We start from the raw sequence: 56,153 nt of genomic DNA on the forward strand, positions 1-56,153 counted from the left end.
CGATAATCAAGGATTGAATTGCTTGATTGTTTGTATCAATCTTGTTGAGGGTTGGCAAACCAAAGGCTGCAGTTTTCCCTGTCCCCGTCTGCGCTTGACCAATCACATCTTTTCCTTCCAGAGCAAGCGGAATGGTCTGCTCCTGGATTGGTGACGGCGTTTCAAAACCAGCCTTCTCAACGGCAAGCAAAATATCTTCTGATAATTGTAAATCTGTAAATTTCAATGTATTCTCTTTTCTAAAAGGCAGTGCGAAGCTACCTTATCTAACTTTTTTGTAACAAGATATCAGGGTCGAACCACTGATATTGGATTTGCAACTTACCAAGTATAACACAATCTAACAATAATAGTTAATATTTACCTTTAAAAAGTCAATAATACGTTTTCATGAGGAGTCCATCATTTTATAGACATTTGAATTAGCTTTGATACATCGATACTTTCGGTTTGCCCTACTCTAGTACCAGCTCCTTGTCTGAAAGTTATACTCTTCGAAAATCAAAATCAGACGTTGTTGACTTGATTTGATGAACTTCAGTTCTATCTGCATCTGCGTCGCCTAGTCTGTTTTTGATTTTCATTGAGTATTAATTCATTCGACTATAAGAAAAGAGAAACCTAGTTATACATGCACAACTAGGTTTCTCTTGTATTTTTATTTATGATTATTCTTTTTCAATGCTTGCAAGAACCAGTCCAAACTTTTACTGATAATGACAACCATTACCAATGTCCAAAATGTTTTTACAAGCCCAATTTTAAAAGCCAAAGGAGTTACCACAAATACATCAAAAATGAGAATAACGGTGGAAATCTTCCATTTGAAATATTTATTACACAACAATGCAATAATATCACTTCCTGCCGTGGACCCGTTTCCATAAATGACTAGAGCCATTGATAAACCTGTCACCAATCCCGCCAAGAGAGCAGAGGGAATCAGGGGCAACCATTTTATTTGCAGAAAAGTCGTATAATGCATGGTTAAGGACATAGTAGCAACCGCTAAGAAAGTATAGAAAACCGTTAACTTACTCAAAAAGCGATAGGCTAATACAATCAAAATCCCATTCAAAACAAAACTGGACAGACTTGTTTCAATCCCTGTCGTATAAAACAAAAGTAGGGTAACACCAGTAATCCCACCTTCGCCAAATTCATGTGGAATGATGAGCATATTCAAAACAAGGGCATATAGGATTGCCCCAAAACATATCAATAAGCAGTCTCTCCATTTTATCTGCGTCATATTCTCTCCTCACAAACAGTCCACCTTAGTATATCAAAAAAAGCAGAAAGCGGATAGCCACTTTCTGTACTTTTTTCCTATTTTCCTAAGACAGCTGAAGCCAGAGCTTTTTGAATAGCAATGACACTCTTATCGCTCTTAAACTGAAGAATTTCAGCAGGTTCAACAGCCGATGAAATCCATATTTTCAGCTCAGCATCTAAGTCAAAATGACCAGAGGTTTCTACCGTAAAACGTGAAATCGAGCGGTAAGGAATCGATTTATAAGATACCTTTTTCCCAGTCATTCCTTGCTTATCGACCAAAATCAATCGATATTCTGTAAAAACAATCAGATCACGAACCAGACTAAATGCCATCTCAACCTGTTCATTATCCAGTAGAACATGCTCCAATTCCTGTTCAATCTTATCATTATCCATTTGCGAGGCATTGCCTAGTAAACCTGAAAATAGTCCCATAATATGACTCCTTTGGTATTTTTCTATAGTATAACACAAAAAGCTACTAGTTGACTATCTTAGGCACTAGGTCTTTACCAAACATGAGAATTACTCGCTTACCTTTGCTTCCTTATCAACTTCTTTAGGTTGATTGTTCTCAATACTGCCACCTTCAACTGCTGGAAAATGTTCTGCAATCGCAGATGGGATCTTCTGATCATTTAGATTTAATTCTTCCTTCGGAATGTGATTTTCACTCACATCAATTGTTTTCAAAGTCTTATTCGGCTCTGTAATGGCAAGTGTTTCAATATCATTTTTTGAAGCATTCAGGTCTTCTAAGGCTTTGTAATCATTGACTCCTTCTAAATTCTTCAATTGATTATCTGCAACATTTAATCGAACAACCGATTCTTGTTTACCCTCTATTTCCAAAGTCTTAATTTGATTCCCCTCTACATCCAGATTTACTAATTTTTCATTTTCTTCTATCCCTTGTAATTCAGTAATCTTATTATTCTTAAGAGTAAGACTAGTTAAATTTGGATTGTTTTTTACAAACTGAAGATCTTTTACATTACTTTCATTAGCTGTCAGTTCTTCTAAATTCTCTGTTTTTAGAGTTGATATATCCAATTGAGGATTCTGTGATATATACAAACGGGTTAACTTCTTCTTGTTTTGAAGCGCAGATAAATCTGTGATACGATTATTATCTAAACTAACAGCTGTCAATTGTGACAAATCTGCTAATGGGGATAAATCCGTCACTTTATTATGATCTAAATTTAAAGATTCCAAAGCTTTTAATTTAGCTAGAATAGTGATATCTTCAATGTCATTTCCTGCAGCAGAAACTACTTTTAAGTTTGGAAATTCTTCCAAAAAGCCCAAATCAGAAACACCATTTTGTGATAAGTCAATTCCCTCTAATGTTGGAATTTCTTTCAAAAATTGATAATCCTTAACGCCTGTGCTAGTCATCCATAATTGTTTCAATTTTTTAAATTGCAAGATAGGTTTTACATCATCAATTGGCGTAAAACCAATCCCTAACACTTCAACATTTGGCATCAAGTCCAGACCGGCTCTCTTTAGCGGATCTTTTCGCTGACCAATATTTAGATATTTTACCGTTTTTAACCACTCTCTCATCTTCTCGGAATCTGTTTCATTAGATGGGAAAGGAGTATCGGCCGTAGCATGCAAAATATCTTCAATAATCTCATCATCAAAACCTAATTGTTTTAAAGTAGCCATTCCAATTTTATCATGAGCATGTGGGTCACCGTGAGGGTCTTCGATTGGTTTTCCAACTTCAACTTTCTCAATCAAGATTGTATGAGAATGGTCACCATGAGGGTAAACGAAAGCAGGTCCTGCATCTGTTTCTATCACCTTGATTTTTGCTTTTGAAACATGCAGGTTTTCGGCTAGGTAGCTCTTTTTAGCTTCTCGTTCTTCTTCTACACTTGAGTTAGGTTTCCCACCTTCTTGTGGTGACAACGGAATTTCTACATTAACTTGAGTGGAAGTTGACGAATGGTATTCTGCTCTAGCAGTCTCTAAATACTGAGTAGGAATATAAGACTCCCACGGACTTCCTATCAAATGACTGTACGGAAGTAAATGAGTATGAGTACCATGGCCAATGAGTAACCCTAACGCTGTTTGACCTTGGACTCCGCTACCATCAAAAAGGAAACCGTCGCTTGTTGGATAATCAATACCTGGGAAAGCTTTCTTTGAATTAGACTGAGTGGAAGTATGCCCTTTTTCTGTGGTAGACTTGAGTGGGACGAAATTATTTCTTGTGGTCGGAGTATGCAACGAATGATTATCAAGAACAGTAATCTGTCCCTTTTTTCCAATGGTCTCCCCAGTATTTCCTTGTCCGTATTGCAAACTTGATTTCCAAATATAATGATAATGATCTCCATGACGTACCGTATAGCCATTCGCATCTTCAGCCACTACATCCTTCGGATCAAATACATAACCATCATCAAAAGTTTGTGATAGCTTCGCTTGCTTTGCGTTGGAATGCGAGCTGGATTGGCTATTCTCAATGTACTCTTTGGGTACCAGATAGGACCATTTGCTTTCTTTTAAATCCTTATAGAAGATAAAATGTGAATGACCATTATGTTCTAAGACCAGTCCCTCATCCGTTTTTGAAAGAATTTGACCTTCATTTTCAAAAAGAAATCCATCATCCGTAGGATAATCAACACCAGCTACCCCTTTTTTAGCTTGAGAAGTAGGTTTCTTTTGATTTTTGGTGAGTTTCTTAGCTTCAGAAATAGAAATTACATTAGCATATTTATCCTTGGGATAGTAGAAGTACTGCTCATTTACTTTTATAATATAACCTTTCTCTAGCTGATACTGAATATCTTCTTTATTCAATTTATAATCAGAATCTGGAAGGGTATCTTTTAAAAAGTGTGCCGCATACGGGATCGGACCTTCAAAAAAGTATGACTCTTCTCCATATAGACGCATATAGCCATTAGATTTAATTTCAGACACTACAATCGTATTTTCATCTACTTTTGAGATATTGCTACTTTGAACATCTTGATGATTTATTGCAGTATTCTCTGTTTTTTGGCAACCCGCCAAAAAAAGATGACAAGATAGGATAATGCCTGTCAAGGCAAATAAGGTTGTTTTCTTTTTCATTTTTGTCCTCCTAAGCTCATTAACCAGTTAACAATTAACTAGTATACATTTTATTTTTGATTTTTGCAAGAAAAAACAACTGACAATGATTGTTCGTGAATAAATTTTCCATTCCACGACAAACGCATGAAAAATTTGTTTTATAAACCATATTTTCACGACTGCTGTCAGTTTTTAGTAGAAAAAATGTAATATAATAGCCTTGGAAATGGGGGTATCCTTGTTAAAGTGCAAGTTTTACAAAAACCTTAAAAAAATGCATACAACAAGAAAATAGTTACATACCTTTTTCTTCATGCGGATTGCATGTTTCCATCCCTACGATCATTGACAAAGCAAACAAACTATAGTATATTAAAAATAGGGAAATAAAAGGAGAATATATGGAAAATACATCTACTCAAACTTTCGAAGAACTCGTTGCGGAACAGAAAAAGAAACGTAATCGCGTCCTTAGAATTATTATCACACTCTTTACCACTATTATCGTATTTTTTGCCTGTCTTGCATTATTCAAATACAACAGTGGCAACATTAGCGGTACGTGGCGTAATTCCCAAGCTGAACAAGATATTGTCGAAACCAGTATCAAGGAATTGCAAAATCAACTTCCAGGTATTGATAAAACGTGGATTGACGCAACTTATACGATGACAGTCGTAGATAAGAAAGCTGTCTTCACCGCTACAACAAGCTTTGATATTCCTAAAATCGCAAAATTAACCTTGGATCAAGCTTACAAGGTAATGTTAGAGGAAGCACAAAAAGAAGCAAGTTCTCTGGGAATTTCCGTAGAAGAATACTTAACAACCGCTCTCGGAGCAGATTATGAAAAGCAATTGAAATCATTTCTACCTACACAAGCTGAGGCGGAAAAAGAATTTCATAAGTACCAAGACGAATATGCTAAAGAACTAGGTGCCACATACAATCAAGAAACTGGTACTATCTCTGCTACCTTTTTCGAAGGAGACGTCGATCAGCTCTTCCATACTGTGACCATTACAAAAATTAATGACGCAGCAATCAAACAGCTGACTACATACGATATTTCCGTAAAAGATATTATTTCCTATTCTCGCAAGGGAAATACCACCATTATTAACGGAAATGAAGAATTTACTTTAGAAAAATAATAAAAAAAGCTGGGAAAGTCATCCCTGATGGTTCCGACCTCACCCACAGAATAATGAAAATAAATATGAAGCCCTCACTAGGTGTATAATCTTAGTGAGGGCTTTGTGCTTGATGAGTTAATGATGTTAGTCATCGCCGGAAAAACTAACCCACTCTATTGACGAGCTCTAAAAAATATGCAATAGACATGAGCATAAGAACTAGCCAATAAAAACACAGATAGATTCAAGCTAATTTTGATGAAATACAGCCGAATTGTCTGTGCTTTTATTTTTGTCTCTACTATAGATAGGACAACATTGTGACGATATTTGAAAGAACTTGTACTAATACTCAATGAAAATCAAAAGTAGCCTAGGAAACGAAGCCGAAGATAGAACTGGAGTTCATCAAGGCAAGTTGACAACGGATAATTTTGATTTTCGTAGAGTATAACCTCCTGTTTGTTTCATCACTTACAGTGTAGTCCTTCTGACCTTTTTTGCATATTGAATTTAACTAATGTCACCAATATAAATTATTTTCTCTTATATAACCTTTTACATACCTGATAAAGAATAGGTACAGCAATGATGGTCGTAATTGCAGTGCCATAGGTTCCTAAAATCCTACCCAAAGCAGCTAAAAATAATACTGATGGCGTTAGTCCACCGACTAAACTACCCGTCAATGTGTACTTCAACAGGTTCAAGATAATTTTTGTGAGGGCTGCAACTATCCCAACCAACATAATATTTGATAGACTATCGTTTGCCTGTAGGAATTTCTCATAAAATAAGTGTAGGACAAAACAGACAATGAGTGATTCTAGAATGGTAATCCAAGCAACGGAGGCATATCCCGACAGTAAATCAAAGATTCCTAGACCGAGTGAGGCTGCCAGCGCCCCTTTTTTGGCACCAAAGATTAGTACTCCTACTACCACCAGAGCATTGCCTAGATGGACAAATTGACTCCCAAAAGGAATACGAATAAAGAAGACAACCACACAAATAAGGGCTGCAAATAGGCTAATTTCTGTTAATTGACGCAATTGATTCTGTTTCATAATTTCTCCTTTAATATTTGAAATGCCTGCTGTAATTCTGCTAGAAAAGGTTCAAAGGAAATCCCAAATTTCAAGTCTCTATCCAAAGCAAGGGTACGCTCTAAACTCTTATCGATAAAATCTAAAGCTAGAGGGATAGCTTGATGGAGATTGATTTGTTGGATGGTTGCTACAGCCAACAAGGTAGATAGAATGTCACCTGTTCCAAAGAAATTTGCTGGATATTTTTTAGACATATAGGTAGTTATTTCCCCTGTTTCCTGCTGAAAATAGGCTACACCTATTTGGCTATCATCAAAGGAAATCCCTGTCAGTACAATATCTGCGGATACCTGCTCTGCTAAAGCTTCCAGTAAGTCCTCAATATCATGAATATCGTAGGAATCTCCCAAATAGTTTCTCCCAGTCAATAGAGAAGCTTCTGTTATATTCGGAAGAATGAGCTGGGCCGACTGAGTCAATTCTTTCATGGCCTCTACATAGGATGATGTAAAACCTGTATACAGTCTTCCACTGTCACCCATAATCGGATCTACAATCAATGGTGTCTCTGTTTGTTTAGCATACATAGCCAATTGACTTAGTTGCTGAGGATTTCTACAGTAGCCAGACAAGATGCCTGCCAACTCCAAATTCAAGTTCTTCCACTGTTCAAAATAGGCTTGATTCAAGTCAGTCATATCTTCAATGACAACATCTGGGAAACCGCCTGTGTGTGAGGATAAAAGAACTGTAGGTAAAAGCATTGTTTCTACCTGACAAGCTGCTGCAATTGGGATGCTAGTTGCTAGTGCAACCTTACCAACACCAGGTAAGTCGTTCGCAAGCAATAATCGCTGCATGATAACTACCTCCTAAATTATTTTTCATAAACAAAATTGTAAAGGATTATCATACATTTTTCAATCTTACATATCCGCAACTGTATGGGGACAGATAGCTGAAACCTTGCAACACCAGGCTCAAATTATTACATAAGAAAAACAGCAACAACTCTTTGCTACTGTCATCCTCTTCAATGTATTGTTGTCAAATTCTGTTTAATATTTCTCCAGAAAGGCAATCAGGGTCTGGGCAGAACGTTCTCCTGCTTGAATGATAAATTCATCAAAGGTGATATTGGCATCTCCCTGAGCTGTGTCACTCATGGCACGGATAACCAAGAATGGCTTACCTGTATTGACAGCTGCTTGAGCGATAGCTGCTCCTTCCATCTCTACGGCAAGGACTTCTGGGAAATGAGTTTTGATTGTAGCGATTCTCTCCTGACCTGCGATAAAACTGTCACCTGTCACAATCAGACCCACATGGCTAATCATTTCCTGCTCTGCTAAAACGGTTCTTAGCTGTTCTAACAAGACTTGGTCGGCTGGATAATACAATTCCTGCCCTGCCATTTGCCCGTAAGCATAGCCGAAAGCCGTCACATCCACATCGTGGTAAGCCAATTGATTCGCTACAACCACATCACCGATGGCAATACCTTCAGCAACAGCTCCTGCCGAACCTGTATTGACAATGACATCAACCGAAAATCGATCTGCCAAAACAGCCACGGACATAGCTGACATAACCTTACCGATACCTGACTGAACAAGAACGACTTCATGTTGACCGATTCGTCCCTGATAGTAAGTTCGACCCAAGACATCGATTTCAGTTGCATCTTGTAGATGCTCGACCAAAATCTTTAATTCCTGAGGCATGGCTGCGATAATTCCAAATTTCATCTCTTCTCCTAAATAAATAATACTGCAATGATAAACATTATCAGTAAGATGATGACCCAAAAAAGGATTTTGTTTACCTTACTGCGGAAAGCTTCTCGCTTGATGGTTTCGATACGGCGACTTTTTACTACAGTAGGTTTGACCGGGATTCGGATCGTTTGTCCCTCTTCATATCCCTGATAATCTTCTTCTAGATATGGATCGAATAGAGCATCATCCATTGATATATCCTGGTTTGGACGATAGTGTCCAAACTGGCTAGATTGGTCGGAATACTGTTTCTTTTTCACTTTCTCTAAAATTTCATCCGTCAACAAGGGCTTGCCCATTGCTAGTTTCCTACTTTCTCATGAGTTGTAAATATTGGATAGCCATGATGGTCTTTGCATCACAAATATCGCCAGTAGCCACCAAGTTCAAAGCCTCTTCCAAGGTTACCTCATGTAATTCGATAACCTCATCTTCATCCATTGGACGAGGATTTTCAACCTTGATAAGGTTATCTGCTAAATAAAGGCGAATTCGTTCATTACAGAAACCGATGGCTGAATAGAAATCTGCCAACAAGGTCAATTTGTCACTAGTATAGCCTGTTTCTTCTTCTAATTCACGCAAAGCAGCATCTTCAAGCGTATCTTCTTCGCCCAGCTCCAATTTCCCCGCCGGAATTTCATAAATAGTACGTTCAATGGCCTTGCGGTATTGTTTGACCAAAATCATTTTACCTTCTGGGGTAACGGCTAAAACGCAAACTGCTCCCTTGTGGAAAATGAGTTCGCGCTTACCAGTTCCACCATTTGGCAAGGCAACATCATCTACTACTACATCAAAAATGTGCCCTTTAAAAATTTCTGTCCGCTCAATGGTTTTTTCTTCAAAATTCATATGATTACCTATTTTTGACTTGGATGGAACGGAAAACGAGTCGCATAACCTTCTTTGTTTTCTTGACGACCACGACCAATACCGATGGCATCCTCTGGAATGTCTTTTGTAATGACAGAACCTGCAGCCAACAAGGCGTTGTCCCCAATAGTTACTGGTGCGATGATGGTTGAATTAGAGCCAACAAAGGCATTATCTCCAACGGTTGTTTTAAATTTATTTTTACCGTCGTAGTTGACAGTAATGGTACCAGCACCAACGTTAACATTATTGCCAATCGTTGCATTTCCTAGGTAGGTCAAATGACCAGACTTCGTTCCTTGACCAAGTGTAGAGGCCTTGATTTCCACAAAGTTTCCAACGTGAACATCTTTTTTCAAGAGACTACCTGGACGAATATGGGCGTATGGTCCTACCGTCACACCTTCTTCAATAACAGATTCTTCAATGTCTGAGTTGCTGATGACTGCATCTGCTGCAATTTTGGCATCACGTACACGAGTACCATTGGTTAAAACAGTACGTTCACCAATCACCGTTTGCCCTTTCAAGACAACATTAGCTTCGATAACAGCTTCTGCACCAATCTCAACATCAATATCAATATAGGTTGCATCTGGGTTGATAAATGTCACACCATTGACCATGTGTTTTTCATTGATTCGTTTGCGCATAACAGCTTCTGCAGTCGCAAGAGCGACGCGATCATTGACACCCAAACTTTCATCAAAATCACGCAATACATAGGCACCAACCTTCTCGCCTGCCTGACGGAAAATCGAAATAACATCTGTCAGATAGTACTCACCTTGGGCATTGTCCGTATTAATATCTTTAAGCGCTTCAAAAAGACGTTTATTATCAAACAAGTAGGTTCCTGTATTGATTTCTTTCACTTGTTTTTCAAAATCGTTGGCATCTTTTTGCTCAACAATTTTTTGCACTTCACCATCAGCATTGCGAATAATCCGACCATATCCGAATGGGTTATCAGCCTGAGCTGTCAAGATAGTCGCAACATTCTTGTGGCTGACATGGAAGTTAATAAGGTTCTTCAAGCTTTCTCCTGTAATCAGCGGTGTATCCCCTGCGATAACAAGGGTCTGACCTTCCAAACCTGCAAGAGCTGGCTCAGCCATCATAACGGCGTGGCCTGTCCCCAACTGTTCAGATTGAAGGGCAAACTCTGACTGACCTTCGAGAACTGCTTGGACCAATTCTGCCTTGTGACCGACAATCGTTACTGTTTTAGCAGGTTCCATAGCATCTACAGCCCGTTTGACATGCTCCAACATGGTAATTCCTGCCACTTTGTGTAAGACCTTTGGCAAGTCAGACTTCATGCGAGTTCCCTTACCCGCCGCTAGGATAATTGCATAGTTATTGCTCATAGTTTTCTCTCTTTTCAATGATATACCCTATTATAGCAAATTTTGATGTTTTTGGAAAATAGCAATATTATAGGGAATTTTCGTAAATAAAAAAGAAACTGGAATGAAGCCAGTTTCTCAAAAATTTCTAGTATTAGAAAACAAACTACAGGTTGATTGCATCCTATAGAATTGTCTATTTAGGATAAACCAATTCAAATTCTTCACAGACGACCAGCATATCTTCTGAGAAGGACAGGCCTGCTTCTGCCAGCCAGATAGTGAAAAGCTCTTCATGGATCTGTCGCCAGTGGATCAGACTTTTCGCTTTTATGTCAGACAAGTCACCTCCCTGACGGAACTCGCCCTCCTTGTAGGCATGCTCTGCTGTCACTTGGGAAAAGGGCGTCACATAGACCTTGGTGGTCTGGATAATGCAAACAGCCTGACCTTGTCCGTCCAGAATGATGTCATAGCCACCAGCTCTTGGGATTTCTTCTCCCTCTACTTCATAGAGAGCATGGGCAGAGCTGGTTGAAGTTTTGATGCCTCTAGCCACCAAATCAGCCAGTCGATCAGCTTCCGCCCCAAAGGCCCAAGCCTCCGGCTCAGGACCTGCTTGGGAATTGATGGCAATGAATTCTTGCCAGAGTTGTGTCGGGGTCATAGGGGGTCCTTTCTAGAAATTTGCCAATTCTTCGCTTGATCAAGTAAAGCCTCAAATCCATAAGGGATTTGATTTAGAAGTGTTTCGGTTATCCCAAACTGAAGTATCTCAACTAAAGCAATTAATTGAACATCTGCAATGTCATGAATATCTCCACAAAGAAATTGCCACATCCCATCTTCCAAGTCATGACTGATGTAGGTTATCGGTTTATTCTCTTCACTATGTGTTTACAGATCACTACTGCTACATGAGGATTATCATCAAAAATCAACATCACTTTCCTCCCTACTTCAAACTCCAGCCACCGTCAATGGTGATAATCTGGCCTTGCATGGAAGCGAGTTTTCCAGTAGCCAGCATGAAGGTCAGCTCTGCGATTTCGCTTGGTTGGGTCCAGCGTCCGATAGGGGTCTGGTCTGCCACCCAGTCCGCCAGACCACCAGGCTCAAAGTCCTTCTGGGTCATGCCTGTCTGGACGGCACCAGGAGCGATGCCGAAGATCTGGACCTTGTCCTTGGCATAGTCCAGTGCCAACTGCTTGGTAAAACCTGCCAAAGCGTGCTTGGAAGCGGTATAGGCAGAGCCACCTCCACCTGCTAGACTGGAGGCAATGGAGCACATATTGATAATGATGCCAGACTGTCTGTCCACCATTTGCTGCAGATAGGGGCGAGTTAGTCTAGTCACCGCAAAAAAATTCACCGCGAAGATCTGAGCTAATTCGTCCTCCGAAATATCGAGGTGGGGTCGGTAATCGTCTAAAATGCCTGCGGTGTTACAGAGGACATCGACTGACTGGCACCAGGAAAAGACGGGCGATAAATCGCCTGTCAGGTCCAGCTGTAGAAAGTGGAAATCGCCTGCCAAATCAGGCTTGCTAGCCAGATCAATCCCGAAGACACGCCAGCCATTTTCCAAAAAAATCCCTGCCTGTGCTAGACCAATGCCGCTGGAAACGCCGGTGATGAGGGCTGTCTTAGTCATGGACTTCTACCCAGTCGGTCGCAAGGACATCGCAAGGGGTCGGGCTCCACATGGAGAAGCCTTCACCCTCGCCGGTCACGTTGATGAGGAAATAGGGCGTCGCCTCTAGCTTCTGCCCGTGGACCTCGATGGTGTCAAAGAGCTGGACGTAGTTCTCCGCCCCACCCCAGCCTGTGCGAACGTACTTTTTCTTGGCCTTCAAGCCTGGTAAAATCTCTTCAAATGTCATGATTATTCCTTTTCTTATTTATTTTAACACAAATGTTTTCAGTAACGAATAAGAGTTAGCTAAGTACTCTCTTTTGTTGATTGATAAATCTGTAGATAGAATAAAATCATGGCAGCACATAGAAGACCAATCGGTAGCCAAACTGTCCATAAATCACCACTAACCAGATTCATCACCAATAATTTTTTGATAATGCCTATCAGTAAAAAAGCAAAAATCGGTAAAGCAAAGGTTCTGAATACTTTCACCTTAACAGAGAAAACTATCGTGGCCAAACTTGTCACAATCACAAATAACCAATCGAACATTTCTGGAAATTTCAAATAGATTGCCTTATCTCCAATCATTGCTGGTAAATTGAAAATAATGTTAAAAAGAATAATTATTGTTAGGACAATCAAGCCTATAATCATTTTAGAAGCCTTTGGCTTAAAAAGAACAGATGGTAACAGACCGAAAACCAGCCAACAAAGCAACAAAGCATTGGTGCAAGAAGCCAAAAACAGGATGAATTCTAATTGAAATTGTCCCGTGTTTGCAAACAAAAGGAAGGTGCCAATGGCGTACAAGGTTGCGACCGCACTGAAATAGGTTATCGTCATTTCCCTCAAGGGAGCCTTCGGTGCATTTTTTAAAAGTTGATCTGCCATATCTTTGGGGTCTGTTCCAAAAAAATCTACTGCTGTTAGACCATCAACCTCAGCCATTTTGAAATCACTGACCATACTATAAATCTGTTCCAAAATCGCTTTTTCATCTTTAAAAAAGGATTTCAAAATCATATAGTCGCGTATCTCATCAAAATAAGCTTTATTTTCAGGTAACAAATTATCTACAATTATATTTGTCTTATCTCGCAAGACTTGTTTATCGCGTTTCATTAAATATTCCTTTCTGAATGGTTCCTACTTTTTCTACAAGACTTGACCATTCCCGCCAAAAATCCCTTAAATAACTCTCTCCATCTTGGGTAATCGTAAAATATTTACGATCTGGCCCGTCCGATGATGGTTTTATCTCGCCAATGATATAACCATTCTTTTCTAATTTTTGCAAGAGAGGATAGGCAGTTCCCCCGACCATGTTTTCAAAGCCCTGTTTTCTCAATTCCTGAACCAGCTCATAACCATAAATCTCCTTCTGACTGATAATTTGTAAGACACAGCCGTCTAGGACCCCCTTTAGCATTTGGGTTTCTTTCATAAGCCCTCCTCATCATCTGTAAAAAATCCAAACAGTAAACCTGATCCTAACAGGATGCCTAAGATCAAAATAGAATCCAAGGCCCAGCCTGTTATAATGGCCGTCACAAGCGTGATTCCTGCTAGTTTCCAATTTTCCCGACTTTTCTTCTCCAGTTTCATACTGCCTCCCTACCTAGTTTGTAATACCGACTAGTTTGATAAAAATAAAAGTGATTTTCTTTGTCTTCTATCACTAGTTTGTTTTACCTATTAGCTTTGTATCTATAGTCTAACACAAGGTGGCTAGTTTGTAAAACAAAATAGTGAAAAATATTCAAAAAAAATCATGACCACCCGTCAAACGGGTGGTTTGAACAAGGGCTATAAGCCCACATCACCAGCCAGCGCCTAAAGACGCTGGCTTTCACTTTGTTCAAGCCTCACTGCTTTTGACTCGTCACTAGCCTCTTAAAGAGGCATTCGTACTACTTGCCATTATCCCTAAAGGGATCTTCATACTCTTTTACACTCAACTTATCAAGTGCTATATCATGTTTTTCCTGTTCTTGTATATATTTCTTAATTGTGGCTTCATTTAGTCCAACCGTACTTACATAATATCCCTCTGCCCAGAAATGACGATTACCAAATTTGTATTTGAGATTGGCGTGTTTATCAAACATCATTAGAGCACTCTTACCTTTTAAATATCCTATAAAGCTTGATACACTTAATCGCGGAGGAATACTGACTAACATATGAACATGATCCGGCATCAGATGTCCTTCGATAATTTCTACGCCTTTATAAGTACACAAACGTCGGAATATTTCTCCCAAACTACTTCGATATTGATTATAGATGATTTTTCGTCTATACTTAGGTGTGAAGACAATGTGGTATTTACACAGCCACTTTGTATGTGATAAACTATGTGCCTTTTGCGCCATATTTTTCTCCTTTCGCTTTACAATAGGCTTGAACACCTTTATTGTATCGCGTTTGGAGTTTTTTTGGTGTAACCTTCGTCGCGCACCCGCATAGCGGGTGGTTTATTTGTCACGCACCTTACGGAGCGTGACGGACTAAAAGTCACATAATTAAAAACTTGGGTTGCCCCAAGTTTAGGAAATAATCTGTTTGTAAGATCGTGTTGTGATGGCATAGACCACTAGGTAGAGGAGGAGATAGCCACCACAGATGCCTGCAGTCACCTGCAACATAAGCCCTGCATTGACCACACCGATAGACAAAAGAATGGACGAGAGCATCTTGTAGGCAAATGCAAGATGGACAAAGGCAAGTAGGATAGGTAGGAAAAAGACGGTCAGCAATTGCTTGCGAATGGACTGTCTGGTCTGATCCTCATCCAGACCAACCTTGGTCATAATGACAAAGCGATCTCTGTCTTCATAGCCTTCCGAAATCTGTTTGAAGTAAATCACCAGCACCACCGCCATCAAAAAAATGAGTGAAAGTAAGAGGCCGATGAAGAAAAGTGAACCTGCAAAACTGAAGAAACTACGCATCGCATAGGCACGGTAGGCGAGACTGATGGCGTTCGTTCCATTCGGTAATATATTGGACTCCCAAAGCTCACTTTCAAAACTACCGGATAAGAAGACCTCCTGGCTATTTACCTGTTCTTCTTCTGATAGACTGCTTTCAAAGCCCATATAATAGCGATTTTCGGCTTGATTTTCAAATATTGTCAAGTCTTGAACAACAATAACTAAATACTTACTAAAATTAAAAGTCACATGGTCTGGCAGATGTCCCAAGGTCACATTCTTGGGCAAGACTTGGGCAACTTCCATCTCCTTTTCATCAAAGGTGAGGGTTTGACCAGCTTGATACTGGACTCCCTTACTATAAATGGCCACTTGGTCAGCTGCCAACTCCAGTTTTTGACTAGTCATTTTTTCATATGTAGCTTTATCCAAAATATAGCCTACACCTACTTGATTAGAAAAATCCATCCATGACTCTTTTTCCGTCAAAAATCTTACTTGCTGATTTGCCACCTCAGAAAAATAGGCTTGCTGATAAGGATAGACTACCTTACTTTCAACAGGAATATCTGTCTCTTCTAAGATAGCTTCCGCCCACTCCTCCCACTTCTCCGTTTGAGCTTTTGAAGTGGTTGGCTGCATACCAACATCAATCGAATAGTCATTTGGATTTTGATTGGCAATATAATCTTTGCCACCGATGTAAATATTGAGTCCTCCAACCATGGTCACCAAGAACATGCTGGAGAGGATAGTAATGGTCGCAAGACCCAGTGCATTTTTCCGCATACGGAAAATCAAGTTGGATACAGAAATGAAATTATCTGGCTTATAATAATAGGTCTGACGGTTCTTTAGCCAGTTTAAGAGACTGATGACACCTGCGTGGAAGAGCAGGTAGGTCCCAAAGATAACCAGAAGAGTCGCTCCAAAGAAACTTGGAATAGCCTGCATCGGACTGGTCACCAGCTGGGCAATGGCGTAGCCTGCCCCCAATAAGATAAGAACTAAGAGGGTTTGTAGCCAGAGGAAGCCCGTTTTCTTGTCCCCTCGCTTCTTACCTTGAACCAGTTTGAGTGAGTCGGTCAAGCCCAGATTTCCAATATTAAAAAGGCTGACCAAGGCAAAAATCCCAAAGAGATAGATAAATACAGTGACTAGACTTTTCAACTGGAAGGTTGAAGCCAGGACCACAGGCATCTGCATGGCTTTCAGCAAGAGCGCATAGAAGAGTTTATCTAGAGCCAGTCCCAAGAGCAAGCCAGCTAGAATAGTACCGACTGAAAAGACCAGATTTTCTAGAAAAGTCATCAAGAAGAGATGTTTTTTCTCCAGACCAAGAATGCTATAGACACCAAACTCTTTTGACCGCTGCTTCATAACAAAACTATTGGCATAGAAGACCATGATGGCAACGGCCAGCATAACTACAATCATACCGAAGCCCAGCACTTGAATCACTCCATTGGCCCCCTTGACCTGACCTAAATCAGGATGAAAGGCAAGTGAGGCAAAAATATAGGCAATGGCTGTGGACAAAATGGTCATCAGGGCATAGGGAAAATAGAGTCTGCGGTTCTTTTTGAGATTGGTCAGAGCCAATCGAACGGTTAGTCCAAACATACTACTCACCTCGATTCGCCATAAGTGTCAAGGTATCTGAAATCAACTGATACATTTCCTGACTAGTTCTCTCACCTCGGTAGATTTGATTGTAGAGGATGCCATCCTTGATGAAGAGAACCCGTTTGGCACGACTAGCTGCTACTGTCGAGTGGGTTACCATCAGAATCGTTTGCCCCTCTTGGTTGATTTTTTCAAAAATATCTAGAAGAGTTGCCGTTGATTTAGAGTCGAGGGCCCCAGTCGGCTCATCCGCTAAGAGAATTTCTGGCTGGGTGATGATGGCACGCGCCACCGCAACTCGCTGCTGCTGACCACCCGAAATCTCGTAGGGCATCTTGTCTTGCAAGGTCGCAATTCCCAGGCTATTGAGCGTATGAACGAGTCGCTTGTTCATCTCATCAATCGGATAGCGAGACAAAACCAGAGGCAAGAGCACATTATCCTTGACAGAAAGAGTATCCAAGAGATTGAAATCTTGGAAGACAAAGCCCAATTTCTCCCGACGAAAGGCTGCCGCTTCCTTGCTCTTGATAGATTGGGTATCCAATCCGTTAAGCAAGACCTTGCCCTGCGTTGGCTTATCAAGGGTTGCCAAAATATTGAGCAAGGTGGACTTACCAGAACCTGACTCACCCATAATAGCGACATATTCACCCTTTTCCACTGCAAAATGAATATCCTTCAAAGCTTCAACCTGTCCCGCCTTAAAGAGAGAACTGTATATCTTTTGAACGTGTTGAACATCTAAAACTGACATAACTTGACTCCTTTTCTTTTTCTACCCTCATTCTACACGGTCCCAAGACAAACTACCATAGTCCTAGCTTTCATTTGCGTGACAGTTTTGTAAGATTAGTAAAAAATCAACTCCACTTCTTTGATACCGATTCGCACCTCTGTTCCCTGACCTACTTTTGATTTTAGCTTTAGGGAATAGCCCAGCTCCGCAGCAATTTTCCGTGAGAGATAGAGCCCCAGACCCGAAGATTGCTGGGTTCTGCGGCCATTGAAACCTGAGAAGCCACGCTCAAAGACCCGTTCCAAGTCACTCTCTGCAATCCCAATTCCCGTATCGCGAATAACCAAATCATCTCCGTCCAAAACAATCGAAATGGTCCCTTCCTGACAATACTTGAGGGCATTGGATAAAATTTGCTCTATCAACAGGCCCAGCCAGCGTTTGTCGGTCTTTACTGTCCTATCCAACTGCCCCAAGTCCAAGCTAGTATTGACCTGAATGAAAAAGAGGGAATACTTTCTTACTAGATTTCTGACCAGTTCATCCAAATTAACTGATTCGATAACCAAATCATCATGAAAGGACTGTAAGCGGAGATAGTTCAAGACCAGACCTGTGTATTGCTCAATCTTGAAGAGTTCTGTTTCTAGCTGATGACGGACTGGACTACTATCTACTTCCTTAACCAAGAGCTGACTGGCTGCAATCGGCGTTTTCATCTGGTGGGCCCAGAGGGTGTAGTAGTCATCTAATTCTGTCTGTTCCTGTCGCTGTTTTTCTAGGATTTGCTTGTTCTGGACTTCTAGTCGCTCCACTTTTTCCTGCAACAAACGCTCACTGGCTGTCCCAGTAGTCACTTTCTGACCACGCCAGATTTTTCCAAAGCGGGAAAATTCCCTGACAAAATCCCAGAGGAGGGCGAGGAGCCAACAAATACTGAGGAGGAGGATGGCATAGAAAACCAAGTTTCTTTTGATGTCAAAGAGGCTACTATAAGCCAGAATAGCCACAGCAAAAACGGCGTAGGCTATCAGAAAAATCAAGCGATGACCAAGCCATGATGTCAAAAATACTGGTACTAATGAGCCAAAATCATCCTTATTCATGTGTCCACACCAGGCCGTAGCCTACTCCTTTCTTGGTCGCAATCACATCTGGCAGATCCAGTTCTGCCAATTTCTTACGCAGGCGAGCGATGTTAACCGACAGGGTATTGTCATCCACAAAAATATCACTGTTCCAGAGTTCTCTCATCAGCTCCTCACGGCTGACCACTTCCTTGCCATGTTCAAATAAAACGCGTAAAATCTGAAATTCATTTCGCGTCAGCTCTTCCACAACCTGTCCATAGGACACCTGCATGGTCTTTAGGTCTAGGGAAATCTCCTCAAACCAGAGTAAACTTTGTTCTCCGACAAAGTCATAGGTTCTTCTAAGAAGCCCCTGTATTTTGGCCAGGAGAACCGTCATTTCAAAGGGCTTGGTCACATAGTCATCCGCCCCCATATTGATCGCCATAACAATATCCATTGGCTGGTCATGGGAAGACAGAAACATAATGGGCACACGGGATGTCTTGCGAATTTCCTGACACCAGTAATAGCCATTGAAAAACGGCAGACCAATATCCAGTAAAATCAAATGGGGCTGAAACTCTTCCATCTGTTCCAAAACCATCTGAAAATCCTTGACCTCTTGCACCTGGTAACCCCAGTTTATCAAGTTTTTAGCAACTAGTTGGCTAATCGTTTTATCATCCTCGATAAGAAGAATTTTCTGCATAACTATCTCCTTTCATATCCCTACTATTTATTATAGCTTACATTGGAACAAATTTGAGTATTTTTATACATTTACACAAGAAGTAGACTATAAAACCAGGTCATCAGTGGTGCAGATTTGTCAGACCAATCATATTTCGTTATACTAGATAAAAAAGGAAAGGACTGCTATGCCGAATTTATTAACTTATCTTGAAGAAACTCAATACGATAATTTTTATGATAAACCTATCAATAAGCTAGATATTCTGGCTCTGACCGAACTTTCCTACCTCCCTTTTGATAATCTGGTCCCCTACTCTTTTACAGAAAATGGTGTACGACTTGATCGGTTGGCAGCGGCCTTTGAAGAGACCTACAAAAATAATTTCCCTCCCTTTTCTATGGTGACCAAAAACCGCCTAGCCTTACTAGGACTTCTATCCAAATCCAAACGCTTCAAATCTATCAAGGCATTTGGCTTCGTTGACGATTATCAGTTGGAACAGGAAAAGCAGTTTTCAGCAATCAGCTATCGCATTGACCGAAAAACGATTGTGACTTGCTTCAGAGGGACAGATGATACTATTATCGGTTGGAAGGAAGATTTCCACATGACCTATATGGATGAAATTCCTGCCCAACGTGCAGCGAGTGGCTACTTAGAAAAACTTATGATGCAGCAGGGGGGCCATTTTTATCTGGCCGGTCATTCGAAAGGTGGAAATTTAGCCCTCTATGCAGCATGCCAGCAAGCTACAGACCAACAGGATAGAATTCTAGCTATCTATCCCTTTGATTCACCTGGCTTACACAAAAAACACTTGGAAGCACCTAGTTACCAAGCTATTCACCAACGGATTTTCCCTGTCATTCCCCAGAATTCAATCGTCGGTATGATGTTAGAAACACCAGAAAATGCTCAGATTGTCCAGAGTAATACCCTCGGCATTCTACAACACATCAGTTTTTCTTGGGAGGTTGACGGAAGCGACTTCAAAATAGCCCCTGCCCTGACCAGCGATAGCCTACAAACAGACCAAGCCTTAAAAACTTGGACGGATAGTTTAACAGACGATGAATTACGAGACTTCTTCGATTTGTTTTTCGGCATCTTCATCAAAGCAGGAATTGAACGATTTAGCGACATCACGGTAAATCCCCTACAGAAATTACAGGAAATTGATCGACTGAGAAAAGAAATAGCTCCAGAAGAAGCCGAAATGGTAGACAAACTCATTCGGCTCCTCTTTGACACCCGCTACCAAATTTGGAGGGACAATATTAGCACTTCCATTCCAAGCCCTGAAATCTCTCTACCAGATTGGCGGAAACTTTTCCAAAGAAATACAACTGAAAATAAAGAAAACTAGCTCAACCACTTGAGCTAGTTTTCTTTATCAAATCTTCTTAAAAATTGAGATAATTTTTCTAATCCTTTGATTAGAGTTTCTTGTTCACAGGCAAAACCTAGACGGACATAGCCGTCACGATCAAAACGATTGCCAGGAACTAGAAGAACACCGTATTCCTGCAGAAGTTGCAAGCAAAAATCTTCCATAGGCATATCCACTGCAATCTTGACAAAGCTAGTGGAAACAACCGCTGGACGGATATAGGAAACGAGGGGTTCTTCCTCAATCCATTGGTCCAAAATTGCTAAATTTTCTTCTAAAATGCGCCGATTTCGTTCTAGAATTTCTTGATAATGGGCCAAAGCTAATTGAGCCACCAGATCGTCAAAGACACCTGCACAAATCATAGTGTAATCCCGATAATCTCTCAGAATGTCCGTCACTTGATGATTGGCGGCCACCCAACCCACGCGAATACCTGGCAGAGAATAGGTCTTGGATAAGCTATTTACAGCAATTCCTTTATCATAGACTTCTATAATAGATGGCACATCCAGCTCAGAAAAGGAACGATAGACTTCATCTGATAGGATGTAAGCCCCAACTTCACTAGCAATTTCCGCCAATTCTTCCAAATAAGCCCTATCCATGACAGCGCCGGTTGGATTATTGGCATTGTTGATGCAAATCATCTTAGTGTTAGGACGAATGAGCTGACGCAGTTTTTCCAAGTCTGGCAACCATCCATGCTCTTCCTCAATCTGCCACAAATCCACTTCTGCTCCCAAAGACTTTGGAATATCGTAGAGTTGTTGGTAGGTCGGATAAAGGGAAATGACATGGTCTCCTGGCTCAATCAAACCATAAAGAACTAACAAGTTTGCCCCTGTTGCCCCGTTGGTCTGGAGAATTTGTTCTGGCTTGACGCCTGTATAGAGTTGACTAACCGATTTTTTAAATGCTGGCGAACCTTCTATCCAGCCATAGTTGAGCTTGGTGCCCTGTAATTTCTTATAAAAATCCTCAGGATTGGTGCCCGACAAGGCAAATAGTTCCTCCAAAGTCAATGAAGAAATAGACACTCCTGCAATATCATAAATCGCGCTGTTTTCATGGACATTCAGCCATTCCTCAACGCCAAAACGTGGTAATTTCATAAGACTTCCTACTTTTATTTATTCTACCCTTATTGTACCATATTCTTTCAATAATTGTATAAATATGCAACATAACAAGTAAAGAATATTACTATTATTAAAAAACAGACTTTCTCAAACGAGACTGCCTGCTCTGCTTTTTTCCCTTAAAACTTCCCTAAATTCGTCAAGTCTTTTTTGTCTGGCATGACTTCCTTGTTGTCCCAGTGCTCGACAATCTTTCCGTCTTTGAGGCGGTAGATGTCAAAGTGGGCATAGTCCTGACCTGCAATCCAGACTTTCGAATAAGCCACCACATAATCACCCTGTCCCATCACCTTGAAAACAAAGTCGTAGTTGACTTGACTCTCTACCAGATAGTCCTTATAGGCTGCACCGCCTTGAGCGATTTCTTGGTTGTGCTGAATCAGATCAGCTGCCACATAGTCCTCAAACTTCTCGATTTCGCCATTTTGAAGGACATCGACCAAGAAACGACGGACGATTTTCTTGTTGTCCTCAGTCTTATCTAGGTCAGTCAGCTCAAAGTCTGCGTAAATCGGGTCTGTTTGGCCAATGGTTTTTAGATAGGCATCGATAACATCCCAATGCTCAACGATACGACCATTTTCATCTGAACGGAAGATATCCGCCGTCACCCACTCAGCCTCACCGTCATTGAGTTTCTGGTGGACATGGACAAAGACGAAATTCCCGTCCTCAATGGCACGAACAATGCTGATTTCCCGCTTGGGATTGCGTTTGAAAAAGTCCTCAAAGAAAGCCGTAAAGCCCTCTTTCTCATCAGGCACACCCGTACTGTGCTGGGTATAGCTAGCTCCCATATAGTTTTCATGAACTTCCTTGATTTTGCCATCGCGAATGCCACGAAGGTAAAGATTTTTAGCGTTATCTAATTGATGTGACATGATTTTCTCCTATTTTAACAATCCTTCTCGTTCCAAATATTCCCTCGCCACTTGCTCTGCCGACTTGCCTTCCATATCAACCGCATAGTTCATCTGGGTCATTTCCTCGGTCGAGATGTTGCCTGCCAAGACCCCTAGGGCTTGCTCCAACTCAGGGTATTTCTCTAGGGTTTCTTTGGACAATAGCGGAGCGCCCTGGTAGGGTGGGAAGAGCTGTTTGTCGTCTTCCAGGATTTTCAGTTTGTAAGTGACCACCTTGCTATCTGTCGAGAAGGCTTCTACAATTTGCACATCTCCGTTTTTAATGGCTTCGTAGCGAAGGGCAGGCTCCATGGTCTTGACATTGAGTTGGAGATTGTATAGATTTTTTAGACCGATATTACCATCTTCGCGGTCGTTAAACTCTAATGAGAATCCTGCGACAGCTGTCTGCTGCACTTTTGCCAAATCCGAAATCTTTTCAATACCATTTTTCTGAGCATAATCTTCCGTTACAGCCAAAGCATAGGTATTCTGGAAAGCCATTGGTGCTAAATACATCAGACCATCCTGTTCCAAAATCGCTTCTTTAGCGTAGGTATAAACCTCCTCAGGATTCGTTGATAAATCCATTGGTGAATTTTTCAAAAGAGTACTTGTAATGGTCCCTGTGTACTCAGGATAAATATCAATAGAACCTGATTTGAGTGCCTCATAAAGGAAGCTAGTCTTTCCGAAATTAGGTTTTATCTCCACCTTGATGTCTGTCTGGTCCTCAATCAGCAACTTATACATATTGATGAGAATTTCAGGTTCTGCACCGAGCTTCCCTGCAATGACCAACTGTTTTGTGGAAAAATTAAGCATGGGAACATAACTAGCTCCAACAGTAAATAAAGTCACCAATAGAGCCAATAAAATTGTCTTGGGTTTCTTGTCCTGCAACAGACGAATGCCATAACCAAAAAGCACTGCAAGGACAGCCGACGATACCGCACCAATCAAAATCAGGGCTGAATCATTGCGGTCAATTCCAAGTAGAATAAAGGAGCCCAGGCCCCCAGCCCCCACCAAGGCCGCCAGAGTCGCCGTTCCGATAATCATAATGGAAGCCGTCCGAATCCCTGACATCAAAATAGGCATGGCAAGAGCTAACTTAAATTTTTTCAACTTCTCCCATTTATTCATACCAAAAGCGGTTGCTGCTTCTTCCAGAGAAGGGTCGATTTCTCCAAGTCCTGTCAATGTCCCCTGCAAGATAGGAAAGATAGCATAAATAACAAGTGCTACTACTGCTGGCAAGGTTCCGATTCCCATAAAAGGAATGAAAAGACCAAGCAAAGCAAGGGATGGAATAGTTTGGAAGATACCTGTTATTTGCAGACTCCACTCGGTCAAGCGTTTTTTACTAGATAGAATCAGTCCCAAAGGTACTGCAATTGCAATCGCAATAATCAAAGCTAGAAGGGAGATGCGAAGGTGTTCAAAAAGAGCAATTCCCCACTCGTCCTTGCGTTCTATAAAGGTTTCAAATAGGTTCATTACATACCTCCTCGAGCTCTGATAAATTCCTTGACAAAATCATTGGCAGGACGATTCCTCAATTCATCAGGACTTCCTAATTGCACAACTTGTCCATCTTGCATGAGACAGATGCGATCCGCCAATTTAACCGCCTCATCCATATCATGGGTAACGAAAACTGTTGTCATCTTGAATTCCTCATGTAATTCCTTAATCAAGTCCTGCAACTGAGCCTTACTGATTGGATCCAGAGCTGAGAAAGGTTCGTCCATGAGTAACACTTTCGGATTTGCAATGATGGCCCGCAAAATCCCGATCCGCTGTTTTTCTCCTCCAGACAAGTCCTTGGGCAAACGATCCAGATAGCTGTCTGGTTCCAAGCCAACCTTGGTCAATAGCTCTCTCATCCTCGTCAGGGTTTCTTCCTTGCCCAAACCTTTCATTTCAGGAATAAGAGCAATGTTTTCAGCTACCGTCATATTTGGAAAAAGGGCTATCTGCTGAAGAACATAACCTGTCTCCAAACGTAATTCACGCAGGTCGAAATCCTTAAGTCGCTTACCTTGAAAAAAAACCTCTCCCTCGGTCTGCTCAATTAGACGGTTAATCAATTTCAACGTAGTTGTCTTTCCGCTACCACTCGGTCCAATCAAGACAAAGAACTCCCCTTCTTGAATATCAAAGGTCAAATTTTTCAAGATTGGTCCACTAACCTTACAGGTCAGAGATACATTTTGATAATCAATCATCATCTTCTCCTTTTAAAATAGCCATGAGACTCTGACTGTAGCGCTGAATTAATCCTAGCATAAGCTCCTGTTCCTCCTGACTGAGTTGAGACAGCGCCTTATTTTCCGCCTCCTCTAAGGGATCCAAAATGCGACTAGCAAATTGTTGCCCCTCCTCTGTCAATTTAATTTTCTTATGTCGCTTATCTGCTGGATTCTCCTCTAAAACTACCAGGCCTCCATCCAAAAATTTCTTTACAGTAGCATTGACAACTTGTTTGCTTGAATAGGTCTTCTTACTGACCCAGTTTTGCGTCACACCTCCGGGATTATAATAAATCCACATGAGAATGGATAAACATTTTGCATTGAGTCCATGTCCACGAGCATAGTCTTCATAAAGACCGACTTGCTGGTCAAACATACGAGCATAATCCTTACTCCTTTTCTCAACTTCCATCATCCTTCCCCCTCCTCAGTGAGCACAACTACCTTACTAAAAGCCTCTGGTCTACTAGTGTTCAAAACAACAACAATTTTCACAACGACTTCCTCCTGTAATCATGTTAGTCAATATTTTTTACTATTTTACCAAAAAAAGAAAAATAGTCAATCATTTTGACTATTTTGAGACATCAACTACCTTATTATAGATTCCCGTCTTCATCCATTCAAACATATTAAATCCCTGAAATTATCTGCTTTTAATTTACACAAAACAAATGATAATCAGATAACAAAACTAGCCTAGAAAATTCTAAGCTAGTTTCATTTTATCCTTCAACTGCTTCTGAGGTAGTTTCGCTTGCTACTTCTGAAACAGTTTCTGATACCACTTCAGTTTGAACATCTTCGATATCAATTTCAATATCTTCAGACACAACTACAGCATCCTCAATATCTTCTTCTGTCAAATCCACTGTCGGAGCTTTAGCAGTTTTTGCCTTGATAGCTTCCAAAATGTCAGCCGTTGATAAGTTTTGTTCCGCAATTTTTTCCTTGATTTGCTCAAAGGTTTCCAAGGATTTTTCCTTACCAGACTTGACCAAATCTTCTACTGTCAATTCACCAGTTTCAAGTTGAGTTTTTACTTCAGTAAATCGTTCAGTCGCTTGTTTGCCTAAATCTTGTGCCTTAGTGACAAAATCAGCATTGATTTCTTCATGGTTTTCTTTATAGTCATTAGCAAAGTTTACAACTTTTTCTTTGACTGTTTTACCAGTTTTACTTGCTAGAAAAGCAGCTGCAGCAGCTCCGCCGGCTGCCCCTAACAAAAGGCTAGTCCACACGCTACTAGATTTTTTTACCATTTTTTTCTCCTTTCTTACCTAAGAGAGATGAGAGAGTTGACAGAGCTGAAAGAGCTCCGCCGGCTTTTACAGTACTTGCTCCAGCAGACTTGGCTTTGACTGTCAAATCACGCGCTGAAGCATTCAAATCTGATACAGAAGTTGACAAGTCAGCTACCGCTACAAAAAGAGGATCAAGGGTCGAAACCTTGCCATTTACATCTTCGACTAAAACATTGGTTTTAGCCAAAAGCTCGTTGGTCTGATAGAGAGTCACATTGACATCGCTGGTCAAGACCTTAAGCGTTTGCTGGGCTTCATCCGTTACCGTACCCAATTTTTTCAACAACAAAACAATATATACTGCCACCGCCGCGATGGACAAGGCAATAATCAAGACAGAAATTTCAATAATCATATCTTCTCCTTTAGGGTTGATAGAATGGAATAGAAGACTTTCTTCTCCGCAACACAACCATGATAATACCAACGAGGATTAACACCCCAGATAGCCATTGTGAAACACGTATTCCCAAGAACATGAGGCTGTCCGTCCGCAAGCCTTCTATCAAAAGGCGACCACAACCATACCAGACTAGGTAGAAAGCTGTAATTTCTCCCTGTTTAAGGAATTTTGGCCGTCTACGTAACACACAAACCAAGCCAAAGCCTAGCAAATTCCAGAGAGACTCAAACAAGAAGGTTGGTTGACGGTAGGCACCATCAATATACATCTGGTCTCGGATAAAGGCTGGCAGGTAGTTCAAACTTTCTACTGCCTTACCATAGGCCTCTTGGTTAAAGAAATTTCCCCAACGACCTATTGCCTGAGCAATCATGACCGATGGCGCTACAATATCCAAAAAATCCAGGGTATTAATAAAGCGATACTGGGTAAAGAAATAAAGGACGATTGCACCTGTAATCAAACCACCATAGATGGCAATACCACCGTTCCAGATAGCGAAGATAGATAAAATGTTATCCTTATATTCACTCCATGAAAAGGCGACGTAGTAAATCCGTGCCCCTAGGATAGAAAGCGGAAATGCGATTAGAATAAAATCTAAAATATCATCCTGACGAATTTTCTTTCGCGGACCCTCTTTTGTCGCCAGATAAACACCTAGAATCAGACCAAGCAAAATGCAGATTGCATACCAACGAATTTCTAAGGGACCTAATTTAATCGCAATAGGATCCATATTAAGCCTCTTCTCTATTGTGTTCAATTAGATTAGACAAGCGTTCTTCGAAGATCTTCGTTGCATCAAACCCCATCTGTTTGGCACGGTAGTTCATGGCTGCTGCTTCAATTACGACAGAAATATTTCGACCGGTTTTTACAGGAATACGTATTTGTGGAATAGCAATTCCTGCTATTTCGATAGTATCGCCAGAGTTTCCCAAACGGTCAAATACCTTACCTGTTTCAAAATTTTCAAGATAGACAGCTAATTGCACTTCTGATGAATCTTTCACGGCACTAGCACCGTATAGACTCATGATGTCGATAATGCCGACCCCTCGAATTTCTAATAAGTGGCGCAGAATTTCCGCAGGTTCACCCCAGAGAGTAACATCATCTTTTGCATAGACATCAACACGGTCATCAGCCACCAATCGGTGTCCTCGTTTAACCAACTCAAGACCAGTCTCACTCTTACCGATACCAGAATCACCCTGGATAAGCACACCCATACCGTAAATGTCCATCAAGATACCGTGTACACTCGTCCGCTGAGCCAGGCGACTATCCAAGTAAGAAGACAATTCTCCCGATAGACGACTGGTTGCTGTCTTGCTTCGGCAGATAGCAATTTGTTTTTCTTTTGCAGCCTTGTACATCTCCTCAGGGATTTCCAAGCCACGTGCCACTATGACAACAGGGGTTTCTGGCTGGAACATCTGAGAAAGAACCTGATAGCGGTTATGGGCAGTCATGGCCATCAAATAAGACCACTCCTTCATCCCAATCAACTGGATGCGCTCTGGAGCATAATAATCAAAATAGCCAGTCATTTCCAATCCTGGTCGGGTAATATCTGCCGTCGTAATTTGCTTTTGCAGGAGCTCTTCCGTACTGTAAACACATTCAATCCGCAGATTATCGACCAAATCTTTCACATAAACGGTCATTTCTTCCCTCACTTTCAGTTTTATTATATTATACCATAAGCTAGGGGTTGGGGGAAAAACAAGTGGCTGATTTGGCAAAAAGAATGAGTTCTTTCTTTTTCTCACAAAATTAGCAAAACTTCCACAGATTAAATGTACTTCTCTTCCTTCGCTACATATTTTTAACAAATCTGTTATACTTTATATAGATCAATACTTACTACTAAGGAGAAAATCATGGAACCCTTGTTTCTCACACCTGTTATGCACGAAAAAATTTGGGGGGGCAATCGCTTAAGGACCAACTACCACTACGACATTCCTAGTGATAAGACTGGGGAATGTTGGGCAATCTCTGCCCATCCAAATGGCGTAACTACTGTCTCAAACGGTCAATATAAAGGAAGAGGACTGGATGACCTCTATAAGAATGAAAAACATTTATTTGGCAATCCAACAGATGATGTCTTTCCATTATTAACAAAAATCCTTGATGCAGACGATTGGCTTAGCGTCCAAGTTCATCCCGATGATAGCTATGGCTTGGCTCACGAAGGGGAACTGGGCAAGACAGAATGTTGGTACATTTTGGAAGCCGAGGAAGGCGCTGAAATCATTTATGGTCACAATGCCCAATCCAAAGAAGAACTCCGTCAGCAAATCGAAGCCGGAGATTGGGACAAGCTGTTGACCCATGTACCCGTCAAAAAGGGTGATTTCTTCTTTGTACCAAGCGGCACCATGCACGCCATCGGTAAGGGAATCCTGATTTTAGAAACCCAACAATCTAGTGATACAACCTACCGTGTCTATGACTTTGACCGCCGTGACGATGCAGGCAACCTCCGTGAACTACACATTGAGAAATCGATTGACGTGCTGACCATCGGACCTGTTGCTAACTCAACACCTGCCCACCTCAAAGCAGGCAATCTTGACTCGACACTTCTGGTTGCCAATCCCTTCTTTACCGTATATAAATGGAATATCCAACAAGAAATCAAAATGAAACAGACAGTTCCTTACCTGCTTGTCAGTGTCATTGAAGGGGAAGGTGCCATCCAAGTCGGTGAAACCAGCTACCCACTTCAAAAAGGAAGCCACTTTATCTTACCAGCCAATGTGACAGACTGGACATTTACAGGCCAAATGGACATCATCGCCAGTCACGCGAACTAAGCATACAAAAAACTTGAGCCTTTAAACTCAAGTTTTTTTGCATTATTCAAACCAAGACTTATTTATCTTTTCCGCTTCTTTTATCTTACGTGGACCTGTTCCATAGCGTTCCGCGTCCCTATCTTCCTTATAAGGTAAAAAATAAGCTGCTGCAATATAGAGAGCAATTAGAAGGAGGAAGGATTTGCCTAAGAGGAGACCTGCAATATAGTTAAATGAAACAAAAACAGTACATTTATGATATAATGTATTTATGGCATATTCATTAGATTTTCGTAAAAAAGTTCTCGCATACTGTGAGAAAACCGGCAGTATTACTGAAGCATCAGCTATTTTCCAAGTTTCACGTAACACTATCTATCAATGGCTAAAATTAAAAGAGAAAACCGGCGAGCTTCATCACCAAGTTAAAGGAACCAAGCCAAGAAAAGTGGATAGAGATAAATTAAAGAATTATCTTGAAACTCATCCAGATGCTTATTTGACTGAAATAGCTTCTGAATTTGACTGTCATCCAACAGCTATTCATTACGCCCTCAAAGCTATGGGATATACTCGAAAAAAAAGAGCTGTACCTACTATGAACAAGACCCTGAAAAAGTAGAACTGTTCCTTAAAGAATTGAATAACTTAAGCCACTTGACTCCTGTTTATATTGACGAGACAGGGTTTGAGACATATTTTCATCGAAAATATGGTCGCTCTTTGAAAGGTCAGTTGATAAAAGGTAAGGTCTCTGGAAGAAGATACCAGCGGATATCTTTAGTAGCAGGTCTCATAAATGGTGCGCTTATAGCCCCGATGACATACAAAGATACTATGACGAGTGGCTTTTTCGAAGCTTGGTTCAAAACATTCTTACTACCCACTTTAGGTAAACCATCTGTTATCATTATGGACAATGCAAAGTTTCATAGGATGAGTAAGCTAAAAGATTTATGCGAGGAGCAGGGACATAGACTTTTACCACTTCCTCCTTACTCACCGGAATATAATCCCATTGAGAAAATATGGGCTCACATCAAAAAACACCTCAGAAGAGTATTGCCAAATTGCGATACTTTTCTTGAGGCACTTTCGTCCTGCTCTTGTTTCAGTTGACTATAAATATCGCGCGTGTTACCCAGGATTCCCAGACCAATTTATGCGCTATGCCGGCAAGAACCCCAGATACTATCTTCCCCTGCCTTACTTTATATAATTCAATTGACATCTTTTATTCCTTTCACGTAAAAGCCCCCTTGACCTGTTTGTACCTTCAAGAAAAGTAAATCATTGCCAGATTTTTCAAACTGATAGGGACTATTTTTCTTTTTCCGGTTAACCAAGACATGACCTGATTGCGACTCAATCTGCCCCCGAATTCCCTGGCCTTTGCCAGTTTGTAAAGTCAAGGGAGCCTGAGCTAGTTGCACATACAAGTGTTGGGGATAACCACCGCAAGTCGTCAAGCGAATATCCTGTTGTTTTTTATCCCTTGAACTGCGGATAGAAATATCTTCAAATGGTAAGTAATCCAAGCGAGCATCTGCCTGACCAAGTTCCAAATCCAGCACCGACATCCATTCCTGAGGCAAGTTGATTGTCAAACGACAGGCCAAGCTACTGTGAAAATAAAGCCCCTTTTTTTCAACATAAAGACGAGGAAGCTTATCTTCTGGTGCATCTTGATTGTAGCAAATCTCCACACTAATCTGATTATTTTTAGACTTAGCCAAAGTTAGACGTCCCTCAGATAATTTTAAAAAGAGTGATTCAATCCCTTCAAAACTATAGGATTGTTTCAATTTGGAGGAAGCAAAGACCTTAAAACTTGGCAAGGTAAAATTCAATTTTACTTTTTCTTCCACAAAAAGAAAGTCTGGTTCTTGATTCATTTCCTTAAAACAGGCACGCGCCTCTTCCTTGGTCAAGACACCTTTTTCATATAACTCAATTAAGCGTTCTTCTCTCTTTTGCGTCATAGACTCACCTCAATTCTACTCTAGTATATCACATTTCTCCACAAAAAAATCAGCCCGAAGACTGATTCTCTATTCTTTCAAAGTAAGTTTACCCCGACACTTCCCACATCGGTATTTTTTTAGGTCAATGCGGCGCTTGCGCTGGTAGACTTGTCCACAGGACTGACAGCAGTAAATCAGACTAGGCTTAGTAGCTTGTTCCAGTTGGGGAGCATAGCGCAGGCCATCCACCGCAGCTAGCAATTCTTTAAAATCCCTGTCTCCATGCCGATAGCCTTTCTTCTCAAAGTAGAGATGGTAGTGGCAGAGCTCGTGGCGGACAATCTTCCGAAAGACTTCTAAACCTTGCTCCTCCAAATGCTTGGGATTGAAATCCAAATGCCCATCCCTTGGAAAAAAGCGACCACCTGTTGAGCGTAATCGCCTGTTCCAGATTGCTACATGCCGAAATTCCTTACCGAAGTCTTGCAAGGAGACTTCTTGCACATACTTATTCAGATCCATTTGGTTTCAAAAGGCTAAGACCGATACGATTTCGTTTGATGTCCACTTCAACCACCCAGACGGTTACGATTTCCCCAACTGCGAGAACTTCGCTTGGATGTGGCAAGGCTTGTTGGCGTCCATTTTTATCTCGTTTGCGTTTGACCATGCGTGAAATGTGGACCAGACCATCCTCGTGGACACCGATGTCCACAAAGGCTCCAAAGTCCACAATATTGCGGACCGTACCTTGCAATTCCTGTCCGACTACCAGGTCCTTGACATCCAAGACATCTTGACGAAGGACTGGTGCTTCAAAGTCATCCCGTAAATCACGACCAGGTTTGAGCAAGTCTGCGATGATGTCCTTCAATGTTTCTTGACCGACACCGATTTTTTCTGCCGTATCTGCGATGGCAAGCTGCTTCAATTTTTCCTGCGCAGCCTCATCTAAGTGGTCAATAGCTAGAAGTTCTAACAGATTTTCCACAGCCTTGTAAGACTCAGGGTGCACGCCAGTATTGTCCAAAAAGTTAGTCGCATCAGGAATCCGCAAGAAACCAGCTGCCTGCTCAAAGGCCTTGTCACCCAAACGTGGAACCTTTTTGAGTTGCTGACGAGAGGTCAGAGCACCGTTTTCCTCGCGGTACTTGACGATGTTCTCCGAAATGGTCTTGTTAAGACCAGCAACGTGAGCCAAAAGGGCAGGACTGGCCGTATTGACATTGACACCGACCTGGTTGACCACCGTATCGACCACAAAATCCAGACTTTCAGACAGAGACTTCTGGTTGACATCGTGCTGGTACTGGCCGACACCGATAGACTTGGGATCAATTTTGACCAGCTCAGCCAGAGGGTCTTGCAGACGGCGGGCGATGGAAATGGCAGAGCGTTTTTCCACAGGGAGGTCTGGAAACTCATATCGCGCCAGTTCAGAAGCTGAGTAGACAGAAGCTACTATTATAGCATGAAAGCGGTACAAATGGCTCAATAGAAAAAGCACGTAGATAAACTACATGCTCTCAATAGCTAATTAAAATTCAGCCTGATCCGGGTCAAGTCGACCTTTTACTCCTTCTAGTTTATCCAACTTTGCAACTGCTGTCGGACTAATAGCCAAGCCATCAATTTCCAAATTCGCCTTAATATTTTCTGGACTAGTTGATTTCGGGAGAGGGAGAAAACCTTTATCTAAAGACCAAGCTAGTGCCAGCTGGGCAACACTACAACCAGCTTCTTTAGCCAAATCGGCTGCTTCTTGGCTTTGGAAAAGGCTTCCTGTACCAAATGGGCTATAGGCCTCCAAGAGAATCCCTTTGGCTTTGCAGTAGGCCACTAATTCTGACTGAGGAGTTCCTGGGGCCAGCATAATCTGATTAGCCATCGGGATAATCTCAGCCGTTTCCAGCAAAGCTTCTAGATGGTGTTCCATAAAGTTAGAAACTCCAATTACTTTCACTTTTCCAGCACGATAGAGCTCTTCTAATGCCTTCCAAACCTGGGCATTGCGTTCCTTCCAGCCAATGCTGTCGCGAACAGCCTTGGGATTTGGCCAATGGATCAGTAACAAATCCAGATAATCCACCTGAAGTTTTTGCATGGATTCTTCTACTGAAGCAAGGGTATCTTCATAGCCAATCTTGTCATTCCAAACCTTAGTTGTTAAAAAAATGTCCTCACGAGCTAGACCACTATCAGCTATAGCTCGACCAACACTAGCTTCGTTGCCATAAATCTGTGCCGTGTCAATGTGACGATAACCAGCTTCCAATGCATAAGAAACCGCACCGTACGTCACTTCACCATCGGGTATCTGCCAAGTTCCAAAACCAATTTTAGGAACAGTTACACCATTTGAAAACGTATATCTTGTCATAAAAGACCTCCTATTTCTTCTATCCCCAGTATAAACTAAATTGTCAATCAATACAAAATAATGCGACCTAAAAATAAAAGACACCCGAAAGTGTCTGCTCACATTTATTGTATACTTACTTTTCAAAATTTATTTTCTTGGATAGTTTGTCGATAACAACAGCTCCAACTAATAGAGAAAGCAATTCTCCTGCTGCTGTTGTCAACCAAGTTAGAAAGAATGGTAGATCATATAAGACTTTTAATTCTAAAGCAATGGTAAACATAGTTGCCGCAAAAAAGAATGAGAAATAAAAGAAAGCCTTGTTAAATAATCCACCGAATAGATAGTCCTTCTTGTATTTTTCAAACAGGATAACTCCCAATGTAACGAAGATTAATGTCGAGAATCCACCCACAAAGAGGTCAATCACACCAAAACCAATCAAGTTAGAAATCATGCAGCCAATGGTCACGGCGATAATATACTTACGATTATAAAAAGCCAAGAAATTGAGCATTTCAGACAAACGAAACTGAACAGCCCCGAAGGAAATAGCATTCAATGGCGGTGTCAAGGTAAGAGCGACATAAATCGCCGCAACAAGAGCAATTTCTGCCATATCTCTGGCAGTCCATTTAGATGTATTCATAAAATTCTCCTTTAGCGAAAAAGCTTAAAATATGCTTGGGTAAAGTGAGCAAGCCCCAAGGGTCATTGAATTTATCAACAACGTTGATTAGTATAGCATATTTTTGCTAAAAATGATAGACTAGTCCTATGAAAAAACTATTTTATCAACTCATCAATAACGAAGTTATTCTCTATTTGATTGCAGGTGTGGCAGCAACCCTTGTCTATATGGTCACTCGAATGGGGCTATTTTTAGTCATTCCTTCCATTCTATTGGTTACTCTTTTAGCCAATGCAGTAGCTATCCTCTTTGCCTTTTGGACCAACGACCGTTTCGTTTTCAAACAAGCCAGAGAGGGTTGGCCTCAGCGATTGGTCAAGTTTGTATCTGCCCGCATCGCGACCTTGGTCATGGATATGGCTCTAGCCTATTTATTAGTACAAGCCTACCCACAATTGATTGGGCAGTTTGTCAACCATGATTTGACACTTGTCAACGCCATTTCCACTCTCTTCTCTCAAGTCTTGGTCATTGTGGTCAACTATTTCTTGAGCAAACTCTTTATCTTTAAAAATACGAAATGAGGCTCCAACGGAACCTCATTTTTATATATAGCTTGATTTTCCTACTTCATTCTTTATCTATCGCTGTAAATCTTGCCTTTAGCCTATTCAAGATAGAAACAATATCCCCATCTCTGGCATGAAACTCTTCTACCTGCATACTTTGAACCGTAGCATTAATCATTGCACCAATGATGAGTACCTGAGCCATAAAAATGAACCAAAGCATAAAAACAAGAAAGACGACAGCTGTTACTATTCTAAAATCCAGCAACTTATTAGCATAATTATCAACATAAATCGAAAATAACTTTCCAATAGAAGTCATCGTCAACAGAACAAATAACGTTCCTGGAAAAACATATCGAACTTTTTTTATCCGAACATTTGGCAAAAAGAAATAAAGCATAACCAAGGCGGTAAACAGAGCCATTAAACCTACTAACTGTGTTTGACTAAGAAGCCCCTTCAGCCAGGCGTCTTCAATAGGAACCAGCTTATTAATATAAGAAAAAACTGCCTGCCCGAAAGTCAAAAGCGTAATACTTAAGAGGATAATTACCTGCAGACCAATTCCTAAAAATATGCCAATCAAGTGCCCAATAATAAAATCACGGTGTTCATTGATACCATAAGCCTTATTAAAGGCCTTCTGCAAAATAGTCATACTACGTGACAGGGTCCAAAGAGTTGTCAGAATTGAAATCCCTAACCACGATGACGACGGCTTTGTTAATACAGAAGTGATAAAAGATGAAACCGAAGGATAGAGCTTGTCTGGCACAAATTCAGCTACAACCGATAAAATCATATCCACATCAAATGGATAATATGGCAGTAAATTCGCGAGAGTTAGAAGAATAGGGAAAATAGAAATTAACAAATAGTAAGCTACTGCAACGCTTGTTACATCGCTATCAGCAGAACGATAAAAAGAAAAGAAGGTTGAGCAGAATGTTTTCAAACCTTCAACTATTTTGGTTTTCTTCATTCTCTCCTCCTTCCTCATTCATCTATTATTCACGACCACACCGAGAATTAATAGGTCCCTTCTTCACCTTGACTGGTCAAAATAACCGGTCCATCTTTGGTGATGACAAATTGGTGTTCGTATTGACAAGACAAACCACCATCAAGTGTCTTATGAGCCCAACCAGTCTTCATATCCGTATCAATTTCCCAAGTACCTGTATTAATCATAGGCTCGATAGTCAAAACCATACCTTCACGCAAGCGAAGACCACGACCTTTAGTTCCATAATGAGGAACCATCGGCTCTTCGTGGAAGGTTGGTCCAACGCCGTGCCCTACCAAGTCACGAACAACACCGTAGCCAAGACCTTCCGCATATTCTTGAATGGCAGCACCGATATCGCCGATACGATTGCCAACAACTGCTTGCTCGATACCACGATACAAACATTCCTTAGTCACGTCCATCAAGTTTTGAACTTCCTCAGAGACCTGACCAACCGCATAAGCCCAGCAGGAATCCGCACAACCACCACGATAGGTCTGGGTGATTTTCTTCATAGCCTTGACATCATTAAAGTTGAGCTTAGAAACATCAACTACCGCTTTATCCAAAGGCTCGCTCAAAACCATATCGACCTTCAGTAAATCACCTTCTTTAAGTTTGTAATGACGCGGAAAAGCATGAGCGACCTCGTCATTCAATCCACAACAAGTCGCATAAGGATAATCCATCAATTCTCCATCAACACCAATTTGGAGTGGCAAAACATTCTTTTCCTTACACGTTTTACGGACATATTCCTCTACTTCCCACATGTCCACACCTGGCTTGATAATCTCTCGCAAACCAATATGAATACCAGCCAGAACATCTCCAGCACGGTTCATTGCATCAATTTCTCGTTGTGATTTAATGGTAATCATTGATTCTCCTCATACATTTCTAAACTAAATTCAGCCCTCTTCAAGCTAAATTTTAGATAATTTCTTGTTTTATGGCTATAGCGGTCACTTCCGCGATACTGCGCAACCTGTACCAAACCAGCTTTTTTCGCCACCATCTGACTGGCCACATTTTCCTCATGGGTGACAATAACCAGCTCCCTCAGACCAAACTCATAAAAAGCTAGATAGACTAAAGTCCTCACTACTTCCGTCATTAAGCCTCTTCTCCAGTAGTCTTTTTTTAGGAAATAGCTGAGCTCCGCAGAAAGTTGACGTTCATCTACCTTTTCAAAGCAAAGCGCACCAATCATCCTCTCCGAATACTTATCAACTAAGGCCCAGTTTCCCAATGGTGAACGCATAAATTTTTCAACCATTGTCGAAAAAGCAATATTTCTGTCCTCCAAAGCTGGAAAGATAAAAGGAAGATTTTCGGGATTTGATACAATTTCATAGAAACTTTCTCCATCTTCAAAAGAAAATGGTCGTAAATACAAACGGTCCGTTTCAAAGCAAGCAAACTTCGCTAGTCTTGTCCAAAGTGTCATAGTGTACCCAAGGGGCTGAGAATTACTCCCAGCCCCAGATTGTTTCGTTTTTTAAATCGATTACGTTTTGAGAAAGTAGTTCTCAATTAGACTCTCTAATCCTCAATCAATTGAATATCTGCACCCAATTCTGTCAGTTTATCAATAATATTTGAGTAACCACGTAGAATAAACTCAATGTTTGTAATTTCTGTACGCCCTTGAGCCATTAAACCAGCGATAACCATTGCGGCTCCCGCACGCAAATCAGTAGCTTTAACAGATGTACCAGTCAGTTGATTTGGACCTTCAAAGGCAATATGGTTGTTACGAGTAGAGATTTTTGCTCCAAGATTTGCAAGCTCCTGCACATGACCAACACGTTTTTCATAAATCGTATCAACAATCGTACCAGTCCCTTCTGCCTTAAGCAGTAAAGGAGTAATGGGTTGCTGCAAGTCTGTCGCAAAACCTGGATAAGGTGAAGTTTTCACACTTACCGCCTTCAATTTCTCTTGCTTTTCAACAAAAATACTATCTTCAGAAATGGTCATGCGAACACCCATTTCTTCCAACTTAGCGATGTAACTCTCTAAGTGTTCATAAAGGACATTATCGATACGAATACCTTCACCAACAGCAGCAGCAAGGGCAATATAAGTCCCTGCTTCAATACGGTCTGGAATCACCTGATGACGTGTTCCTTTTAGACTATCTACGCCTTCAATGGTGATAATATCTGTACCCGCACCACGGATACGTGCCCCCATATTATTAAGCAAAGTTGCCACATCAATAATTTCAGGTTCACGCGCCGCATTTTCAATAACTGTACGGCCTTCTGCTTTGACAGCTGCTAAGATAGTATTAATTGTCGCACCGACGCTGACAACATCCATGAAGATATGTGCCCCTTGAATACGCTGACCATTAGTTGCCAAGCGCATATAGTCACCTTCATAGGTTGTCTCAGCTCCCATTGCCGCGAATGCTTTCAAGTGCAAATCAATCGGACGCGGTCCCAAATCACAACCACCTGGCAAGCCAACAACAGCTTGACCAAAGCGACCAAGGAGGGAACCGTAAAAATAGTAGGATGCACGCAAGCTATTAATTTTGCCAAATGGCATAGGCATGTCTTTTACACCACGAGGGTCAATCTCCAAGGTTTCACCATCACGCTTGACCGTCGCGCCCATTGTTTCCATAATATCAACTAAGCTATCTACATCCGAGATTGCAGGTACTCCGTCCAGAGTAACAATCCCGTCTGCAAGAATAATGGCCGGAATAAGAGCAACAACTGAGTTTTTTGCACCACTAACGGTAACCGACCCTTTCAGTGTTTTTCCACCATTAATTACAATTTTTCTCATACTAACATTCACTTTCTTAATTTGCCTAAAAAGGCATACGTTTCATTCTATCATAAAGTCTTGGAAAAAGCTAGTTATATAGCATGCAAAAGGACCGAGCCAATGAGCTCAGTCCTTCATATTTATATACGATTAGTGAATCTCTCTTCATCATTTATGAAAAATTCTCTGAATTTGCTCCCTTGCATCCACGAGATACAACTCCAGCTCTTCTCTCGTTAAATAAGGTACTCGCCCATAGAAGATATGGTCAATGACTTGAGCACCGTTGCTATTGAAGAGCCATTCTGAGGTCAGGGTTTTCATCGCTTGATCAATCGGTGTCAGACTTCCATCTGCATTTTGTGGCTGCCCTGTTGGCATAAAGAAAATAGCTTTCTTAGTGGAAAATAATTTACGTGGTTCATCAGATTCAAAACTGTAAGCAAAGCCATGTTGAAATACACGGTCTACGTAACCTTTCATAATAGCAGGCATTCCATTCCACCAACTCGGAAATATATAGACTAGTAAGTCGCTTTCGGCAATCAAATCCATTTCAACTTGAACATCTGCTGGAAAAACAGTTGCCTGACGTACAAATTTACCATCCTCAATATGAATGGTATCTTCTCCACGTAACACGGGATCGAATCCTATTTCGTATAAATCTCGGATGACAACTTCTGCTCCATTTTCTAGCAGAGCTTCCGCCACTCTATCAACCAAAGCATGTGTAAAGCTTTCTTTTCTAGGGTGTGCAAAGACAGACAATTAACGCTTTCATAAACTTCTCACTAAGTGGACAACTATTTCATTACAAAACCGCAGTTTTCAAGGCTTCCACCTTGTCCAATTTCTCCCATGGGAGATCAATATCGGTACGTCCCATGTGTCCATAGGCTGCAGTTTGCTTGTAAATCGGGCGCTTAAGATCCAACATCTGGATAATACCAGCTGGGCGCAAATCGAAAATATGACGAACAGCTGCTTCTAGCTTGCTTTCCGCTACTGTGCTCGTACCAAAGGTATCGATGCGAACTGAAACTGGGTGAGCAACACCGATAGCGTAAGCCAATTGAACTTCCGCCTTTTTAGCCAAACCAGCTGCGACGATATTTTTTGCGATGTAGCGTGCCGCATAAGATGCAGAACGGTCCACTTTGGTCGCATCCTTACCAGAGAAGGCACCGCCGCCATGACGAGAATAACCACCATAGGTATCAACGATAATCTTACGGCCTGTCAAACCAGAGTCCCCTTGAGGTCCGCCAATGACAAAGCGACCAGTTGGGTTGATAAAGTAGTTGGTTTGGTCATCCAGATAATGAGCTGGAATGATTTCCTTAATCACACGTTCAATGACATCCTGACGAATTTGCTCCTGGCTAACTTCTGGATCATGCTGGGTCGAAATAACGACTGTATCCACACGAACAGGTTGATTATCTTCATCGTATTCAACTGTTACCTGTGACTTAGCATCTGGACGGAGATAAGCAATTTCACCAGATTTTCTCAACTCGGCCAAACGACGCACCAATTTGTGACTAAGTGAAATTGGCAACGGCATAAGTTCAGGCGTTTCATCTACTGCAAAACCAAACATGAGCCCCTGGTCACCTGCACCAATCAAATCCAATGGATCTTGACTAGCATCTTGACGAGTTTCCAAGGCTTCATTGACGCCTTGGGCAATATCTGGCGATTGCTCTACAAGTGACGGATGAACCCCAACCGACTCAGCTGAAAAACCATACTCACCTTTTGTATAGCCAATCTCCGCAATCGTATCCCGTACCACACGGTTAATATCCACATAGGCAGTGGTTGAAATCTCTCCAAACACATGAACACTACCTGTATAAACAGCCGTCTCTGCCGCTACGTGCGCATCTGGATCCTCTGCTAAAATAGCGTCCAAAATGGCATCTGAAATCTGGTCTGCAATCTTATCCGGATGACCCTCCGAAACAGATTCAGACGTAAACAACTTACGTTCTGACATAAAAATGTCCCCCTTAAAATAGAATATATGCTAGAAACCTAGCGGGTTACTAAGGTTACAAAGAACTAGTCAAAGACTAGTTCTTTGCGAAAGACAACTGTCTTAAGCAAAGGGAAATTTCCAGATACCCAACGAGAAAGACAATACCAGACTATATGAGAGTAGCCTAGCTTTGAAGAAAATAGTGACTGAAGTGTAGTAAAGTTTTTACGCTTACTATTCAATATTACCAGTTTCTTTAATTGTGTTTCAAGTGTTTCTGCAAATATTAACTAGTCTATAAACTACCTTTTCGGGACTTAATAACGTTTCTAGTATAGCATAGATTGACCGACTATCCTAGCATTTTCTTAAAAATAAAGAGGGTTGTTCTATGCAACCACTCTTCTACAAAATCATTAGATAAATTCGGCATCTGCAAATGCCTGTTTAACCACCTCTAGAGGCAAATGAACCAACTCACAGCCCTTTTCTTTATACAAGTACTGAGCATAGTCATCCATGCGGTATTCATTGATATAGACAACCCGCTTACAACCAACCTGTAACAATTGCTTAGAGCAGTTGAGACAGGGAAAATGAGTCACATAGGCAGTAAAACCTTTTGGAATTCCCCGCTCCGCTCCTTGTAAAATGGCATTGACTTCCGCATGCAAGGTTCTAGCACAATGACCATCAATCATAAGGCATTCCTGATCCAAACAATGTTCGGTTCCTGAAACAGAACCATTGTAGCCTGTTGCGATAACCTTATTGTCCTTAACCAAAACCGCACCGACTTTTGCTCTCTTACAGGTCGCCCGATTGGCAATCAAAAGCGCCTGAGCCGCAAAATACTCATCCCAAGCTAAACGATTTGTTGACATGATTTCTCCTTTCTCCACTCAATCCACCATCCCATAAATCTCTGCCAAGTCCTGTGCTGTGACAATACCAACAAGATCCTCTGGCGAATGAAGCTTCCCACTCGCCTGACGACTGACTAGGACGGTTGTGCGCTTACGCCCTTCAAAATGATTAATTACCTGATAAAGATGGGCTGTTATTGGTAGAACAATCACCTGAATACTATCTTCCTCACAAGCTAGTACGTCTTCAAGACTAGCCTCCACCAATTTTTCACGTATAGAGCCCGTTTCCTTGCTTGCCTTGGCCAACCAATTTGTCAATCCCTTGTCAGAAACCAGGCCTTGATAAACCTTGTCAGAAAAAATAGGAAACTTAGAAAAATGCTCTTGCTCCACAATTTCTAAAGCCTTTGTCAATTTGTCCTTGCCCTCAAAAATAACCGGCTTAATTTTCTGGGTCTTTTGCAAATAGTCGGCAATGGTAATCGGTTCTTGGTACTGGGCTATCACTTTTTCCAAAACAGTGATCAATTCCTGCGAAGGTTGGGCTACTTCCTTCAAACCTGTTCGTTTCTCATGAACCATGAGATTACGCAACTGACGAGCCACATAGAGTTTATCCCAGTTCGCCTCAACGGGATTATGTCGCGTCAATTCCTTTGCTTTGGTCAACATAGAGCCTACATCTGCATATTCCCCATCCGCAACACCGCACACCTTACGCAAGACCTTATCCAAGTCATTGAATAACTCTAAAAAACGGGTTTCATTCATCTTAATCTACCATTGCTGATTTCAAATAGGCATCTACCATCCGCTCAGTCGCAACTACAGAATCCAAATGCGTCCGTTCATAGGAATGGCTAGACTCAATGCCAGCACCAAGCAGTGCATGCTTGACATCTGCACCTGCTCGCATAGCTGCCGAAGCATCGGAACCATAGTAAGGATAAATATCCAGCTTATAAGGAATTCCATCTCTTTCAGCCAAGGCTATCAAGTGCTGACGAAGTTCATAATGGTAGGGACCTGATCCGTCCTTGACACAGATAGAAACCGTGTACTCATCCGTCTGCTGGTCATCTCCCATTGCCCCCATATCGACTGCCAAATATTCAACCACCTGAGCAGGAATGCTGGAGTTGGCACCGTAGCCAATCTCTTCATTGTTTGAAAAATAGAAATGTGTCGTATAAGGCAAGGTCGCTCCCTCTTCCTTATAGACCTTCAATAGATGGAGCAAGATAGCTGCGGATACCTTATCATCCAAGTGACGACTCTTGATAAAGCCAGTTTCTGTCACGACGGTACGAGGATCAAAGGAGATAAAATCTCCGACTTCAATACCTAAGGCCTGCGTCTCGTCCGCATTGGTCACTTTTTCGTCCAAACGAATTTCCATGTTGGTCTGATTGCGCTCAGCGGTACTGGCATCCCGATAGACATGGACAGAGGTCTGGTGCATGAGAATAGTACCTGTGAAAGTCTTGCCATTTTTAGCGCAATGAATTAAGCAGTTTTCTCCCTCAATAGAAGGGTATCCAAATCCTCCCACCAAATCCATTTTGAGTCGGCCATCCGGTTTCACTGCACGAACCATGGCCCCCAGTGTGTCCAGGTGAGCAGTCACCATACGGTGTTCCTGATCATTTTCCCCCGGAACTGTCACCAAAACACCACCTTTAGCGGTCTTACTAGCAACATAGCCGAAACTTTCAACCTCTGCCTTGATATAATTCATAATATCCGTCGTAAAACCAGTTGGCGACGGAGTGTTGGTCAATGTAACAATGTAATCAAGTGTCTTCATGAAAACCTCCTTATTTAAAACTATTATATCACGTTTTAGGTGATTTTTTTGCTATAATGAAGGTATGAAAACCTATCAGAAAATATATCTCCTTTTAAAAGAGAGAGAGGATTATGTCAGCGGAGAAGATTTGGCACAGGAATTGGGCATTTCACGGACATCCATTTGGAAGGCCATTCGCCAGTTAGAAACGCATGGTTTAACTATTGAGGCTGCCCGTAATCGTGGCTACAGATTAGCCGAAGGCGATTTACTCCTACCCGAATTAATCTCTCAGGAGCTTCAACTACCTGTCCATCTGAATATGGATAGCGACTCCACCCAGCTAGATGCCAAACAAGGTATTGAATCAGGTCATACTAGTCCTGCCCTATATCTAGCTCCCTATCAGAATAAAGCCAAGGGACGATTTGGGAGACCCTTTTATGCCTCCAAGTCAGGTGGTATTTATATGTCGCTTCGTCTCTCTCCCAATGTTCCATTTCTAGAATTTAAGCCCTACACCATTTTAGCTGCAGCTGCTGTTGTGAAGGCCATTCAATCTCTTTGCGACTTGGACGTCCAAATCAAGTGGGTCAATGACATCTATCTCGGACACAAAAAGGTCGCTGGCATCCTCACTGAGGCTATCTCTTCCATGGAAAACCAACGGGTAACCGATGTCATTATCGGTGTCGGCATCAATGTCCGCATAGACGATTTCCCTAAGGAATTACAACAATCTGCAGGAAATCTTTTCGAGGAACAACCACCATTTACCCGCAACCAACTCATTACTGCCATCTGGAAAGCCTTCTTAGAAACCGATGAGAAGGAACTAATTGCCCTTTACAAAGAAAAATCACTTGTCGTTGGCCAACAAGTGAGCTTTGTAGAAAATCAAGTTGAATTTAAGGGTACTGCCATCGCTGTTACTGATACAGGAAACCTGGTTATCCAGTTAGATAACGGCAAAGCAAAAATTATCTCCAGCGGAGAAATCAGCCTTACTTCTTGGTCTGCTTCTCCACCAAACGAATAAATTTAGTCACCTTGTAAGCAAAATGAAGATTCCGATAGGCGATAAAGGCGTAGATACCTGCAATCAAGAAATCTCCTGTCAAAATCGATGCATTCATAAAATAAACAGCTAAAATAGTTGTAATGGCTAAAAAAAGAAATTGTGGAAGTTTCATAAAATAGATTATACCAAAAATTCAGTCAACTGGCTGAATTTTTATATGCTTTCTTGATAGGTTTCGATTCTTTTCTAAACAAGAAAACACCAATCTAATTGGTGCTTTCTTAAGGAGATATGAAAAATATTTAGGATTGAATATAGTATAAAATATCTATCAAAACTATTCATCAGTCTTAGGACTGATATTTTCTAATCATTTCTAATCTCAACTGTATCTGCGAGAAAGCCAAATTCTTCTGGGACTGGACTGGCTTCTTTTTCGATTTCCTGTGTCTTTTGCCCTTTTGCTTTCGCCGAAAATTCAGCACGAATACTTACCCAATCTTCCTGAGCAATAGCTAAAATCTGTGGGGAAAAACCAGCTGCCTTGCTGAGAATATTTCCAAACATGGTATTGAGATTGTCACGCTTCATCGTCTGTTCAGCATTAAGCGGAGAATCAAAGGCTAGAATCGCATGATTTTCATTGGCAGCAACTGGCTGGGAACCAACCAACAAGGCACGATCTGCACCTGACAGACTCTCGATAATTTCTCCCCAAGCATTCTGCAAGCGAGTCAAATTTTCACGCGCCAAGGTTGGATTTTCCATAGCTTCCTGCAAAATAGCATGAACCTTGCTGGTATCCAATCGGTACTTCTTCGGAGCCTGCGGCTTGCGTGAAACTGGCTTAACAGCACTTGGTTGACTAGATAATTGACTTAGTTGTTTCTGTAAATCCGCAACTTGTTGTTGCAGACTGGCTAGTTGCCCCAGTAAATCAGCTGGCAGCTCTGCCATTGCCTCCGAAGGAGAACTATCTTCAGCCAAACGAATGGTCATCATTTCAGCGTAAATCTTGGGTTGAGGACTGGACTTGATGTCCGCCAAACCCCTGGTCACCATCTCTATCATGGTAAAAATCCGTGCCTGCTCAAGAGCTAGATTTTCTGAAAAAACTGTTGTTAAATGCGTATCCTCTCCACCCGTCTGCACGATAAGGACATCTCTCAAATAGTGCAAAAGATCTGTCGCAAAACGGCTCATACTCTTTCCTTGGTCAAACAAGGTTTGTAGATGCTGGAGAGCTGTGACACTATCCCCTTGACGCAGACTTGCCACATAGTCATCCAAGGCACGCAAGCTGATAGAACCCGTAATTTCCTCAGCAATTTCCAAGGTCACTTGCTGGTCCTGACTAAGGCTGAGAGCCTGATCCAAAATAGATAGGGCATCCCGCATCCCTCCTTCTGCCCGACGCGCAATGATTGTCAGAGCCTGTTCGTCAAAGATTAGCCCTTCCTTGGTTAAAATTGCAGCCAAGTGCTCCTGAATGTCCGTCACCTTGATGGACTTAAATTCAAATCGTTGCACCCTTGACAGAATGGTAGCAGGAATCTTGTGCAATTCCGTCGTTGCTAGAATAAAGACCACATTTTCAGTCGGTTCTTCCAAGGTCTTCAAGAGGGCGTTGAAGGCTCCAGTAGACAGCATGTGAACCTCGTCGATGATATAGACCTTATAGGTCGCAAGACTAGGTGCATAGGTCGATTTATCACGAATATCACGAATCTCATCCACACCATTGTTGGAAGCCGCATCAATCTCAATCACATCTTCCAGGCTACCTTCCGTAATGGCCTGACAGATATAACAATCGTTACAAGGCTCGCCTCCAACCTGATTAGGACAGTTCATGGCCTTGGCAAAAATCTTAGCTGCCGATGTCTTACCCGTACCACGAGGACCTGAAAAGAGATAGGCATGACTGATTTTCCCTTGTTCAATGGCCTGTTTGAGTGTGGTCGCAACCACCTCCTGCCCCACCATCTCCCCAAAGGTCTGGCTTCGGTACTTCCTATATAAAGCTTGGTACATTAGCGTTTTTCTCCAAACATAGCAAAATTCCAGTCCGTCTTCTCAACCAAGAGAGCAACGAACTTTTCCAGATAGTCTTGGTCAATCGTATCATAATCAGCTACCAATCTCGAATCCAAGTCCAAAACGCCCAGCAACTGGTCGTTTTTCACCATTGGCACAACGATTTCTGATAGGGCTGTCGCATCGCAGGAAATATAGTTATCATGTAGACGAACATCGTCTACGAGAATAGTCTGGCGCTTAGCTGCAACCTCACCGCAGACACCCTTTCCAAGTGCAATATGAACACAGGAAACGCCCCCCTGAAAAGGCCCCAAAATCAATTCACTACCATCATACAAGTAAAATCCTGTAAAGACAGAGTTTGGTAGAGCTTGATTGAGCAAAGCAGAAGCATTTGATAGATTGGCTAAAGCATTGGTTTCCCCATCAAGAAGAGCTTCCAATTGAGCCAACAATAATTGATAGTTTGAAATTTTTTCTTGTTTTGTCATAGGAACATTATAGCATAGTTAAGCCGACTTTTATAGTCCGAGCGATAAAGAAAAAGGCTTGCGCCTATTTCCACATCCAGTACATAATCACTGCATCAATCAATACCCCTATAGCCCAGGCTAGTTGAAAATACTTTTTCTGTGTCTTATGCCGAAAATGGGTTCCACCTGCCCAGGCACCCAGCCCGCCACCAAAATAGGACATGAGTAATAAGGTCTTTTCTGAAATCCGATAGGCGTTTTTTCTTGCCTTCCCTTTATCCATACCATAGGTAATGAAGACAAGTAAATTCCAAACTACTAGCGCCATACTAACCATCTGTTTGATTGACATACATTCCTCCAATTAAGTCACATTTCTTCTTACTCTAACATAATCCAAAACAGGACACAAGGAAAAACGATTCGGAAATCCGAATCGTTACATTTCTGCCAGTGTATCCTCTAACCATTTGAGCTGGGCACGGTTGCGTTCAATAGCCCGTGTCAAAATCAAATAGTGTCCATAATTGTCTTGGATACTTTCCTTGGTTGAGAACAGCTCAACTTTACGACTGTCTAGGTGTTTTAAGTGCTTGGTGACTAGTTCAATTTGACTCTGCAACAAACCAGGAATCCGTGGGTCATCCTTTTCACGGATAAAAAACATCTTGATTGAAAACAAGTTTTTTTGCTGAGGCGTTTCTTCATTTGGAATGGATAGCCATTCGTCTAAAATCTGACGACCAGTAGCCGTCATCGCATACTGCTTTTCCTTTTCATTTCCAGGTACTGCATGACAAGTAATCAATTCTTCCTTGGTCATACGTTTTAATTCTGGATAGACTTGGCTATGGGCAACCTGCCAAAATTCGCCTAAATCACGTTGAACATAGTCGGTAATCTGCTTGCCAGTTACCATTTGACCGCTAGCACCCATAATCCCTAATATGATATGAGGTAATATTCTTTGCTTCGGCATCTTAACCACGCTCTCTTAATATACTCTCCACCTTGGTGTTAATCAAGTCGATGGCTACAACGTTGCTGACGCCTTCAGGAATGACGATATCTGCATAGCACTTGGTTGGCTCGATAAACTGGTGATACATTGGTTTCACCACCGAGGTGTACTGCTCAATGATACTATCTAAGCTACGGCCACGCTCTTCCATGTCTCTCTTAATGCGGCGAATGATACGAATATCGTCATCAGTATCAACGAATATCTTAATATCCATTAAATCCCGCAACCGTTTGTCTTCCAATACTAAAATACCTTCCACAATAAATACATCTTGTGGTTCCTGACGATAGGTCTTCTCTGAACGTGTGTGCTGAGTGTAATCATAAATCGGAATATCCACTGAACGTCCTGCTAATAGCTCACTGATATGATAAATCATCAAATCCGTATCAAAAGCCAGTGGATGGTCATAATTGGTCAGTATCCGTTCTTCAAAGGTCAGGTGAGACTGATTCTTATAATAAGAATCGTGTTCAATCATAGATATACGAGCATTTGGGAAATTATCCAGAATGGCACGTGACACACTTGTCTTGCCACCCCCAGATCCGCCGGTTACGCCAATAATAATGGGTTTCTGAGTCATCATCATCTCCTTCTATTTTCAATACTATTTTACCATGAAACATGGTATAATGAAAAGGATAACACAAAAGAAATGAGAATTTATGCTTAATTTTGGTATTGTTGGCACCTCAGACATCTCTCATCGTTTTATAGAGGCAGCCCATTTAAGTGGACATTATCAGCTACAGGCTGTTTTCTCCCGTAGACTAGAAACTGCTGCTGCCTTTTCAGAGCAGTATGAAGGAGTCGATTTATACACAGAATGGGTAAAATTTCTTTCTGCTCCCATTGATGTTGTCTATATTGCCAGTCCAAATGCCCTGCACTTTGAACAGGCAAAAGCTGTTCTAGCTGCTGGTAAACATGCTATTGTTGAGAAACCCATGGTTTCTACACCTCAGGAATTAGAACAATTGCGTCGCGTTGCCCAAGAAAATAATGTTTTCCTCTTTGAGGCTGCTCGAAACTATCACGAACAAGCTCAAGCCATTATCCGTGAATTTTTGACGGATAAAACGATTTTAGGTGGTTCATTTGGGTATGCCAAGTATTCTTCTAAGATGCCTGAATTGTTAGCTGGGCAAATGCCAAATATCTTTTCAACTGATTTTTCCGGTGGTGCTCTCATGGATTTTGGTGTCTATACGCTCTACGCCGCTATCGGCATTTTGGGAACTCCCAGAACGGCCCGCTATGTAGCACAACAGCTACCTTTTGGTATTGACTTAAACGGTTCGGGACAACTCATTTATGACAACTATATCGTCCACATTCAAGCATGAAAAAATATTACAAGCAATCTAGCGAGCGAAATCTATACAAATGATGGAACACTAACACTCAACGCATGCCAGCATATCAGCTCCGCTATTTTCACAAAACATGACGGAGAGCAAATTGTTTTACCAATCCAAGCGGCCCAGCATCCTATGCTCGAAGAAGTGTTAGAAATTGCACAGGCAATCAAGCAACAAAACCGCAAGCTTGTGGACCAGTGGCTGGCTGTGGCAGAAAGCGTCCATCAAACACTTTACACCATGCGTCAAGACGCAGGAATAATCTTTAAGGCGGATAACAATGAAATCTAAATTTCCCTCCAGCTGGACGGACCAGCTTACCCTACTTGGCTTTGAGGACTTTACTCCTATCCAAGTCCAGGCCTTTGAGCCTATTGCAAACGGCAAGTCCCTTCTAGCTATCAGCCCAACAGGCACAGGAAAAACCCTTGCCTACCTCTGGCCTAGCCTATTAGCCCTAACTCCTAAAAAAGCCCAACAATTGCTCATCCTCGCACCCAATACAGAGCTGGCTGGTCAAATATTTGAGGTTTGTAAGACTTGGTCGGAGACAATTGGGTTGACTGCTCAACTATTCTTGTCTGGTTCCAGTCAAAAACGCCAGATTGAGCGACTAAAAAAAGGACCAGAAATCCTGATTGGAACACCTGGTCGTATTTTCGAGTTGATTAAATTGAAAAAAATCAAGATGATGAATATCAACACCATCGTCCTAGATGAGTTTGATCAGCTGTTCTCCGATTCTCAATATCAGTTTGTCGAAAAGATTATCAACTATGTGCCTCGTGACCACCAGTTAATCTACATGAGTGCAACAGCTAAATTTGACCGTCAAAAAATTGCTGAAGACATTGAAAGCATTGATTTATCTGAGCAGAAATTGGATAATATCCAACATTGCTATATGATGGTAGATAAGCGTGAACGTTTGGAAACTCTACGTAAGTTTGCCAATATCCCTGATTTTCGTGCTCTTGCATTTTTTAACAGCCTATCAGACCTTGGTGCAAGCGAAGATAAACTACTCTATAATGGTGTGAATGCAGTTTCATTGGTTTCTGATGTCAACGTAAAATTCCGCAAGGTCATCATCGAACGTTTCAAGAATCACGAACTCAATCTTCTACTTGCTACAGATATGGTCGCACGTGGTATTGATATTGATAACTTAGAATGTGTCCTCAACTTTGAAGTTCCTTTTGACCAAGAAGCCTACACTCATCGTTCTGGACGTACTGGACGCATGGGCAAGGAAGGTCTTGTCATCACTCTAGTATCTAGTCCTAGCGAACTAAAACAATTGAAAAAGTATGCCTCCGTCCAAGAAGTCATTCTCAAGAATCAAGAGCTCTACAAAATATAATGAACAATATACAAAAGGCTTAGAACCAGTGTTTCTACTAACATGATTCTAAGCCTTTTATCATTCTTACTGGGCTGGGCCGGATAATTCTTGTGAATAATAGATTAATTGAGGATTGAGAGGACTAGCGAGTAAGTCTGTTACAGTAACCATATTGTAGCCCTCACCTGTTAAATATTGCAATACAGACTCGAGGCTATCAACTGTTGACTGATGAATATCATGCATTAGGATAATACTTCCTGGACAAGTCTGTTCTTTTATTTCTTTCAAAATGGCTTGGGGATTGCGACTCTTCCAATCTTTAGAATTGACCGACCAATAAATCGATGGAAGTCCCATCTGATTGACAACGGCCTGGTTAACAGAACCATAAGGAGGACGGACCATTGTTGGTACAATACCTGTAGCTTCAGTAATAGCTGCCTGTGTATCTTGAATTTCTCTCTGTACTTGCTCCCCAGAAATAGTGACTAGATTGGGATGATTCCACGTATGGTTGGCGATGACGTGCCCTTCTGCTACCATTCTACGGAGAATAGCTTCATTCCCAACTACAGCCTTACCAACAACAAAGAAAGTTGCTTTGGCATTATATTTTTTCAGTAAATCTAAAACTACCGGTGTTGTGTTCGGATTGGGTCCATCATCAAAGGTTAGAGCGACCTGTCTCAAATGTTTCTTATCCACAACTTGTGCAGCCATATACTCATCATAGCCAACCTTATCAGCATCTACTAGATAATCACTCTTCACTACTGGGTACAAATCTGAAATTGGTAGAACCAACTGGTTGATGCCGTAACCATCTGGTAATTGTAAGGTTAATTGGCTGTCTCCATAACTAAAGGAAATAGCATTTAAGTCTAGTGTTTCAAATTTTTTGACAATCGCTTCTACATCAGTCTCTTTCATTCCTTGAGCAAGTAAGGCTTCTCTTAGATGATCAACAATAATACTTGCTGCAGAGGATAAATTAGGTAATAAATCTTCTAGAGTAAACAATTCATTGTCCTGCGTCAATAACACACGCTCAGACGGGAGTTTATCCTGCTTTTTAATTTGCAAGTTGTCTACTTTATAGTGCTCCGCTTGAATTTCACGAGCTGTTACATTTTTAAAATTTGTTTTTCCCTCTATTGATGAAACAAAGACCAGTTTTTGAATTTTTCCTGCTGGTTTTTTATGACCAAAGCGTCTTTGAACATAGGAAATCATTCGACTTTCTACAGGTCCTAAGACATGACCTGCATCATCTGTAGGTAAGGCAGCCACAACATGGGTCGTATCAATATTTCCCTCTTGAATTTTGCCCTTGCCTTTAGCGAGGATGGTTTGTTGTTTTTCCTCAATAAACTGACTAACCTGTCTTTCTTGAAGTCCTGCAAATAACCATACAGCCAAACTTACCATTATGCCGAGCAAGGCGATGTTGATTCCCAACCAAAAACTAACTTTTTTCATCTCCAACCTCCCATTCAAAACATATATAAACTATGCTAAATCATTTAAAGGCTCTTGTCAAGACAGTTCTATAAAAACTCATAAAAAGATTAGGTAATACTCTTCGAAAATCAAAATTATCCGTTGTCAACTTTCCTTGATGAACTCCAGTTCCATCTTCGGCTTCGTTTCCTAGACTACTTTTGATTTTCATTGAGTATAAATAATTGATTTGCTTCCTAATTCCCCCCTCCTGCCATTTTCTGATTTTTTTTTGAAAAGAAAAAGACTGCCTAGGCAATCTTTTCTAAATTAATCTGCACGAATGACTTCCACACGGTAGCCATCTGGATCTGTCACAAAATAATAACGACCTGGACTTCCTGGCAATCCCTTGATGTCTGTCGTTGGATAGCCCAGCTCCTTATGTTTCGCATTGTCCCCTTCTAAATCATCTGAAGAAAGAGCTAGATGCGAGAAACCGTCGCCTACGATATAGGGACCATGATCATAATTGTAGGTCAATTCAATCTCAAAGTCATCTCCTTCAAGTGCTAAGTAAACCAAGGTAAACTTGTGCTCTGGATAGTCCTTGCGACGGGTTTCCTTAAATCCAAATGCTTCTTCATAAAATTTTTGAGATGCTTCTAAGTTCTCAACACGCAAACAAGCGTGCAACATTTTTTTACTTGCCATAATAAATTCCTCCTACCATTTAATACCACCAGTATACCATACTCTCTATGAAAAATCCGATATTCAAAATCATGACCACCCGTCAAACGGGTGGTTTGAACAAGGGCTATAAGCCCACATCACCAGCCAGCGCCTAAAGACGCTGGCTTTCACTTTGTTCAAGCCTCACTGCTTTTGACTCGTCACTAGCCTCTTAAAGAGGCATTCGTACTACTTGCCATTATCCCTAAAGGGATCTTCATACTCTTTTACACTCAACTTATCAAGTGCTATATCATGTTTAACTCGCTTTTTAAGCTGAAGCTCGTGAAGAAATCATCCACTGGATAATTTCTTTATTCTTGTATATATTTCTTAATTGTGGCTTCATTAAGTCCAACCGTACTGACATAATATCCCTCTGCCCAGAAATGACGATTACCAAATTTGTATTTGAGATTGGCGTGTTTATCAAACATCATTAGAGCACTCTTACCTTTTAAATATCCCATAAAGCTTGATACACTTAATCGCGGAGGAATACTGACTAACATATGAACATGATCCGGCATCAGATGTCCTTCGATAATTTCTACGCCTTTATAAGTACACAAACGTCGGAATATTTCTCCCAAACTACTTCGATATTGATTATAGATGATTTTTCGTCTATACTTAAGTGTGAAGACAATGTGGTAGAACACAGCCACTTTGTATGTGATAAACTATGTGCCTTTTGCGCCATATTTTTCTCCTTTCGCTTTACAATAGGCTTGAACACCTTTATTGTATCGCGTTTGGAGTTTTTTTGGTGTAACCTTCGTCGCGCACCCGCATAGCGGGTGGTTTATTTGTCACGCACCTTACGGAGCGTGACGGACTAAAAGTCACATAACTAAAAAAGCCTGAGCGAACTCAGGCCTTAAATGAATTATGCTTCCAAGTAGTACTCTTTCACAATGTTCAAGTTTTCATCCAATTCGAATACAAGTGGTGGGAAGTTTGGAATTTCCACATCCATGATTTCGTCATCAGACAATTGTTTGATGTGTTTTACAAGGGCACGGATTGAGTTACCGTGTGCACCCACGAATACGTTTTTACCGTCTTTCAATGCTGGAGCAATTTTATCTTCCCAGAATGGAAGGGCACGCTCAAGCGTTACTTTCAAGTTTTCTGCATCTGGAATAACTGAATCATCAAGGTGTGCATAGCGACGGTCAGTGTGTGCTGAATGCTCATGATCTTTAGCCATTTCTGGTGGCAAAGTATCATAAGAACGACGCCAGATGTGAACTTGCTCATCACCAAATTCAGCAGCTGCTTCAGCTTTGTTCAAGCCAGTCAAACCACCGTAGTGACGTTCGTTCAAACGCCACGATTTTTCAACTGGTACCCACAATTGATCTGCAGCTTCAAGAGCCAAGTTTGTAGTCTTGATAGCACGTTTCAATACAGATGTGAAAGCAAGGTCAAATTCGATACCTGCTTCTTTGATCAATTTACCTGCATCGATTGCTTGTTGTGTACCTTTTTCAGACAAATCAACATCAGCCCAACCAGTGAAAAGGTTAGCTTTGTTCCATTCAGACTCACCATGGCGAGCAAAAACCAATTTTACCATTTATGAATTCTCCTTTAAATTTTGAGGTTCCCCTCTTATACTTCTCTATTTTACACGAAAAGGTAAAAAAATGCCAGCCTTTCCACAATCTGTGTACGCTTTCATTACTCTTTCATGTAAATTCAGTCTCTAGACCTATCTTTCTTCTTAGAAAAAATACAAAATAATGGTATAATAGTAAGGCTGAACACGACAGTTCAAAACGATACCACTATAGGAGTTATCATGAAAAAAGTAGCTATCGTGTCTGCCTATCGTTCTGCCATCGGCAGTTTCGGAGGTAGTCTGAAAGATATTGAAATCGCTGATTTAGGGGCGCAAGTCCTCGAAACAGCCTTAGCTAGTAAAAACATCCCTGCAGACAGCGTTGATGAAGTTATCTTCGGAAATGTTCTTTCAGCAGGACAAGGACAAAATATTGCACGTCAAATTGCTATTCGTGCAGGCATTCCTCAGACAGCCTCTGCCTATGCAGTCAATAAAGTCTGTGGTTCCGGTCTCAAATCAGTCCTCCTGGCTGCCCAGTCAATCATGCTAGGTGACAATGATGTAGTTGTGGCTGGAGGCATTGAAATTATGAGCCAGGCACCTTATCTATCCAAAACTAGCAGGTTTGGTAGTAAATTTGGTCATATTACTCTAGAAGATTCTATGCTGACAGACGGTCTAACAGATGCCTTCAACGACTATCACATGGGCATTACTGCAGAAAATGTTGCTGAACACTATCAAGTCAGTCGCGCAGAGCAAGATGCTTTTACATACAGTAGCCAAGAGAAGGCTGCGAAAGCTATTGCTGAGGGAAGATTTGTTGACGAAATTGTTCCTATTAGATTAAAAAATCGGAAAGGCGAAACTATTTTTGCCACAGATGAGTACCCTCGTCTGACGCCAATTGAAAAATTGGCAACACTTCGGCCATCTTTTAAAAAGGATGGAACCGTCACCGCAGCCAATGCTTCTGGCATCAACGACGGCTGTGCTGTCTTGATACTCATGTCTGATGAAAAAGCCAGTGAGCTAAATATCCAGCCACTCACCTATATTGAGGCCTATGCAACAAGCGGTTTAGATCCCGCATTGATGGGGCTTGGACCTATTACTGCTAGCCAAAAAGCGCTACAAAAACTGAATAAAACAGTCGAGGATATCGATCTATTCGAACTCAACGAGGCATTTGCAGCCCAATCAATTCCAGTTGTCAAACAACTCGGCATTGATCCTGCAAAAGTCAATGTCAATGGTGGTGCTATCGCCCTTGGACATCCAATCGGAGCTAGTGGTAGTCGAATCCTAGTCACTCTGATTCACGAATTAATCAAGCAAGAAAAAGAGCTTGGTCTTTGCTCACTTTGTATCGGAGGCGGTCAAGGCATCTCCCTAATCGTTTCCAATGCGCAAACAAGTTAACCTATCATTTGTACACAAAGGATATATTATGAACATCGGTATTGATAAAATCGGATTTGCGGCACCCGATTATGTTTTAGATTTGGCTGATTTAGCCCAAGCCCGCAATGTGGACCCAAATAAATTTAAGATTGGTCTTCTTCAGTCTGAAATGGCTGTAGCTCCTGTCACTCAAGATATTATCAGTCTTGGGGCAAAGGCTGCCGAAGCCATTCTGACAGAAGAAGATAAACAAACCATTGACATGGTTATTGTCGGCACAGAATCTAGCGTA

The 56,153-nt window shown here is 41.4% G+C and carries 63 protein-coding genes, 3 pseudogenes and 1 riboswitch (2 of these 67 only partly in view); of the genes and pseudogenes, 10 read left to right on the forward strand and 56 right to left on the reverse strand.

Features of this window, described 5'->3' with window-relative positions; genetic code table 11:
* From cshA to YYK_RS06840, 4 genes are all read right to left on the reverse strand, one after another.
* Positions 1-226 carry the 5' end (the start) of a degradosome RNA helicase CshA gene (gene cshA / locus YYK_RS06825; protein WP_012027508.1) on the reverse strand. Its footprint begins 1,319 nt before the window's first position, so only the first 226 of its 1,545 coding nucleotides appear in the window; the start codon lies at positions 224-226; its stop codon lies beyond the left edge, outside the window.
* Positions 227-658: 432 nt separating this feature from the next.
* A complete protein-coding gene (locus tag YYK_RS06830) occupies positions 659-1,252 on the reverse strand; it encodes a YitT family protein (RefSeq protein ID WP_002936201.1) in 594 nt (197 codons plus the stop codon).
* 77 nt (positions 1,253-1,329) lie between these two features.
* Positions 1,330-1,713 carry a PH domain-containing protein gene (locus YYK_RS06835; RefSeq protein WP_002936200.1) on the reverse strand — a complete coding sequence of 128 codons (384 nt, stop codon included), beginning with the start codon at positions 1,711-1,713 and terminating at the stop codon, positions 1,330-1,332.
* A gap of 90 nt (positions 1,714-1,803) precedes the next feature.
* Positions 1,804-4,380: a pneumococcal-type histidine triad protein gene (locus YYK_RS06840; RefSeq protein WP_014917290.1), complete on the reverse strand. Its 2,577-nt coding sequence runs from the start codon at positions 4,378-4,380 to the stop codon at positions 1,804-1,806.
* Positions 4,381-4,763: 383 nt separating this feature from the next.
* On the opposite strand from YYK_RS06840, the gene YYK_RS06845 reads away from it, so the two are divergent.
* Positions 4,764-5,516 (forward strand): hypothetical protein, encoded by a 753-nt coding sequence (locus YYK_RS06845; protein ID WP_012027511.1) that lies wholly within the window; start codon positions 4,764-4,766, stop codon positions 5,514-5,516.
* 518 nt (positions 5,517-6,034) lie between these two features.
* Here the strand turns inward: YYK_RS06845 and YYK_RS06850 are convergent.
* From YYK_RS06850 to YYK_RS06935, 18 genes are all read right to left on the reverse strand, one after another.
* Positions 6,035-6,565 carry an ECF transporter S component gene (locus tag YYK_RS06850; RefSeq protein ID WP_012027512.1) on the reverse strand — a complete coding sequence of 177 codons (531 nt, stop codon included), beginning with the start codon at positions 6,563-6,565 and terminating at the stop codon, positions 6,035-6,037.
* Positions 6,562-7,407: a pyridoxamine kinase gene (locus YYK_RS06855; protein ID WP_012028411.1), complete on the reverse strand. Its 846-nt coding sequence runs from the start codon at positions 7,405-7,407 to the stop codon at positions 6,562-6,564. The genes YYK_RS06850 and YYK_RS06855 overlap by 4 nt, the downstream gene beginning before the upstream one ends.
* A gap of 198 nt (positions 7,408-7,605) precedes the next feature.
* The gene (locus YYK_RS06860) at positions 7,606-8,295 is read right to left on the reverse strand and encodes a 5'-methylthioadenosine/adenosylhomocysteine nucleosidase (RefSeq protein ID WP_012027514.1); all 690 of its coding nucleotides are present in this window, start codon (positions 8,293-8,295) and stop codon (positions 7,606-7,608) included.
* Positions 8,296-8,303: 8 nt separating this feature from the next.
* The gene (gene macP, locus YYK_RS06865) at positions 8,304-8,624 is read right to left on the reverse strand and encodes a cell wall synthase accessory phosphoprotein MacP (protein ID WP_002936700.1); all 321 of its coding nucleotides are present in this window, start codon (positions 8,622-8,624) and stop codon (positions 8,304-8,306) included.
* A gap of 10 nt (positions 8,625-8,634) precedes the next feature.
* Positions 8,635-9,180, reverse strand: coding sequence for an NUDIX hydrolase (locus YYK_RS06870; RefSeq protein WP_004194850.1), 546 nt, complete (start codon positions 9,178-9,180; stop codon positions 8,635-8,637).
* A gap of 8 nt (positions 9,181-9,188) precedes the next feature.
* Positions 9,189-10,571: a bifunctional UDP-N-acetylglucosamine diphosphorylase/glucosamine-1-phosphate N-acetyltransferase GlmU gene (glmU, locus tag YYK_RS06875; RefSeq protein ID WP_012775275.1), complete on the reverse strand. Its 1,383-nt coding sequence runs from the start codon at positions 10,569-10,571 to the stop codon at positions 9,189-9,191.
* A 175-nt stretch (positions 10,572-10,746) separates the two neighbouring features.
* The gene (locus YYK_RS06880) at positions 10,747-11,217 is read right to left on the reverse strand and encodes an ASCH domain-containing protein (protein WP_012027516.1); all 471 of its coding nucleotides are present in this window, start codon (positions 11,215-11,217) and stop codon (positions 10,747-10,749) included.
* Positions 11,214-11,390 carry a hypothetical protein gene (locus tag YYK_RS10275; RefSeq protein ID WP_012775276.1) on the reverse strand — a complete coding sequence of 59 codons (177 nt, stop codon included), beginning with the start codon at positions 11,388-11,390 and terminating at the stop codon, positions 11,214-11,216. Before YYK_RS10275 ends, YYK_RS06880 begins: the two co-directional genes overlap by 4 nt.
* 115 nt (positions 11,391-11,505) lie before the next feature.
* Complete coding sequence (locus YYK_RS06890; protein ID WP_012027518.1) at positions 11,506-12,204, reverse strand: 3-oxoacyl-ACP reductase; 699 nt, start codon at positions 12,202-12,204, stop codon at positions 11,506-11,508.
* A complete protein-coding gene (locus tag YYK_RS06895; protein ID WP_004194840.1) occupies positions 12,197-12,433 on the reverse strand; it encodes a DUF2829 domain-containing protein in 237 nt (78 codons plus the stop codon). Before YYK_RS06895 ends, YYK_RS06890 begins: the two co-directional genes overlap by 8 nt.
* A 59-nt stretch (positions 12,434-12,492) precedes the next feature.
* The gene (locus tag YYK_RS06900) at positions 12,493-13,314 is read right to left on the reverse strand and encodes a hypothetical protein (protein ID WP_012027519.1); all 822 of its coding nucleotides are present in this window, start codon (positions 13,312-13,314) and stop codon (positions 12,493-12,495) included.
* A complete protein-coding gene (locus tag YYK_RS06905; protein WP_012027520.1) occupies positions 13,301-13,636 on the reverse strand; it encodes a PadR family transcriptional regulator in 336 nt (111 codons plus the stop codon). The genes YYK_RS06900 and YYK_RS06905 overlap by 14 nt, the downstream gene beginning before the upstream one ends.
* Positions 13,633-13,797, reverse strand: a complete 165-nt coding sequence (locus tag YYK_RS10280; protein ID WP_012027521.1) for a hypothetical protein — start codon at positions 13,795-13,797, stop codon at positions 13,633-13,635. Before YYK_RS10280 ends, YYK_RS06905 begins: the two co-directional genes overlap by 4 nt.
* A 305-nt stretch (positions 13,798-14,102) precedes the next feature.
* On the reverse strand, positions 14,103-14,567 hold the full coding sequence (tnpA, locus tag YYK_RS06915) for an IS200/IS605-like element ISSsu4 family transposase (RefSeq protein ID WP_012775157.1): 465 nt from the start codon (positions 14,565-14,567) through the stop codon (positions 14,103-14,105).
* 174 nt (positions 14,568-14,741) lie between these two features.
* Positions 14,742-16,751: an ABC transporter permease gene (locus tag YYK_RS06920; RefSeq protein WP_012775277.1), complete on the reverse strand. Its 2,010-nt coding sequence runs from the start codon at positions 16,749-16,751 to the stop codon at positions 14,742-14,744.
* Position 16,752: 1 nt separating this feature from the next.
* Positions 16,753-17,511 carry an ABC transporter ATP-binding protein gene (locus tag YYK_RS06925; RefSeq protein WP_012027523.1) on the reverse strand — a complete coding sequence of 253 codons (759 nt, stop codon included), beginning with the start codon at positions 17,509-17,511 and terminating at the stop codon, positions 16,753-16,755.
* 95 nt (positions 17,512-17,606) lie between these two features.
* Complete coding sequence (locus YYK_RS06930; RefSeq protein WP_012027524.1) at positions 17,607-18,599, reverse strand: sensor histidine kinase; 993 nt, start codon at positions 18,597-18,599, stop codon at positions 17,607-17,609.
* A complete protein-coding gene (locus YYK_RS06935) occupies positions 18,592-19,275 on the reverse strand; it encodes a response regulator transcription factor (RefSeq protein ID WP_012027525.1) in 684 nt (227 codons plus the stop codon). The genes YYK_RS06930 and YYK_RS06935 overlap by 8 nt, the downstream gene beginning before the upstream one ends.
* Positions 19,276-19,444: 169 nt before the next feature.
* Between YYK_RS06935 and YYK_RS06940 the strand changes: the two genes are divergently transcribed.
* A complete protein-coding gene (locus tag YYK_RS06940) occupies positions 19,445-20,626 on the forward strand; it encodes a DUF2974 domain-containing protein (RefSeq protein WP_012775662.1) in 1,182 nt (393 codons plus the stop codon).
* A gap of 14 nt (positions 20,627-20,640) precedes the next feature.
* Here YYK_RS06940 and YYK_RS06945 read toward each other — a convergent pair whose 3' ends face one another.
* From YYK_RS06945 to hprK, 9 genes are all read right to left on the reverse strand, one after another.
* Positions 20,641-21,765 carry an aminotransferase gene (locus tag YYK_RS06945; RefSeq protein ID WP_012027527.1) on the reverse strand — a complete coding sequence of 375 codons (1,125 nt, stop codon included), beginning with the start codon at positions 21,763-21,765 and terminating at the stop codon, positions 20,641-20,643.
* Between the two features lie 146 nt (positions 21,766-21,911).
* The gene (locus tag YYK_RS06950) at positions 21,912-22,673 is read right to left on the reverse strand and encodes a nuclear transport factor 2 family protein (RefSeq protein ID WP_012775663.1); all 762 of its coding nucleotides are present in this window, start codon (positions 22,671-22,673) and stop codon (positions 21,912-21,914) included.
* 9 nt (positions 22,674-22,682) lie between these two features.
* Positions 22,683-24,194, reverse strand: a complete 1,512-nt coding sequence (locus YYK_RS06955; protein ID WP_012775664.1) for an ABC transporter permease/substrate-binding protein — start codon at positions 24,192-24,194, stop codon at positions 22,683-22,685.
* Positions 24,194-24,925 carry an ATP-binding cassette domain-containing protein gene (locus tag YYK_RS06960; RefSeq protein WP_012775278.1) on the reverse strand — a complete coding sequence of 244 codons (732 nt, stop codon included), beginning with the start codon at positions 24,923-24,925 and terminating at the stop codon, positions 24,194-24,196. The genes YYK_RS06955 and YYK_RS06960 overlap by 1 nt, the downstream gene beginning before the upstream one ends.
* Positions 24,918-25,367, reverse strand: coding sequence for a MarR family winged helix-turn-helix transcriptional regulator (locus YYK_RS06965; protein ID WP_002936751.1), 450 nt, complete (start codon positions 25,365-25,367; stop codon positions 24,918-24,920). The genes YYK_RS06960 and YYK_RS06965 overlap by 8 nt, the downstream gene beginning before the upstream one ends.
* A gap of 310 nt (positions 25,368-25,677) precedes the next feature.
* Positions 25,678-26,214, reverse strand: a complete 537-nt coding sequence (locus YYK_RS06970; RefSeq protein WP_012027531.1) for a YtxH domain-containing protein — start codon at positions 26,212-26,214, stop codon at positions 25,678-25,680.
* On the reverse strand, positions 26,198-26,608 hold the full coding sequence (locus tag YYK_RS06975) for a DUF948 domain-containing protein (RefSeq protein WP_024376744.1): 411 nt from the start codon (positions 26,606-26,608) through the stop codon (positions 26,198-26,200). Before YYK_RS06975 ends, YYK_RS06970 begins: the two co-directional genes overlap by 17 nt.
* 13 nt (positions 26,609-26,621) lie before the next feature.
* The gene (gene lgt / locus YYK_RS06980) at positions 26,622-27,398 is read right to left on the reverse strand and encodes a prolipoprotein diacylglyceryl transferase (protein ID WP_002936758.1); all 777 of its coding nucleotides are present in this window, start codon (positions 27,396-27,398) and stop codon (positions 26,622-26,624) included.
* Position 27,399: 1 nt separating this feature from the next.
* Positions 27,400-28,332 carry an HPr(Ser) kinase/phosphatase gene (gene hprK, locus YYK_RS06985; RefSeq protein ID WP_012775279.1) on the reverse strand — a complete coding sequence of 311 codons (933 nt, stop codon included), beginning with the start codon at positions 28,330-28,332 and terminating at the stop codon, positions 27,400-27,402.
* 213 nt (positions 28,333-28,545) lie between these two features.
* On the opposite strand from hprK, the gene manA reads away from it, so the two are divergent.
* Complete coding sequence (manA, locus tag YYK_RS06990) at positions 28,546-29,490, forward strand: mannose-6-phosphate isomerase, class I (protein ID WP_161081206.1); 945 nt, start codon at positions 28,546-28,548, stop codon at positions 29,488-29,490.
* 253 nt (positions 29,491-29,743) lie between these two features.
* Positions 29,744-30,591 (forward strand): IS630 family transposase gene (locus tag YYK_RS10030; RefSeq protein ID WP_094122532.1). Its coding sequence is split into 2 segments (ribosomal slippage): positions 29,744-30,047 and positions 30,047-30,591, totalling 849 coding nucleotides; the frame shifts between segments, so codons are not numbered across the junction.
* Here the strand turns inward: YYK_RS10030 and YYK_RS07005 are convergent.
* The 6 genes and pseudogenes from YYK_RS07005 to YYK_RS07030 form a co-directional block, all read right to left on the reverse strand.
* Positions 30,584-30,703 carry a PspC domain-containing protein gene (locus tag YYK_RS07005; protein WP_014636479.1) on the reverse strand — a complete coding sequence of 40 codons (120 nt, stop codon included), beginning with the start codon at positions 30,701-30,703 and terminating at the stop codon, positions 30,584-30,586. The two genes, YYK_RS10030 and YYK_RS07005, sit on opposite strands and share 8 nt — an antisense overlap.
* The gene (locus YYK_RS07010; protein ID WP_012027536.1) at positions 30,693-31,454 is read right to left on the reverse strand and encodes a hypothetical protein; all 762 of its coding nucleotides are present in this window, start codon (positions 31,452-31,454) and stop codon (positions 30,693-30,695) included. Before YYK_RS07010 ends, YYK_RS07005 begins: the two co-directional genes overlap by 11 nt.
* A gap of 69 nt (positions 31,455-31,523) precedes the next feature.
* Positions 31,524-31,958: a SprT family protein gene (locus YYK_RS07015; protein ID WP_012027537.1), complete on the reverse strand. Its 435-nt coding sequence runs from the start codon at positions 31,956-31,958 to the stop codon at positions 31,524-31,526.
* Positions 31,945-32,895: pseudogene (locus YYK_RS07020) on the reverse strand (helix-hairpin-helix domain-containing protein); the annotation flags it as partial. The gene YYK_RS07015 and the pseudogene YYK_RS07020, both read right to left, overlap by 14 nt.
* A 78-nt stretch (positions 32,896-32,973) precedes the next feature.
* Positions 32,974-33,816: an aldo/keto reductase gene (locus YYK_RS07025; protein ID WP_012775280.1), complete on the reverse strand. Its 843-nt coding sequence runs from the start codon at positions 33,814-33,816 to the stop codon at positions 32,974-32,976.
* Between the two features lie 115 nt (positions 33,817-33,931).
* The gene (locus tag YYK_RS07030) at positions 33,932-34,447 is read right to left on the reverse strand and encodes a QueT transporter family protein (RefSeq protein WP_012027540.1); all 516 of its coding nucleotides are present in this window, start codon (positions 34,445-34,447) and stop codon (positions 33,932-33,934) included.
* Positions 34,445-34,547: riboswitch (PreQ1 riboswitch) on the reverse strand. Its footprint overlaps the gene before it by 3 nt.
* Positions 34,548-34,575: 28 nt before the next feature.
* Here YYK_RS07030 and YYK_RS07035 point away from each other — a divergent pair.
* Complete coding sequence (locus tag YYK_RS07035) at positions 34,576-35,013, forward strand: GtrA family protein (protein WP_012027541.1); 438 nt, start codon at positions 34,576-34,578, stop codon at positions 35,011-35,013.
* 46 nt (positions 35,014-35,059) lie between these two features.
* On the opposite strand, the gene YYK_RS07040 is transcribed toward YYK_RS07035, so the two are convergent.
* The 9 genes from YYK_RS07040 to YYK_RS07080 form a co-directional block, all read right to left on the reverse strand.
* Positions 35,060-35,983: a YihY/virulence factor BrkB family protein gene (locus YYK_RS07040; protein WP_012775281.1), complete on the reverse strand. Its 924-nt coding sequence runs from the start codon at positions 35,981-35,983 to the stop codon at positions 35,060-35,062.
* Between the two features lie 47 nt (positions 35,984-36,030).
* Positions 36,031-36,891: a methionyl aminopeptidase gene (locus YYK_RS07045; RefSeq protein WP_002936813.1), complete on the reverse strand. Its 861-nt coding sequence runs from the start codon at positions 36,889-36,891 to the stop codon at positions 36,031-36,033.
* Positions 36,888-37,460, reverse strand: a complete 573-nt coding sequence (locus tag YYK_RS07050; RefSeq protein WP_012027543.1) for a GNAT family N-acetyltransferase — start codon at positions 37,458-37,460, stop codon at positions 36,888-36,890. The genes YYK_RS07045 and YYK_RS07050 overlap by 4 nt, the downstream gene beginning before the upstream one ends.
* 95 nt (positions 37,461-37,555) lie before the next feature.
* Entirely contained in the window at positions 37,556-38,815 is a 1,260-nt protein-coding gene (locus YYK_RS07055) for a UDP-N-acetylglucosamine 1-carboxyvinyltransferase (RefSeq protein WP_012775282.1), read from the reverse strand.
* 150 nt (positions 38,816-38,965) lie between these two features.
* Positions 38,966-39,568 carry an NAD(P)H-dependent oxidoreductase gene (locus YYK_RS07060; protein WP_012027545.1) on the reverse strand — a complete coding sequence of 201 codons (603 nt, stop codon included), beginning with the start codon at positions 39,566-39,568 and terminating at the stop codon, positions 38,966-38,968.
* A 43-nt stretch (positions 39,569-39,611) separates the two neighbouring features.
* A complete protein-coding gene (metK, locus tag YYK_RS07065) occupies positions 39,612-40,802 on the reverse strand; it encodes a methionine adenosyltransferase (RefSeq protein WP_012027546.1) in 1,191 nt (396 codons plus the stop codon).
* Positions 40,803-41,200: 398 nt separating this feature from the next.
* Positions 41,201-41,668: a deoxycytidylate deaminase gene (locus YYK_RS07070; RefSeq protein WP_012775283.1), complete on the reverse strand. Its 468-nt coding sequence runs from the start codon at positions 41,666-41,668 to the stop codon at positions 41,201-41,203.
* A gap of 18 nt (positions 41,669-41,686) precedes the next feature.
* The gene (locus tag YYK_RS07075; RefSeq protein ID WP_012027548.1) at positions 41,687-42,424 is read right to left on the reverse strand and encodes a hypothetical protein; all 738 of its coding nucleotides are present in this window, start codon (positions 42,422-42,424) and stop codon (positions 41,687-41,689) included.
* Position 42,425: 1 nt separating this feature from the next.
* Positions 42,426-43,460 carry a M42 family metallopeptidase gene (locus YYK_RS07080; protein ID WP_012775666.1) on the reverse strand — a complete coding sequence of 345 codons (1,035 nt, stop codon included), beginning with the start codon at positions 43,458-43,460 and terminating at the stop codon, positions 42,426-42,428.
* A gap of 64 nt (positions 43,461-43,524) precedes the next feature.
* On the opposite strand from YYK_RS07080, the gene birA reads away from it, so the two are divergent.
* Positions 43,525-44,481: a bifunctional biotin--[acetyl-CoA-carboxylase] ligase/biotin operon repressor BirA gene (gene birA, locus YYK_RS07085; protein WP_002936838.1), complete on the forward strand. Its 957-nt coding sequence runs from the start codon at positions 43,525-43,527 to the stop codon at positions 44,479-44,481.
* On the opposite strand, the gene YYK_RS07090 is transcribed toward birA, so the two are convergent.
* The 6 genes from YYK_RS07090 to udk all read right to left on the reverse strand — a co-directional run bounded on the left by YYK_RS07090 (position 44,447) and on the right by udk (position 48,586).
* The gene (locus tag YYK_RS07090; protein WP_002936839.1) at positions 44,447-44,635 is read right to left on the reverse strand and encodes a DUF3272 domain-containing protein; all 189 of its coding nucleotides are present in this window, start codon (positions 44,633-44,635) and stop codon (positions 44,447-44,449) included. The genes birA and YYK_RS07090 overlap by 35 nt on opposite strands.
* 194 nt (positions 44,636-44,829) lie before the next feature.
* Positions 44,830-46,497: a DNA polymerase III subunit gamma/tau gene (gene dnaX, locus YYK_RS07095; protein WP_012027550.1), complete on the reverse strand. Its 1,668-nt coding sequence runs from the start codon at positions 46,495-46,497 to the stop codon at positions 44,830-44,832.
* Positions 46,497-46,994, reverse strand: a complete 498-nt coding sequence (locus tag YYK_RS07100; protein WP_012028416.1) for a GAF domain-containing protein — start codon at positions 46,992-46,994, stop codon at positions 46,497-46,499. The genes dnaX and YYK_RS07100 overlap by 1 nt, the downstream gene beginning before the upstream one ends.
* A gap of 64 nt (positions 46,995-47,058) precedes the next feature.
* Entirely contained in the window at positions 47,059-47,328 is a 270-nt protein-coding gene (locus YYK_RS07105) for a DUF1294 domain-containing protein (RefSeq protein WP_012775285.1), read from the reverse strand.
* An 87-nt stretch (positions 47,329-47,415) separates the two neighbouring features.
* On the reverse strand, positions 47,416-47,955 hold the full coding sequence (locus YYK_RS07110; protein ID WP_012775286.1) for a PadR family transcriptional regulator: 540 nt from the start codon (positions 47,953-47,955) through the stop codon (positions 47,416-47,418).
* Between the two features lies 1 nt (position 47,956).
* On the reverse strand, positions 47,957-48,586 hold the full coding sequence (udk, locus tag YYK_RS07115) for a uridine kinase (RefSeq protein WP_014917291.1): 630 nt from the start codon (positions 48,584-48,586) through the stop codon (positions 47,957-47,959).
* Between the two features lie 82 nt (positions 48,587-48,668).
* On the opposite strand from udk, the pseudogene YYK_RS07120 reads away from it, so the two are divergent.
* A pseudogene (locus YYK_RS07120) lies at positions 48,669-49,655 on the forward strand (Gfo/Idh/MocA family protein).
* Entirely contained in the window at positions 49,645-50,727 is a 1,083-nt protein-coding gene (locus tag YYK_RS07125; RefSeq protein WP_012027557.1) for a DEAD/DEAH box helicase, read from the forward strand. The pseudogene YYK_RS07120 and the gene YYK_RS07125 overlap by 11 nt, the downstream one beginning before the upstream one ends.
* Positions 50,728-50,793: 66 nt before the next feature.
* On the opposite strand, the gene YYK_RS07130 is transcribed toward YYK_RS07125, so the two are convergent.
* The 4 genes and pseudogenes from YYK_RS07130 to YYK_RS07145 form a co-directional block, all read right to left on the reverse strand.
* Positions 50,794-52,191: a polysaccharide deacetylase family protein gene (locus YYK_RS07130; RefSeq protein ID WP_012775287.1), complete on the reverse strand. Its 1,398-nt coding sequence runs from the start codon at positions 52,189-52,191 to the stop codon at positions 50,794-50,796.
* Positions 52,192-52,482: 291 nt separating this feature from the next.
* Positions 52,483-52,866 carry a lactoylglutathione lyase gene (gene gloA / locus YYK_RS07135; RefSeq protein ID WP_012027559.1) on the reverse strand — a complete coding sequence of 128 codons (384 nt, stop codon included), beginning with the start codon at positions 52,864-52,866 and terminating at the stop codon, positions 52,483-52,485.
* Positions 52,867-53,076: 210 nt separating this feature from the next.
* Positions 53,077-53,590 (reverse strand): annotated as a pseudogene (tnpA, locus tag YYK_RS10035) (IS200/IS605 family transposase).
* Positions 53,591-53,776: 186 nt separating this feature from the next.
* Entirely contained in the window at positions 53,777-54,469 is a 693-nt protein-coding gene (locus YYK_RS07145) for a phosphoglycerate mutase (RefSeq protein ID WP_002936226.1), read from the reverse strand.
* 225 nt (positions 54,470-54,694) lie between these two features.
* On the opposite strand from YYK_RS07145, the gene YYK_RS07150 reads away from it, so the two are divergent.
* Entirely contained in the window at positions 54,695-55,879 is a 1,185-nt protein-coding gene (locus tag YYK_RS07150; protein WP_012027563.1) for an acetyl-CoA C-acetyltransferase, read from the forward strand.
* Positions 55,880-55,907: 28 nt separating this feature from the next.
* Positions 55,908-56,153, forward strand: partial view of a hydroxymethylglutaryl-CoA synthase gene (locus tag YYK_RS07155; protein WP_012775288.1) — the 5' end (the start) only. 909 nt of this gene lie beyond the right edge of the window; only the first 246 of its 1,155 coding nucleotides appear in the window; its start codon is at positions 55,908-55,910; its stop codon lies beyond the right edge, outside the window.

This window comes from Streptococcus suis S735 (genome assembly GCF_000294495.1).
GTDB lineage: Bacteria > Bacillota > Bacilli > Lactobacillales > Streptococcaceae > Streptococcus > Streptococcus suis.

Excerpts from the sequence above, each read along its gene's own strand:
- YYK_RS06855 (WP_012028411.1), bottom strand. The coding sequence starts at position 7,407 with ATGCAGCGATTATTGCTTGCGAACGACTTACCTGGTGTTGGTAAGGTT.
- birA (WP_002936838.1), top strand. The coding sequence starts at position 43,525 with ATGAAAACCTATCAGAAAATATATCTCCTTTTAAAAGAGAGAGAGGAT.
- YYK_RS06835 (WP_002936200.1), bottom strand. The coding sequence starts at position 1,713 with ATGGGACTATTTTCAGGTTTACTAGGCAATGCCTCGCAAATGGATAAT.
- YYK_RS10280 (WP_012027521.1), bottom strand. The coding sequence starts at position 13,797 with ATGAAACTGGAGAAGAAAAGTCGGGAAAATTGGAAACTAGCAGGAATC.
- YYK_RS07030 (WP_012027540.1), bottom strand. The coding sequence starts at position 34,447 with ATGAATACATCTAAATGGACTGCCAGAGATATGGCAGAAATTGCTCTT.
- YYK_RS07150 (WP_012027563.1), top strand. The coding sequence starts at position 54,695 with ATGAAAAAAGTAGCTATCGTGTCTGCCTATCGTTCTGCCATCGGCAGT.
- YYK_RS07005 (WP_014636479.1), bottom strand. The coding sequence starts at position 30,703 with ATGTCAATTGAATTATATAAAGTAAGGCAGGGGAAGATAGTATCTGGG.
- YYK_RS07055 (WP_012775282.1), bottom strand. The coding sequence starts at position 38,815 with ATGAGAAAAATTGTAATTAATGGTGGAAAAACACTGAAAGGGTCGGTT.
- YYK_RS07015 (WP_012027537.1), bottom strand. The coding sequence starts at position 31,958 with ATGGATCTGAATAAGTATGTGCAAGAAGTCTCCTTGCAAGACTTCGGT.
- YYK_RS07110 (WP_012775286.1), bottom strand. The coding sequence starts at position 47,955 with ATGCCGAAGCAAAGAATATTACCTCATATCATATTAGGGATTATGGGT.
- YYK_RS07045 (WP_002936813.1), bottom strand. The coding sequence starts at position 36,891 with ATGATTACCATTAAATCACAACGAGAAATTGATGCAATGAACCGTGCT.
- YYK_RS06850 (WP_012027512.1), bottom strand. The coding sequence starts at position 6,565 with ATGAAACAGAATCAATTGCGTCAATTAACAGAAATTAGCCTATTTGCA.
- YYK_RS07125 (WP_012027557.1), top strand. The coding sequence starts at position 49,645 with ATGAAATCTAAATTTCCCTCCAGCTGGACGGACCAGCTTACCCTACTT.
- YYK_RS07080 (WP_012775666.1), bottom strand. The coding sequence starts at position 43,460 with ATGAAGACACTTGATTACATTGTTACATTGACCAACACTCCGTCGCCA.
- YYK_RS07100 (WP_012028416.1), bottom strand. The coding sequence starts at position 46,994 with ATGACAAAACAAGAAAAAATTTCAAACTATCAATTATTGTTGGCTCAA.
- YYK_RS06895 (WP_004194840.1), bottom strand. The coding sequence starts at position 12,433 with ATGACATTTGAAGAGATTTTACCAGGCTTGAAGGCCAAGAAAAAGTAC.
- YYK_RS06965 (WP_002936751.1), bottom strand. The coding sequence starts at position 25,367 with ATGATGGAAGTTGAGAAAAGGAGTAAGGATTATGCTCGTATGTTTGAC.
- YYK_RS07145 (WP_002936226.1), bottom strand. The coding sequence starts at position 54,469 with ATGGTAAAATTGGTTTTTGCTCGCCATGGTGAGTCTGAATGGAACAAA.
- YYK_RS06960 (WP_012775278.1), bottom strand. The coding sequence starts at position 24,925 with ATGATTGATTATCAAAATGTATCTCTGACCTGTAAGGTTAGTGGACCA.
- YYK_RS06905 (WP_012027520.1), bottom strand. The coding sequence starts at position 13,636 with ATGAAAGAAACCCAAATGCTAAAGGGGGTCCTAGACGGCTGTGTCTTA.
- YYK_RS06890 (WP_012027518.1), bottom strand. The coding sequence starts at position 12,204 with ATGACTAAGACAGCCCTCATCACCGGCGTTTCCAGCGGCATTGGTCTA.
- YYK_RS06920 (WP_012775277.1), bottom strand. The coding sequence starts at position 16,751 with ATGTTTGGACTAACCGTTCGATTGGCTCTGACCAATCTCAAAAAGAAC.
- YYK_RS07130 (WP_012775287.1), bottom strand. The coding sequence starts at position 52,191 with ATGAAAAAAGTTAGTTTTTGGTTGGGAATCAACATCGCCTTGCTCGGC.
- hprK (WP_012775279.1), bottom strand. The coding sequence starts at position 28,332 with ATGACCGTTTATGTGAAAGATTTGGTCGATAATCTGCGGATTGAATGT.
- YYK_RS06840 (WP_014917290.1), bottom strand. The coding sequence starts at position 4,380 with ATGAAAAAGAAAACAACCTTATTTGCCTTGACAGGCATTATCCTATCT.
- macP (WP_002936700.1), bottom strand. The coding sequence starts at position 8,624 with ATGGGCAAGCCCTTGTTGACGGATGAAATTTTAGAGAAAGTGAAAAAG.
- YYK_RS07035 (WP_012027541.1), top strand. The coding sequence starts at position 34,576 with ATGAAAAAACTATTTTATCAACTCATCAATAACGAAGTTATTCTCTAT.
- YYK_RS07090 (WP_002936839.1), bottom strand. The coding sequence starts at position 44,635 with ATGAAACTTCCACAATTTCTTTTTTTAGCCATTACAACTATTTTAGCT.
- YYK_RS06830 (WP_002936201.1), bottom strand. The coding sequence starts at position 1,252 with ATGACGCAGATAAAATGGAGAGACTGCTTATTGATATGTTTTGGGGCA.
- glmU (WP_012775275.1), bottom strand. The coding sequence starts at position 10,571 with ATGAGCAATAACTATGCAATTATCCTAGCGGCGGGTAAGGGAACTCGC.
- YYK_RS06970 (WP_012027531.1), bottom strand. The coding sequence starts at position 26,214 with ATGGTAAAAAAATCTAGTAGCGTGTGGACTAGCCTTTTGTTAGGGGCA.
- gloA (WP_012027559.1), bottom strand. The coding sequence starts at position 52,866 with ATGGCAAGTAAAAAAATGTTGCACGCTTGTTTGCGTGTTGAGAACTTA.
- YYK_RS06845 (WP_012027511.1), top strand. The coding sequence starts at position 4,764 with ATGGAAAATACATCTACTCAAACTTTCGAAGAACTCGTTGCGGAACAG.
- YYK_RS06940 (WP_012775662.1), top strand. The coding sequence starts at position 19,445 with ATGCCGAATTTATTAACTTATCTTGAAGAAACTCAATACGATAATTTT.
- YYK_RS07075 (WP_012027548.1), bottom strand. The coding sequence starts at position 42,424 with ATGAATGAAACCCGTTTTTTAGAGTTATTCAATGACTTGGATAAGGTC.
- YYK_RS06950 (WP_012775663.1), bottom strand. The coding sequence starts at position 22,673 with ATGTCACATCAATTAGATAACGCTAAAAATCTTTACCTTCGTGGCATT.
- udk (WP_014917291.1), bottom strand. The coding sequence starts at position 48,586 with ATGACTCAGAAACCCATTATTATTGGCGTAACCGGCGGATCTGGGGGT.
- tnpA (WP_012775157.1), bottom strand. The coding sequence starts at position 14,567 with ATGGCGCAAAAGGCACATAGTTTATCACATACAAAGTGGCTGTGTAAA.
- YYK_RS07025 (WP_012775280.1), bottom strand. The coding sequence starts at position 33,816 with ATGACAAGATATACGTTTTCAAATGGTGTAACTGTTCCTAAAATTGGT.
- YYK_RS06880 (WP_012027516.1), bottom strand. The coding sequence starts at position 11,217 with ATGACCCCGACACAACTCTGGCAAGAATTCATTGCCATCAATTCCCAA.
- YYK_RS07050 (WP_012027543.1), bottom strand. The coding sequence starts at position 37,460 with ATGACACTTTGGACAAGACTAGCGAAGTTTGCTTGCTTTGAAACGGAC.
- metK (WP_012027546.1), bottom strand. The coding sequence starts at position 40,802 with ATGTCAGAACGTAAGTTGTTTACGTCTGAATCTGTTTCGGAGGGTCAT.
- dnaX (WP_012027550.1), bottom strand. The coding sequence starts at position 46,497 with ATGTACCAAGCTTTATATAGGAAGTACCGAAGCCAGACCTTTGGGGAG.
- YYK_RS10275 (WP_012775276.1), bottom strand. The coding sequence starts at position 11,390 with ATGTGGCAATTTCTTTGTGGAGATATTCATGACATTGCAGATGTTCAA.
- YYK_RS06870 (WP_004194850.1), bottom strand. The coding sequence starts at position 9,180 with ATGAATTTTGAAGAAAAAACCATTGAGCGGACAGAAATTTTTAAAGGG.
- YYK_RS06955 (WP_012775664.1), bottom strand. The coding sequence starts at position 24,194 with ATGAACCTATTTGAAACCTTTATAGAACGCAAGGACGAGTGGGGAATT.
- YYK_RS06860 (WP_012027514.1), bottom strand. The coding sequence starts at position 8,295 with ATGAAATTTGGAATTATCGCAGCCATGCCTCAGGAATTAAAGATTTTG.
- YYK_RS07105 (WP_012775285.1), bottom strand. The coding sequence starts at position 47,328 with ATGTCAATCAAACAGATGGTTAGTATGGCGCTAGTAGTTTGGAATTTA.
- YYK_RS07010 (WP_012027536.1), bottom strand. The coding sequence starts at position 31,454 with ATGACGCAAAAGAGAGAAGAACGCTTAATTGAGTTATATGAAAAAGGT.
- YYK_RS07040 (WP_012775281.1), bottom strand. The coding sequence starts at position 35,983 with ATGAAGAAAACCAAAATAGTTGAAGGTTTGAAAACATTCTGCTCAACC.
- YYK_RS07070 (WP_012775283.1), bottom strand. The coding sequence starts at position 41,668 with ATGTCAACAAATCGTTTAGCTTGGGATGAGTATTTTGCGGCTCAGGCG.
- YYK_RS06945 (WP_012027527.1), bottom strand. The coding sequence starts at position 21,765 with ATGAAATTACCACGTTTTGGCGTTGAGGAATGGCTGAATGTCCATGAA.
- lgt (WP_002936758.1), bottom strand. The coding sequence starts at position 27,398 with ATGGATCCTATTGCGATTAAATTAGGTCCCTTAGAAATTCGTTGGTAT.
- YYK_RS06930 (WP_012027524.1), bottom strand. The coding sequence starts at position 18,599 with ATGAATAAGGATGATTTTGGCTCATTAGTACCAGTATTTTTGACATCA.
- YYK_RS06935 (WP_012027525.1), bottom strand. The coding sequence starts at position 19,275 with ATGCAGAAAATTCTTCTTATCGAGGATGATAAAACGATTAGCCAACTA.
- YYK_RS06925 (WP_012027523.1), bottom strand. The coding sequence starts at position 17,511 with ATGTCAGTTTTAGATGTTCAACACGTTCAAAAGATATACAGTTCTCTC.
- YYK_RS06900 (WP_012027519.1), bottom strand. The coding sequence starts at position 13,314 with ATGAAACGCGATAAACAAGTCTTGCGAGATAAGACAAATATAATTGTA.